Source organism: Desulfocurvus thunnarius, assembly GCF_055390965.1.
This window is the reverse complement of sequence record NZ_AP042411.1, coordinates 1469298-1526968: the sequence shown is the minus strand read 5'-3', so window position 1 is coordinate 1526968 and position 57671 is coordinate 1469298. Positions and strand designations below refer to the sequence as shown.

Genomic DNA, 57671 nt, shown 5'->3' with positions numbered 1-57671 from the left:
GAGGGGCCGCTGTATTTCCTGCCCGAGGGCGGCGCGGGCGACGGCCAGCGCGAGTCCTTCGTGCGCTACAACAAGGCCCTGGACTGGTACATCGTGACCACGGCCTACGCGGCCGAGTTGCAGGCTCCGGCGCGCCACCTGCTTTCGCAACTGGCAGGTGTCGTCGCCGTGGTCCTGCTGCTGGGGCTGGCCGCCGGGCTGCTCGTCACGGCGCGCATCGCCCGGCCCCTGGAGCGGCTGGCGGGCTACGCCCGCGACCTGCACCGCCAGGACTTCCTGGCCGAGGCGCCCGAGGCCTCGCCCCTGGCCGGGCTGGCCCGGGGCCGGGGCGACGAGGTCGGCCGTCTGGCCGGGGCCTTCGAGTTCATGGAGCGCTCCCTGCGCGGGCGCATCCGCGAGCTGATGGACGCCACCGCCGCGCGCGAGCGCATCGAAAGCGAGCTCAACGTGGCCCACGACATCCAGATGGGCCTTCTGCCCAAGATCTTCCCGCCCTATCCCGAGCGCGAGGAGTTCGACCTCTACGCCGTGCTCGAACCGGCCAAGGAGGTCGGCGGCGACCTCTACGACTTCTTCTTCATCGACGAGGACCACCTCTGCCTGACCCTGGGCGACGTGTCCGACAAGGGCGTGCCCGCCGCGCTGTTCATGACCATCGCCATGACCCTCATCCGCTCCGAGGCCAAGAAGACCATGGACCCCGAGCGGATCATGGCCGCGGTGAACGACGCGCTCTCGCGCGACAACCCGCGCTCCATGTTCGTGACCCTCTTCCTGGGCGTGCTCGACATGCGCACCGGCGAGCTGGCCTACGCCAACGGCGGGCATAACCCGCCCATCCTCATGGACGCCTCCGGTGTCCGCTATCTCAAGGACATCAGCGGCCCCATGGTCGGCGCCATGGAGGACATGCCCTACCGGCCCCTGGCCCTGCGCCTGAACCCCGGCGACCGGTTCTTCGTCTACACCGACGGGGTTACCGAGGCCATGAACGCCGCGCGCGAGCTGTATTCCGACGAACGCCTGCTGGAAACCGTGGCCGCCACGGGCGACCCCGCGCCCGCAGCCCTGGTGGAGGCCGTGCGGGCCTCGGTGCGCGAACACGTGCGCGACGAGCCGCCCTCGGACGACATCACCATGCTTTGCCTGCGCTACAAGGGCCCCCGGGGCTGAGGAGACCGTATGGGCATCGTCAGGAACGGGGACCGGGTCATCCTCGACGGCTGCGACGTGGCCGACTGGGACGCCATGCGCGAGGCCTACCTGCGCCGGGTGGACCGCTACGGCACCGACCACCGCGCCTTTTTCTACACCGACGAGGGCCTCTACCTTCGCCGCCTGGAGCGCGCCGGGCAGGTGCTGGCCCCGCTGCTGGCCCCGGAGCACAGCGTGCTCGACGTGGGCTGCGGCGACGGCAAGCTGCTGGAGCACCTGCCGCCCTGCCGCTACACCGGGCTGGACCTGGTGCCCGAATTCGTGGCCCACGCCGCCGGGCGCTTTCCGGACCGCGACTTCCACGTGGCCAACATCATGGAATGGACCGCCCCGTGCGACTGGGTCCTGCTCATCGGCACCAGCGGCACCACGCCCTGCCTGGAGCGGATGATCGAACACTGCTGGGGGCTGTGCCGCGTGGGCATGGTCCTGGACGTGCTCGACGCCCGGCGCGACCCCGGCGGCGACCGCAACTCCTGCCACGCCGCCGACGTGCTCGACTTCTACCTGGAGCGGGGGGCCGCGCGGGTCTGCGTCGAGCCGACCTCCGATCCCTGGACTTTCTTTGTGGCCCGAAAAGCAGTATGATCCGCCACCCCGCAGCACCGCGGGGAACGCCATCGCCACGGGAGCCTTGCCAATGAAGCTGATTTCCCGGCGCCTGCTTGCCGCCGCCCATGTCTTCGTCGTCGCCGCCGTCGTCGCCGTGGTCACCCTGGGCGCCGTCGCCAGCCCGGCCGCCGAGGCGCCCACCGCGCCCTCCACCCACAACGGCAAGAAATGGCGCATCGCCTACTACGAGGGCGGCGAATACATCGACTACCAGAAGAACTTCGTCGCCATGCTCCACGGCCTGCGCGACCTGGGCTGGCTTGCTTTCGACGAAGTGCCGCCCCAGCAGGGCGAGGGCGTCAAGGACCTCTGGAAATGGCTCGGCACCCTGGACAGCCCGTATCTCGAATTCGTGCCCGACGCCTGCTACAGCGCCAACTGGGACGACGCCGCCCGCGAGGCCACCCGCGCCGCCCTGCTGGGGCGCCTGGCGACCGGGAAGGACATCGACCTCGTTTTCGCCCTGGGCACCTGGGCCGGGCAGGACCTCGCCGTGGACGGCAACACCGTGCCCTGCGTGGTCATGGCCACGGCCAACCCCCAGAAGGCCGGAATCATCAAGAGCGCCGAGGACTCCGGGCGCGACAACATCCACGCGCGCATCGCCCCCGAGCGCTTCCTGCAGCAGATTCGCGTCTTCCACGACGTGGTCGGCTTCAAAAAGCTCGGCGTGGCCTACGAGGACACTCCCGCCGGGCGGACCTACGCCGCCATGGACGCCCTGGAGGCCCTGGCTCCCGAGCTGGGCTACGAGATCATCGGCTGCCACACCAAGAGCGACATCGCCGACAAGGCCCAGGCCGAGGCCAGCGCCATCGCCTGCTTCCGCGAGCTGTCCACCAGGGCCGACGCCATCTACGTCACCGTGCAGGGCGGCGTCAGCGAGCGCAGCCTGCCCGAGGTGGTCAAGATCGCCCTGGACGCGCGCATTCCGACCTTCTCCCAAAACGGCTCCGACGAGGTCCGCCAGGGGTTGCTCATGAGCATCTCCCTGGCCGGATACAAGTACGTCGGCCAGTTCTACGCGCGGACCATGGCCCAGATCCTGAACGGCGCCAAGCCCCGCGCCCTGCCCCAGATATTCGAGGATCCGCCCAAGATCGCCATCAACCTCAAGACGGCCGAGATCATCCAGTTCGACCCGCCCGTGGACATGCTCCTGGCGGCGGACGAGGTGTTCGAGCAGATCGAGCCCGCGCGCTAGGGCGCACGGGCCGCGCCGTTCGAGGGAAACAGGCCGGAATGCAGCGGATCATCATCGACTCCCAGAGCAACGGGCTGCTGCGCGGCTCGGCCCTGGAGCAGCGCTACGACCAGCGCGGCGGCCTGTGCCAGGTCGGCGCCGGTCACCTCGTGCTGACCACCGACCCCGTGGACCGGGATTTCCTGGACTACTGGCAGCGCCTGGGCTTTTCCTTGCCCCGGCTCATGGCCGTGGGCCCCTTCCACCCGGGGCGGACCCTCTCCGAGCTCATTCTGGCCGACGCCGCCGCCTGCGAGGCCATCCGGCGGATGGCCGCCGACGGCCCCGCGCGCCTGGAGTTCTTCTGCATCGAGGAAACCGAGCGCGCCCTGGCCCGGGCGCTGGACGTGCCCGCCTACTGCAACTTCGACCTCGCGCGCGCTTACGCGAGCAAGCTGGCCTTCAAGGCCCTGTGCGCCGAGCTCGGCCTGGCCACCGCCCCCTGGTTCCACGATCCCGACCCCAAGGCCCTGGTCCGCCGGGGCGCCGCGCTCATGGCCCAGGGCCGCCGCGTGCTGGTCAAGACGGAAACGGGCATGGGCGGCGTGGGCTGCGGCGGCATGGCCGCCCCCGCCGATTCCCATGCCCTGGAGCGCGCCGTGCGCCTGCTGGCCCTGCGCGGCGGCGCCCTGTTTCTCGAAACGCGCCTGGAGCCGTTGAGCGCCGAACTTTCCGTGCACTGGGAAATCACCGCCGACGGCCAGGTCGCCGAAGTCTCCGTTTTCGATTCCATCAACGTCGACAACTCCTATCGCGGCACCGCCCATCCCCCGGAAAATGCACCCGGCCTGGCCGAGGCCGCCCGGCGCACCGTGCTCGAAACCTTGGGCCCGCACCTCGCGGCCCGGGGCGCCCTGGGCTTCTTCTGCTGCGACATCCTCGCCGACCAGGACGGCACCCTCCACTGGAACGACTTCAACCCCCGCAAAGGCGCCAGCATCTACGTGCGCGACATGGTCCGCCGCCTGCGCGCCGCCCGCCTGGGCGACCGGCCCGTGCACTACTGGCACGAAGGCCTGCGCCTGCGCCGGGGCCTCACGGTGGCCCAGGTCCTCGACCTGCTCCACGGCCTGCTCGAACCCGGCCCCGAGCCTTTCCTCGTGCTCTCCAACCCCGGCATCACCACCTTCGCCCGCGCCGACCTCACCGCCATCTCCGCCACCTCCCGCGCCCAGGCCCGCCACCTCCTGAACGCCGCCCGCGCCCGGCTGGACGCCGCCTAGGGGCGCCGGGGCGCACCCCGCCCGCAGTACGCGGCCCGCGAACGGGCTGTGCCGGTTTCCTGGCGGAACGCAGGGAATCCGGGGGCGCTGGCGGCGGCTCCTGCCGCAGCCCCCGGTTTTGCTGGCAAAAACATCGCCAGCGATTCTTGGCGCTTGGAATGAAAAAGAGAATTTCTGGCGTCCGGGGCCTTAAGTTTCCGCCATAATGCCCGATAAGACTGGCAACAAGAAGGGCGAATCCACCCTGCGGCATTCGCCCCCCTGCGTGAACGAGGACGGCCATGGCGCGCATCATCGACATCACACCGCGATCCCGGGACATCCAGCCCGTGCTGATGCTTTTGACATCGCACCGGCTCGACTGTTTCCTGCTGTGCGTCAAGTGCCTGGAGCTCTACACCGACCTGTCGCGCTTCAAGAAGATTTACGTGGTGGCCAACGCCGTGAGCGACGAGCACGCGGTGATCATCAAGGCCTTTCAGAAGCGCCACCCCGGGGTCATCGACGTGCACGTCACCCCGCGCGGGCTTATTCCCGCCGTGGTGTCCATGCAGAACTTCATCATGGCCCGGCACAGCCAGGATGTGATCGTCCGCCTGTCGGAAGACGTGTTCGTCACGCCCAACTGGCTGGACCACCTGCTGGCGGCCTTCAAGCTGCACCGGGGCGACGAGGCCGTGCCCCTGGCCTCGTGCGTCACGCCCGTGAGCCGCACGGGCCGCCAGGTCATGGACCGCGCCCTGCGCGCGCACTTCCCCGGGGAGCGCGCACGCCTGCCGCACCTGCCCATGGAAACCAACGCCGTCTACCACCGCTTCGTGTGGGAGAAGATCCTGCACCACGGGCTGGTGGAGAAGTACCTGGACCTGGAGCGGCCCCGGCACGTCTACCTGGGGCACATCAGCGTGGACTGCGTGATGTTCGACGGGCGGCTCATGGACGCGGTGGTGCCCATTCCCATGCGCGTGCCCGCCGGGGTCGGGCGGGTGGACGAGTTCCACATCAACGGCCACCTGCGCACCACGGGCCGCCGGGCCGTGGTGGCCACCGACGCGGTGGTGCACCATTTCAGCCACTCCGGGCCCGAGGCCTTCCTGCGCCGCCACGTGAGCCTGGACGACATCTGGTGGTACATGACGTTTTTGCAGGACAGCCCCGCATACCGCGTGCCCAAGGCCTTTGCGGCGCGTCGCGCCGCCGGTGCCGCGCCGCCCCGGCCCGCCCCGGGCGTCACGCCCAAGCCGGAGCTGCTGCGCCTCATGGAGGAGCGCGAGATGCGGGTGCTCAAATAGTCTCGTGATAACCAGAGACAGGCGGACCGCCGGGGGGAGGGGAGACTCTTCCTGAAGGCCGCCACCCGGAGCGATCCGGGACGGGTAAGCGCCGGGGCCGCGGGCATGGGGTTCGCGGCCCTCCGCTTTTGTGCGCGGCGGGCGTGACGGTGCGCCGGGCACCGGCGGGGCGCCCGCGCTGCGGGCCCGGGGTGCGGGGTCAGCCCTGGTCCACGGCGACCTTGAAGATGATTTTGTGGATCGGCCCGACGGAGATCATGGGCATGTGCGCGTCGTGGGGGAAGAGGATGGCGAACTGCCCGGCGCGGGTGTCCAGCCAGGCGTCGGGGGCGTCGGCGAAAAAGCCCACGTCGCGCCCGGGGTCGAAGGCGCCCTCGGGCCGGACGCAATCCCGCCGGGGCTTCCAGCCCATGCGGTCCACGCCCTTCAGGATGCACTGCACGTCGATGTAGCGGTCGTGGACCTCCAGCAGGGCCCCGGCCCGGTCACGGCCCGCCCCGCGGGCCACCACGGCGAAGACGCGCTCCCCGTCCACCTCGTGGCGCCCTTCGGGCAGGTCGGCCGCGTCCGGCCGCTCCAGGAAGGCGAAGGCCCGGGTCAGCCCGGGGTTCAGGGCCGCGTAGTGCCCGGCCATGGCGAATGCGTCCTGGATCATCGAAGTTCCCCGTGCGGTGTGCGTTGCCCGGGCCGCGCCCGGCAGGGAGTTCCTGTACCGCCGCCGAGCGGCAAAAGCAATCGGCCCCGGCCGCGGGGGCGGCTCAGGCCGGGGGCTGGGAGCCCAGGGGCGCGCGCCGGTCGCGGACCACGGAGTTGCCCACCGTGCCCTTGGCGAACTTCTTGATCTCCGCCGCGCGGTGGGACAGCTCCTCCTGGGACACGGGGTGCTCGAAGGTCGCGTCGAGGATGCCCATGGACGCCGAAACCAGGGGAAAGCGCGCGGGCTGGCCGTCGCGGCCCTTGGCCTCGATGTAGCCGCAGCGGCGGTCCTCCTCGTTGTAGAACTCGGGGATGCGTTCCTCGAACTGGCGGGCGATGTCGTCGCACACGGCGCGGATGGTCGTCGGGTCGCCGATGACCAGGAAATCGTCGCCGCCGATGTGGCCGATGAAGTCCGAGGGCCGCCCGTGGGCGGCCACGGCGGTGCGGATGATCTGGGCCGTGGCCACGATGACCCGGTCGCCGCTCTTGAAGCCGTACACGTCGTTGTAGGCCTTGAAGTTGTCCAGGTCGAGATACATGATCCCCGAGGAAATTTTCTGGCGGTTGCGCTTTTCGAGTTCCTGCTCGATGGTCACGTTGCCGGGCAGGCCCGTCAGCGGGTTGGAGCCCTTGGCCAGCTCGATCTGCACGCGCATCAGCGTGTCGAGCATCTTCTGCACCGAAACCGTGCCCAGCAGGCGGCGGCGCTCCACGACCACGATGTCGTCGTAGATCTTGTCGTTGGCGCGCTGCATGGCCGCTCCGGCCACCTCCTCGATGGCCTGCTCGGCGTCCACCACCAGGGGGGCGGTGTCCATGAGCGTGTCCACGGGGCGGTTGTAGTAGAGCGAGACGCCGTACTTGGTGCCCAGGCGGCGGTCGAGGTTGTAGTTCATGAGCAGGCCGACGGGCCGGTCGCCGCGCACGACCACGATGCTGCTCATGGGCGGCTTGCCTTCCAGGGCGGCCTTGACCGCGCTGATGGCCGTGCCCGACGGCACGGAGATGGTCGCCTGGGTGATCTCGCGCGACTTCAGGCGGCAGTTCAACTCGCCGCTTTCGATGCCGCGCACGTCGATCTTGCTGGGCACCTCCACCTGGGGCGTTTCCAGGGCCGCCGCGGGCCGGGCGAACAGGTGGCCCTGCCCGGCGTAGACGCCCATGCTGACCAGGGAGCTGAATTCCGTTTCCGTTTCCACACCCTCGGCCAGCAGCTTGCCGCCGACCTTCTGGGCCAGCAGGACCAGGGTCTCGATCATCGTCCGCTTGATGGGGTTGGACTCGATGCCCCGGATGAGCGAGCCGTCGGCCTTGATGAAATCGGGGCGCACCTGGGAGAGGAAGTGCAGGTTGGTGGTGCCCGCGCCCACGTCGTCCACGGCGATGAGCAGCCCGGCGGCGCGGCACAGTTCCAACTTGCGTTGCAGGGCGTCCTGGTCGGCCACCAGGTTGCGTTCGGAAAATTCGAGCACCACGTCGGACGGCGCCACCCCGGCGCCCTCGGCCAGGGCGCGGATTTCCGCGAAGAAGGCTTCGGCGTCGTGCAGCGACTGGGTGTGCACGTTGAGGAACAGCCGCCCCCGGAACCCGGCGGGCACGGCGTCCAGGGCGCGGCACAGGCACAGCCGTTCCAGGGCCAGGCTTTCGCCGACCTCGGCGGCGAAGCCGAACAGCGTGCGCGCCTCGGCCATGAGCCCCTGGCCGCCGCCCCGGGCCAGGGCCTCCCAGCCCAGGACCCCGCCGGTGGAAAAATCGACCACCGGCTGGAACAGGATGCGGATGTCGCCCCGGGCGAGCATGTCCATGAACTCGCGGTGCATGGCGAAGCGCTCGGAATCGGGCTTGCTTTCGGCCACGCGCCGGGCCTGGAGCAGCGCCCGGAACAGGGTCTTGTCCAGGTCCTCGCCGGGGCGCGGCTCCAGCAGGGCCAGGCCGATGCGCAGGGTCGGCGGGTGCTCCAGATAGCGCGCGCTCTGCGCGCTCAGGGACTCCTGCACGCGGAAGCGGAAGCCCGCGTAGGCGTCGAACAGGTCGCAGCGTCCGGCGGGGTCGGTGCGGAAGAAGATGGCGTAGCCGCCGATGCCGGTCTTCTCCACCCCGATGATGCCGCAGTTGGGGAAGAACTCGGCGAAGCCGCCCATGGCCTTGTCCAGCAGCACGCCGAGCAGGGCCAGGCCCAGGTCCTCGCCGAACCCGGCGGCCAGGGCCTCGAAGTCCACGCAGTCCAGGGTCACCAGGCCCACGCTGCCCTCGCGCACGTCGCGCGCCAGGGCCCGGAAGTTTTCCATGGACATGAACCCGCAGGCCGACGGCGCGCGACGGGCGCGCAACTCCGGGTTCACGTGCAGCATCCCCGACATGATCAACGAACCGCTTTGGTCCACAGAGCGCATGTGCTCCCCCCCGGCCGCTCCGTGCGTGCGGCCTTCTGGAGCGGGCATAGCAAAGGCCCGGTGCGCCTGTCGTTACGGCGGGGGTGACATTATGGTGACAACCCGGGGAAAACGCTGCCGAAAGGCCGGGGCCGGGCAAAAACGGGCGGGCATGAAAAAGCCCCGGACCGGGGTCCGGGGCATGGCGGCTGGAGCCCACGAGCAGGATTGAACTGCTGACCTCGTCCTTACCAAGGACGCGCTCTACCGACTGAGCTACGTGGGCGCTGCGGGCCCCCAGGCGGGGCACCCGGCTTCTTAATCCCGCATCATGGCGCCGGTCAAGGAAAAAGCAGGCCCGCAAATCCGGCCGCGGGCCGGGGCGCGGGCGCCCGGAGCCCGCGCGCTCAGGCCGGGCCGTTCACCCTGCGTCCGGCCCGGGAGGGCCCGCCGTTGCCGCCGCTGCCGCCCCGGGTGGCGGGCAGCCCGTGGGCCCCGGCCCGCAGGCCCAGGAAGAACCGCCGCGCGTTCTGGCCCAGGGTGCGGATGCGGTAGCCACCCTCCTGGACCACCAGCACCGGCAGGCCCAAGGCGCCGGTGGCCCGGCCGTTGGCTTCGAAGTCCCCCGGGGTCAGGGCCCAGGTGCCCGTGGGGTCGCCCTTGGCCGTGTCGAGCCCCAGGCTGACCACCAGCACCCCCGGCGCGAAGCGGCGGATGCGTTCCAGGGCCTTGTCCAGCGCCCGGGCAAAGGCCGCGCCGTCGGCGTCCTCGGGCAGGGGCAGGTTCAGGTTGCAGCCCCGGCCCCGGCCTTCGCCCGTTTCTCCGGCAAAGCCGCTGAAGTACGGGTAGGCGAAGGACGGGTGCCCGTGGATGGACACGGTGAGCACGTCGTCGCGGGCGTAGAAGATGTCCTGAGTGCCGTTGCCGTGGTGGTAGTCGATGTCCAGCACGGCAACGCGGCCGTGGGCGGCCAGATGGTGCGCGGCGATGGCGGCGGAGTTGAAGTAGCAGAACCCGCCGAAGGCCCGGCGTTCGGCGTGGTGCCCCGGGGGGCGCACCAGGGCGTAGGCCAGGCGCTGGCCGTCGAGCACGGCGTCGGCGGCGGTCAGCGCGCAGTCCACCGCGCCCCGGGCCGCGCGGTAGGCGTTGGCGTTCAGCGGGGTGAAGGTGTCGATGCAGTAATACCCGGCGCGTACGGGTAGTTCTTTGGGCGGGCGGGCCTGGTTCCGGATGGGAAAGACGTAGGGATAGATGGACTTGCCCGGGGGCAGCGTGGCCGTGGCGGCCTTGAAGTAGCGGACCATGCCCGCGTCGTGTACGGCCAGGATGGCCCGCTCGGGGTAGCGGCGCGCCGCCGTGGGCAGGAAGAGCCCCGTGGGCTCCAGGGCGTCCAGCAGCGAGCGCACCCGCGCCGGGGATTCCACGTAGCCCCGCTCGTGGACGTGGTGGATGTCGTGCTCGCGGTTGACCGTGAGCACGATGCACGGCGAGGCGCCCGGCACCGGCCCGGCGGCCTCGGCCCGCGCATAGCGCGGCGGGCGCAGGCGCACGGGGTCGTCCATGAAGGACGCCACCACGGCGTTCACATATCCCGGGGGGCAGCGGTCGGCGTATTTGCGCTCCAGGATGGCCCGCACGATTTCGCGCGTGGGCCCCAGGGGCGGCGTGGCGGGCTGCCCCAGCCCGTCGAAGATCAGCACCGGCGGGCTGTCGTCCGTGGGCGTCAGGGGTGTTTCGTAGGCCGTGTTCACGATGGGCCGTGCGCCGAAGCCCTCGTAGAAGCGCAGACGCGCCGCGTTCTGGCGCAGCAGCGATGCGTCGCGGCAGATGGCCGGATCGTCGCTGGGGCATTCGAAAAAGATGCCCCGGTCGCCGAGCAGCGCCGCCTCCTCGCGCACCCGGCCGTACAGCGAGCCGCCGATGCCCCGGCTGGTGCGCCCCGGCAGGGCGCCGATGTAGTCCAGGTAGCAGAACGAAAGGTCCGGCGCGTGCAGCAGCAGGGCGAATCCGCGCACGTCGAACTTCTGCTCGGCCACGAAGAGGATGGTCTTGAAGCGGTAGCCCAGCGGATCGCGCAGTTTGGCCGGAATGTTTTCATATTCCCCCGGGGGGGCGTCGCGGAACTGGGCCCGCAGAATTTCCTGCACCCGGGCCACGGCTTGGCGGTCGCGCGGCAACGTGTCGTCGAAGATGCGTCGGATGCGGAACATGGCTCCTCCCGGCCCCGGCCTGTATCTTTCTACCTCCGTCACGGAGTGAGGGCAATCCCGCAATGGACCGGCCGGGAAAGGCAATACTCTTTTTCTTTCTTCCCATTGTAAAAAGAAGCCACCTGGAATAATATGAACTGCCGCAATTGTGCAGACCGGGTTCTCTGCCGTAAAAAGGAGGCGTCATGTCCGCTTTGGGAAACATTCGTATCGGAAACAAATTGCTGATTATCCTGACAATAAATATTCTGTTGCTGATTGCCATCGGTACCGTGGCCGCCATCAGTGCCAGGAACATCAACGAGCGCCTGCAAGACATCTACAACCGCGATCTGCTGGGCGTGGTGTTCCTGCTGGAGGCAGACCGCGATCTGCATCAGGCGCTCATTGCCGAGCGGTCCATGCTGTTGGCCGAGCCGGGCACCCCGGCCTTCCAGGCCCAGCTCAAGGACTACGCCGACAACAAGCAGCAGGCCGACGACCGGGTGGGCAAGTTCGCCGCCCTGACCGACGACCGCGGGCAGCAGGCCGAGGTCGAGGCTTACCGCTCCGGGCGCCGGGCCTGGGACGAAGCCTCCGAGCCCATCGTCCGCGACCGCCAGGGCGGAACTCCGGGTGCGGACCTGGCCGCCCGCTCCCTTGGGCAGGCCAAGGAGCGCTTCGATGCCATGCGCGAGAGCATCAACACCCTGACGGAAGCCCTGGAAAAACAGGCCGAGACGGCCCAGGGGGATGCCGCGTCCGCCTACGGCACCCTGCTCATGGTCATCGTGGGCCTGACCCTGGCCAGCGCCCTGCTCGGCGCGGGCTGCACCCTGCTGGTCACGCGCAATATCACCGTGCCCATGGCCCGGCTGGTGGACTTCACCGCACGGCTGGCCGCGGGCGATTTTTCCTCGCGTCTGGGCCTGCGCCGCAAGGACGAGGTCGGCGCCCTGGGCGCCGCCTTCGACGACATGAGCACGACCCTGCAACGCAACATGGACGAAATCGCGGCCAAGTCCCGCGAGGCCGAGGACAAGGCCCGGGCCGCCGAGGCCGCCACCCGCGAGGCCGAGCAGGCCCGTCAGGCCGCCGAGAACGCCAAGCGCGAAGGCATGCTCCAGGCCGCGGGCGAGCTGGAGCAGATCGTGGCCCAGGTGGCCTCGGCCTCGGAGCAACTCAACGCCCAGATTCAGGAATCGCGCCGGGGCTCCGAAACCCAGCGCGAACGCACCGCCGAGGCCGCCACGGCCATGGAGGAGATGAACGCCACCGTCCTTGAGGTCGCCAACAACGCGGGCAGCGCCGCCGAGAACGCCGATACCGCCAAGCGCCGCGCCGAACAGGGCGGGGCCGTGGTCACCCGCGTGGTGGACTCCATCGCCCAGCTCAACCGGGAAACCGAGAAACTGCGCGGCGAAATGGGCGACCTGGGCCGTCAGGCCGAAGCCATCGGCCAGGTCATGACCGTCATCCGCGACATCGCCGACCAGACCAACCTGCTGGCGCTGAACGCCGCCATCGAGGCCGCCCGCGCGGGCGACGCCGGGCGCGGCTTCGCCGTGGTTGCCGACGAGGTGCGCAAGCTGGCCGAAAAGACCATGAACGCCACCCAGGAGGTGGGGCAGGCCATCGGCGCCATCCAGGACAGCACCAAGAAGAGCATCAAGTCCATGGAGGAGACCGCCGGGGTCGTGGGCGACAGCACGAGGCTGGCGGGCGAGGCCGGGCAGTCCCTGTCCGAAATCATCGCCATCATCGAAAACACCGCCGACCAGGTCCGGGCCATCGCCACCGCGAGCGAAGAGCAATCCGCCGCCAGCGAGGAGATCAACCGCGGCACCGAGGAGATCAACCGCATCTCCTCCGAAACCGCCGAGGCCATGCAGCAGTCCGCCCTGGCCATGCAGGACATGGCCCGCCTCTCCGACCAGTTGCGCAACCTCATCGATGAGCTGAAGTCCGCCTAGGCCGCGCCCCGGCAGTGCCGGGCGGGCGGAAGACGCTGCGCCGTCGGCCGGGCGGTGAAAGCAACCGGGCCGGGTTCCCGCTTGGGAACCCGGCCCGGTTTTTTAGCGGGGTCCGGTTTCGGGGCATGAGCCTTCCCGGGGCAGCGCCTATCCGCGCGCGATCAGCCCCATGAGGGCGTAGGCCAGCCGGGCGGCGGTGAAGTCGGGGCCGTGCTGGCCGGGGGCGGGGGCCAGCTCGGTCACGTCGCAGCCCACCAGGGTCCGGCCCCGGGCGATGTCGTCCAGCAGCCACATGGCCTGGTGCCAGAACAGGCCGCCGGGCACGGGGGTACCGGTGCTGGGCATGAGCGCGGGGTCCAGGCCGTCCACGTCGAAGGTGACGTAGATGCGCGCGGGAAAGTCCGGCGGCAGGACGGAGGCCCGGGGCGGGGCCAGGGGCAGGTCCGGCCCGTCGATGCGCCCGACGGCCAGGGCCTCGCGCAGGTCGTGCTCGTCGCGGCACAGGGCGCGCACGCCGATCTGGAACAGGGGCAGGCCCAGGTCCAGGGCGCGGCGCATGACGCAGGCGTGGCTCAGGCGCGAGCCCTGGTAGGCGTCGCGCAGGTCGGCGTGGGCGTCGAACTGGACCACCCCGAAGGGTTCGGCGGGCCCCAGGGCCCGGTGCAGGGCGGCCAAGGCGCCCAGGGTCACGGTGTGCTCCCCGCCCAGCAGCACGGGCACGGCGCCCGCCTCCAGGGTTTCGGTCACGGCGGCTTCAATGCGCGTCAGTACGGCTTCCGCGGGGCCGGAGCAGTCCACGGCCGGGCGGGTGTGGATGCCCGCGTCGGCGGGCACGCCCTGGCCGTCCCACAGTTCGAGCTGGTTGGAGGCCGCGAGGATGGCCGCCGGGCCGCGGGCCGTGCCGCCGCCGTAGGACACGCTGGCCTCGAAGGGCGCGGGGATGACGTGGATGCGGCTGCCCCGGGCGGCGGGGCGGCCGATTTCCTCTTCCAGAAAGCCGGGCGTGACGGGGGCGGGCATGGGCGCTCCTTGGCGCTGCGGGTGCGGGTCAGGACAGGCGGTTCCTGAAGTCCTGGTAGCCGAAGCGGCGCACGGTCTCGAAAGCGTCGCGCTCCGGGTCGTAGAGCACGATGGACGGCAGGCGCACGCCGTTGAAGGTGGTGTTCTTGACCATGGTGTAATGGGCCATGTCGGTGAAGACGAGGCGCTGCCCGGGGGCCGGGAGCGCGTCGAAGCTGTAGTCCCCGGCCATGTCGCCCGCGAGGCAGGACGGCCCGCCCAGGCCGACGGTGTGGGCCTTTTCCCCGGGCAGGCCCGCGCCGACGACGTGGGGCCGGTAGGGCCCTTCGAGCACGTCGGGCATGTGGCAGGGCACGGCGGTGTCCATGATGGCCACGGGCCGCGTGCCGCCGGGCACCACGTCGAGCACGGTGGTCACCAGATAGCCCGCATTGAGGGCCACGGCCTCGCCCGGCTCCAGGTACACGCGCAGCCCCCGGCGGGCGCGGAAGTCGCGCACCAGCTCCACCAGCCGTTCGCGGTCGTAGTCCGCGCGGGTGATGTGGTGTCCGCCGCCGAAGTTCACGTAGTCCAGGCCCGGGAGCAGCTCGCCGAAACGGCGCTCGAAGGCGGCCAGGGTCCGCTCCAGGGGCCCGACGTTCTGCTCGCACAGGGTGTGGAAGTGCAGGCCCGCGAGACCGCGCACGTCGTCCGGGCCGATGTCGGCCCGGCGGGCGCCCAGGCGCGAGCCCGGGCCGCAGGGGTCGTAGAGCGGGTTGGCGCCCTCGGAGTGTTCGGGGTTCACGCGCAGGCCGAAGTGCAGGCTCCGGCCCAGGCGCGCGGCTTCGGCCCGGGCCACGGGCTCCAGGGCCCGGCGCTGGGCCGGGGAGTTGAAGACCAGATGGTCCGCCGTGCCCGCCAGGTCGAGCACGTCGGCCCGGGAGAAGGCCGCGGCAAAGGCGTGGACCTCGCCGCCGAACTCCTCGCGGCCCAGGCGCGCCTCGTGGGGCGAGCTGGCGCAGACCCCGCCGAGCACCCCGCGCAGCAGGGGAAAGACCCGGAACAGGGCGAAGGCCTTGAGGGCCAGCAGAACGGTCGCCCCCGAGCGGGCCTGCACGTCGGCCAGCACGGCCAGGTTGTCGGCCAGCAGGCCCAGGTCCACCACATAGGCGGGGGTGTCGGGCACGCGGGCGGGGTCGAAGCGGACCTGGGTGCGGCCGTCCACGCCTAAAGCTCCCTGACCACCCAGGGCAGGCCGTGGGCCCCGAGGGCCTCCATGAACGGGTCGGGGTCGAGCTGCTCCATGTTGAACACGCCCGCGCCCGTCCAGGCGCCGCCGAGCATCATCTTGGCGCCGACCATGGCCGGAACGCCCGTGGTGTAGCTGATGGCCTGGGAGCCGACCTCGCGGTAGGCCTCCTCGTGGTCGCAGATGTTGTAGATGTAGACCGTCTTTTCGCGCCCGTCCTTCACGCCGCGCATGAGGCAGCCGATGCAGGTGCGGCCCTTGGTCAGCGGGCCCAGGGAGCCGGGGTCGGGCAGCACGGCCTTGAGGAACTGGAGGGGCACGATCTTGCTGCCCTGGTATTCCACGGCGTCGATGCGCGTCATGCCGATGTTTTCCAGCACCTTCAGGTGGTTCAGGTAGTTGTCGGAGAAGGTCATCCAGAAGCGCGCCCGGCGCAGGCCGCGCAGGTTGGTCACCAGGGATTCCAGCTCCTCGTGGTACATGAGGAAGCACTTCTTCGGGCCGATGCCCTCGGGAAAGTCGTAGGTCATGGACCAGGACAGCGGGTCGGTCTCCACCCATTCGCCGCGCTCCCAGTAGCGCCCCCGGGCGGTGACCTCGCGGATGTTGATCTCGGGGTTGAAGTTGGTGGCGAAGGGCTGGCCGTGGTCGCCCGCGTTGCAGTCGATGATGTCCAGCACGTGGATCTCGTCGAACAGGTGCTTCTGGGCGTAGGCACAGAAGACGTTGGTCACGCCGGGGTCGAAGCCCGAGCCGAGCAGGGCCATGAGCCCGGCCGCGCGGAAGCGCTCCTGGTAGGCCCACTGCCATTTGTATTCGAATTTGGCCTCGTCCGGGGGCTCGTAGTTGGCGGTGTCCAGGTAGTGGGTGCCCGTTTCCAGGCAGGCGTCCATGATGTGCAGGTCCTGGTAGGGCAGGGCCACGTTGAGCACCAGGTCGGGCCCGAAGCTTTTGATGAGCGCCACCAGTTCGGGCACGTCGTCGGCGTCCACCCGCGCGGTGCGGATGGGCCGGGGCAGCTTCGCGGCGATGGCGTCGCACTTGGCCTTGGTGCGGCTGGCGAGCATGATTTCGCCGAAGACCTCGGGCACCTGGGCGCACTTGTGCGCCACCACCTGGCCGACGCCGCCGGCGCCGATGATGAGAACCTTCTTCATGGGAGTCCTCCCGGGGGTCGAGGTTAACGGTAGAGGTAGGTGTAGCCCCGCATGCAGCGCTCGTAGGCTTTCATGATGTAGTAGCGCTCCTGGGGGGTGATGTTGCCGTCGCGCACGCCCTGCTCGGCCATGAGGCGGAAGCTCTCCACCACGTGCTTGGGGTCGTATTCCACGTAGGAGAGCACGTCGGACACGCTGTCGCCTTCCAGCTCGCGCACGATGTCGAAGGTGCCGTCGGGGTTGATGCGCACGGAGACGACGTTGGTGTCGCCGAACAGGTTGTGCAGGTCGCCCAGGGTCTCCTGGTAGGCGCCGACGAGAAAGGCACCCAGGTAGTAGGGCCGGTCGTCTTCCAGGGCGTGCAGTTCCAGCACGCGTTTGACGCCCCGGGTATCGATGAAGCGGTCGATCTTGCCGTCGCAGTCGCAGGTGATGTCGGCCAGGAAGGCCTGCTCCGTGGGCTGCTCGTTCAGCCGGTGCACGGGCATGATGGGGAAGAGGTGGTCGATGGCCCAGGCGTCGGGCAGGGACTGGAACACGCTCATGTTGCAATAATAGATGCTGGCCAGGGACACGGCGATGTCCTCCATCCAGCGCGGCGGGTTCTTCACGTCTTCCAGCTTGTCCGCGATGTTGCGCATGATGGCCCAGAAGATGGTTTCGCCCATGGCCCGCTCGCGCAGGGAGCAGCGGCCCAGGCGGAACATCTGGCGCACCTCGTCGCGGTAGTAGATGGCGTCGTTGTAGCACTCCTGGACGTTTTTCACCGTGAGGGAGCGGTGGGTCTCCCAGAGGTTGTGCACGGGCTCGGGGTAGTCCTCGGGCACGGCGGCGGGCACGGGGCGGCTCTCCAGGCGGCTTTCGTCGAGCACGTCGAAAAGCAGCACGGAGTAGTAGGCCACCGTGGCCCGGCCGGATTCGGTGACGATGTGCGGATGGGGCATGTCGCGCTCGTCCATCTCGCTCATCACCGTTTCCACGATGTCGGCGCAGTATTCGTCCAGGGTATAGTTGCGGCTGCTCTCGAAGTTGGTGTGCGAGCCGTCGTAGTCCACGGCCAGGCCGCCGCCCAGGTCCAGGTAGCCCATGGCGCAGCCCTCGCCGACCAGTTCGGCGTACATGCGGCAGGCCTCGTGCACGGCGGTGCGGATGTCGCGGATGTTCGGAATCTGCGAGCCGAGGTGGAAGTGCAGCAGGCGCAGGCAGTCGAGCATGTCCTCGGCGCGCAGGATGTCCACCACGTCGACCACCTCGGCGGTGGACAGGCCGAAGATGGACAGATCGCCGGCGGACTCGGCCCAGTGCCCGCCCACCTGGGCGCTGACCTTGGTGCGCACGCCCATCTTGGGCCGCACGCCCAGGGCCTTGGAGCGCTCCAGGATGAGCTGCACCTCCCCGGGCATTTCCATGACCAGGAAGCAGTTGAAGCCCATCTTGGTGGCGTACAGGGCCAGGTCCACGAAGTCGCTGTCCTTGTAGCCGTTGCAGACCAGGCAGGCCTCGCGGTCCGAAAGGTAGGCCAGGGCGGCGATGAGCTCGGCCTTGGAGCCGACCTCCAGCCCGTGGTGGTAGCGCGAGCCGAACTGGGCGATCTCCTCCACCACCTGCTGCTGCTGGTTGACCTTGACCGGGAACACGCCGCGGTATTCGCCCCGGTAGCCCAGGGCGGCGATGGCCGTGCGGAAGGTCTCGTGGAGCAGGGAAATCTGCGAGTCGAGAATGTTCTCCACGCGCAGCAGCACGGGCAGTTCCAGCCCGCGTTCCTTGAGGCCGTCGATGATCTGCGGCACACTGACGCGCACGCCGTTGCCCGGCGCGGGCACCAGCACGAGGTCGCCGTTTTCGGCCACGTCGAAATAGCCGCCGCTCCAATTGCGGATGCCGTAGAGTTCGGCGGACCGTTCGGCGGTCCACTTCTCCAGGGGGCGCTTGGTCATGGGGGAGTCCCCTCCTCGCCGTCCGCGCGGGACGCGGACCTGAACTTGCCGGGCCCCGGAGGACCCTGGAAAGGGCTGCGCGGCGAGAGGGATCGAGGATCTTGGGCAACGCGCAGCCGAGGGGTTTACCTAGATGCCATCGCTTGCGGCGTCAATGAAAAATTTGGGCCGCCCCGCGAGCCCGTCGCGGTGGAGGAGGGTGGAATGCGGCGGGCAGGCCGGGCAGCGGGCGGCCGCGCTCGGCGCGCCGCCCGTCGCCGGTGCCTTATTTCCCGGTGTGCAGCAGGCCCTTGGCGGCCAGGGTCGTCTCGGAGCGCGTGCACAGGGTGAACAGCACGGTGATGGCCAGATAGCCCATGCCGAAGTAGGTCACGGCGTCGGGCATGCCGAAGGTCAGCAGCAGCCAGCCGAAGAGCATGGGCCCGACGATCTGGCCGGTGCGGCCCACGGAGTTGAACAGGCTCATGGCCGTGCCCTCGCCCAGTTCGTGGCTGGCCCGCAGCTTGAGCACGAAGGCCCGCGAGGCGTCGAGGCTGCCCGACACGCCCAGCAGCAGGGCCGTCAGCGCCGTGGCCTCCAGCCCGCCGAAGAAATAGTAGGTCGTGAACCCCAGGCAGCCGGTGGCCCCGGAGAGGAAGATCAGGAACTTCTGGTTGCCGGCGCGGTCCAGGAACTTGGCCAGATAGGGCGCCACGTAGATCAGGCACACGCCGTAGAGCATGTACACGCGGCCGATGTCGGACTGCGACTGGCCGAGGTCGGCCAGATAGATGGGGCTGAAGTAGTACATGAAGCCCACGAAGGCCAGGGAGGCCGGGATGGAGCTGAGCGCCACCAGCCCGAACACGTCGCGGTTGGTCAGAAAGCGCAGGGCGCGCGCGGGGGTCAGGTGGCCCTTGGCCGGGCCGCCGGAGGTCAGGGCGCAGAAGGTCGGGCGGGCCATGGTCCGGCGCAGGAAGGTCAGGGCGTAGGCCCCGGCGCAGACGAGGATGACCGTTCCGGCCAGCAGGACGGGCCGGAAGCCCACGCGCTCGGCCATCATGGCCCCGGCGGCGCCGCCGCAGATGCTGCCCGCGAAAACGCCCGCCCAGAGCTGGGCCATGCCCTGGGCCTTGCTGCCCCGGTCGGTCTGGCGGACGATGAAGCCCTGGGCGGCCATGATGAAGGCGCCGTAGCCCAGGCCGACCAGCCCGCGCGAGGCGATGAAGTGCAGCGCGTCGGGCGCCAGGGCCGACCAGACCGTGCCGCCCAGGGCCGCCCCCAGGCCGAGCCAGAAGGGTTCGTGCCAGCCCCGGCGGTCGATCCACGGCCCGGTGGCCAGGAGGGCCACGCCCACGAAAAGCATCTCCACGGAAATGGGCAGGCCGAGGACCATCTCGTGCGACAGGCCCAGCTCGGGGATGGGCAGGGTCTTCATGTACAGCGGCAAAAAGGAGATGCACATGTCGATGCCCAGCAGGAACAGGAACGCCGCCGGGCGGATGGCCCCGAAGGGCACCTCCGCCCCGGGCACGGGGCAGGCCGGGCCGGGGGTCTGGCCCGCGGGCGGGCCGCCCGCGCCGCCCGTGCCGTTGGTTCTGGCGTACTGGTCCTTGATGAACAGGTTGGCCAGGATGAGCATTTCCACGAAAAACAGGATGGAGATGACCAGCACGGTGGCCGAGTCCTTGAATATCTCGGTCAGCTTCCGGAGCATGGTCTGGCGCGAGACGTTGGCCACCAGGGTGGCGTGCGGTTCGCCCTCGCGCATGAGCGGCACGCGGGCGCGGTAGCGCGGATCGTGGCGGCCCTCCAGGGGCCCGGGGTCCAGCCCCGGGCCGGGGGCGGCCCCGGTGCGGTAGTCGAAGGCGCCCTGGTGGCTGGCCACGAAGGCCGGGCGGCCCTGGGCGTCGTAGACGGCGATGTCGCGCAGCTCCGGCGAGGCGGCGATGATGTCGCCAAGAAGCTGGTCCAGCCCGCTCAGGGTTTCCAGGCGCAGGCCCTTGGCGAAGAAGAACTCCACGTCCTCCTTGAGCAGGGCCATCAGGGTTTCGGCCTTGGTCTGGTTGATGGCCAGGAATTCGTCGCGGAAGGCGCGCAGGTTCATGCCCGCGAAGACGATCTGCGCCGAGCCGACCACCAGGAAAAGCAGCACGGAGATGCGCCGCCCGGGCAGCCCGGAGGTCAGCGGCGCGGCGTGGGTCACCAGGTTCAGGGCCAGGATGAGCAGGGCCATGCCGCAGACCATGACCCCGGCGAAGACCTTGAGGTTGTGGTCGAAGAAGGGGGCGAGCAGGCGCTCCACCTGGTCGTCGCCGAAGCTGATGACCGTGTGGGCGGCCACGCCCTTGGCGTCGGTGATGGGCAGGGCGATGGAAAACTGGCCCAGGTGTTTGACGAAGCTCGGGGGCGCGCCCTTGTCGCCGCCCAAGGGCGCGAGCAGGGCGCGCAGGTCGGTCGGCAGGGTTTCGCCGCCCAGGTCGCGGTTGGTGGAGTGGAGAATCCGGCCGTCGGGCAGGACGATGGAGATGACGATGTCGTCCTCGCGCAGCATCTTGCGCTGGTAGCCCGCCGGAGTGTGGCGCAGGACCACGTTCTTGAATATCTGGGCCCGGGTGTCGTCGAGCACGCGCTCGATGCCGGTGAACTTGTCCAGGCGCTTGCCGAACTTCAGGGCGCGGTCCAGGCCGCGTTGCAGATCCAGCGCGACCACGCGGTATTCGGAAATGATGGCCTCGGTGTAGACCTTTTCCATGGACGCGGTGGTCAGCATGATGCTGAAGCCCAGGGACAGCAGCAGGAGCAGGAAGGCGCACAGGGCGATCTTGAGTTTCATGCGTGGCGTCCGGTCGGGAAGGTTGGCGTTGCGGGAGGCCACGGCACACTAGCGCGCCGTGGGCCGTGATGCAACGGCCAAGGGCGGGGTCTCAGCGCAGCACTTCGCGCAGGGTGGCGTTGGTCGTGCCGACCCGTTCGGCCAGCAGGGCGACCACGAAGCGGTGGACGGCCGAGGCCAGGTCCGGGCGCTTGTGCTGGAGCAGGGGCATGGCCCGGGCGGGCAGGCGGAACAGCACGCAGTCCTCGGCGGTGGTCACGGTGGCCGTGCGCGGGGCGGCGGTGTACAGGCCCATCTCGCCGAACACGGCGCCCGGGCCCAGCTTGCGCAGGCGCATGTGCCGACCCTCCTCCAGGGCCATCTCCACGTTCACCGTGCCGCTTTCGATGAAGTACATGGCGTCGGGCGCGTCGCCCTGGCGGAACACGACCTTCCCCCGGGGCAGCGCCACCCGCGCGAGCACCTTCATCAGCAGCGGGATGAGCCCCGGCTCGGGGAACACCGGGGCCAGCAGCTCGGGCAGGGGCCGCTGCTCCTGGTGCAGTTCACCCGCGTCGTCCAGGATGTGGTCCTCGGTCCACTCCAGGGCGTAGTCCAGGGAGGTCGCGGTGATGGAGCCGCCGTCCTCGTCGGAGAGCACGCAGCCCGCCCGGGAGAGCTGCGCCTCCACTTCCAGGGGCACGTTGGTGAACACCAGCCGGAACCCGCCGGACTTGGCGATCTGCTTCATGCGGATGAAGGAGATGGCCACGGATGAATCCAGCCCGCTGGTGTAGGTGAAATCGAGCAGCACGAAACGCAGGGGCTCGCGCTCCTGGTCGTGCAGTCGCGCGGTGATTCTCTCGATCAGCCGGTTGGTCGTGCCCAGGAAGATGAACCCTTGCAGGGTCAGCATGTGGATCTGGTCGCCCTTGCGGCGCAGCACGGCCTGCTGGGCCGGGGTGCGGTCTGTGCTGCTGTGGTAGCTGGCGCCCGACATTTCCAGGCGCACCACGCTCACCGAGCCGTAGCGCACGGCGGTGACCAGCATGGCCAGGGCCGCGCCGATGGCCAGCCCCGGCAGCAGCCCCAGGGACACCGTCAGCAGGAAGACCAGCAGCAGCAGGGCGTAGTCGCCCCTGTGGGTGAAGCGGGTGCGCGTTTCCACCAGCCAGCGCCAAAGCAGCGAGATGCCCAGCGCCGCCAGCAGCCCTGCCGGAACGAAGCGCGGCAGCAGCGGCAGCCATTGCCCGGAAAACACCAGCGCCACGGCGCAGACCGCCGTGCCGACCAGCCCCGCCAGCACCCCCGAAGCCCCGGCCCCCCGATTGCCCAGGCTGCGGTCCAGGGACAGGGTGCCCGGTATGCCGCCCGCCAGGGCGCACAGGATGTTGCCCACCCCCAGCACGCGGAATTCGCCGTCCAGGTCCACCGGCCGCCCGGTGATGACCTCCATCTCGGAAATGCGGATCATGGCCGAACAGGCCACCAGCCCGCCCAGGGCCAGGACGTAACCCGCGCAGTCGGCAATGACCAGCCAGTCGATGCGTTCCAGGAACGCCATGTCCTGGATGGAGGCCCAGGGCGCCTGGGCGGGCAGGGCCTCGAACAGCCAGCCCATGGCCCGGGCCTGCTCCAGGTCGATGCCCTGCCAGCGCAGGTAGCCGTGGCAGGCGCCGATGGCCGCCGCCAGCAGCACGGCCAGGGCGTAGGAGTTGCGCACCCAGCGCATGACCACGAAGACCGCCAGCCCCAGCCCCAGGGCCGGAGCCCAGCGCAGGCACAGGTCGGCCTCGAAATAGCGGACCACGATGTCGCCCAGGCACACGCTGCGGCCCAGGGCCGCCCCGAAGGCCTGCACCACCAGCATCAACCCCACCGCCGCCAGCACGCCGCCCACCGCCTGGATGGGCACATAGCGCACGCGGTCGCTGCTGCGCGACAGGCCCGCCGCCAGCAGCAGCACGCCCGTGAACAGCCCGCAGACCGCAAAGGCCCCCAGGGCCGTGGCCAGCACCGCTTCGCCCGGCGCCCCGGCCATGCGCTGCTGCACGTATCCGGCCAGCAGGAAGAGCACCACGCCGGTCATGGTTTCCGGCCCGGCGGCGGCAAAGGCGATGCGGCTGGTCAGCGCCACGGCCAGGCCCATCGCCACGGCGCTCACCAGCGCCATGCTCACCGCATGCGGGAAATGCCCGAGCAGCCCCTCGTGGGAAAAAATCAGCAGCCCCACCGCCAGGGAGAACAACACCGCCAGCGCGCCCGCCGCGAGCCCTCCGGCCACGTTGCGCACCGCGCCGCCCTCCACCAGCCGGGGCCGCAGGTCCGCGTCCAGCGCCCGCGACAGCTCGGCCTCGGTGATGGCCGCGTGCGTCCGCTCCGGCCCCCGCTCCTGCGGTTCGGGCCCGATCACGTCTTCCAGGTGCAGGTCGACGGCGTCGGGCACCACCAGCGACACCGCGCCGCATTGCGGGCAGCGTACCCTGCGGTCCGCGAATCTGTCCGGAAGCGTTTTGTCCAGCCCGCAGGAAGGACATTTGAAGACCGCCACTGCTCTCTCCCGAGGTCCCGATTTCATGGGACTGTACACGCCTTGCCCCGAGGCTGGCAACCGTCCCGGTGGATTCATCGGTCGTTCCAGGGATTTGTATAGGTCGGGTTTCTCCCGCCGCCTTACGGCGTCCGGGGGGAGAAAATCGATCCGCCCCTTGACCTTCCCTGAAAATGTTGTACTTTGACTCCTGTCAGGAACAATTCCTGATAATGAAAACGCAATGCAAAAGGAGCGAATCATGACCAAGACCGAAAAGAACCTGCTGGAAGCCTTTGCCGGCGAGTCCCAGGCCAACCGCAAATACCTCGCCTTCGCCGAGAAGGCCGACAAGGAAGGCTTCCCCCAGGCCGCGCGCCTGTTCCGCGCCGCCGCCGCCGCCGAGACCGTCCACGCCCACGCCCACCTGCGCGCCCTGGGCGGTATCCGCTCCACCGCCGAGAACCTCAAGGAGGCCATCGAGGGCGAAACCCACGAGTTCAAGGAAATGTATCCGCCCATGATCGAGGACGCCAAGGCCGAAGGCCACAAGGCCGCCCTGCGTTCCTTCGAGTTCGCCAACGTCGTCGAGGCCGTGCACGCCAAGCTCTACCGCAAAGCCCTGGAGACGCTGGAGAACCCCGAGCCCGCCGAGTACTACGTCTGCTCCGTGTGCGGCCACACTGTCGAAAACGAGGCCCCGGATTCCTGCCCCGTCTGCAAAGCCGCCAAGAAGGCGTTCTTCAAGGTGGAGTAATCGTCCGGCTGGCGGTTGCCGGGGCGCTGCCCCGGACCCCGGCCGGGGGGCGCCGTCTCCCGGCATCCCCCGCAAGGGGGCAACGACCCCTTGACCCCGTACGCCGCCCCGCAACCGCGCGGCAAAGCCCACGCGGTTGCGGGGCGGGGGCCGGGCCGGGCGTTGGGGCGGCTTCAGGAGAGGCCGGAGAGCGTTGACGCCCGCAAGCGGCCCCGCCGGACCCAAAAAACAACCGGGCCGGATTCCCTGAGTGGGAATCCGGCCCGGTTGTTTTTTGGGAGGGGGCGGCTTTGGTCGGGGTGCCCTGTCGTTTGTCCCCCGCCGACCCTTCGTGGCGGCCGCGGCCGTTTTGCCTAGCCGCCGAGGTAGGCCTTCTTGACCTCGGGGTCGCTCATGAGGGTGTCCGACGGGCCGTGGGCGACGATCTCGCCGGTGTCGATGACGTAGCCCCGGTGGGCGAACTTGAGGGCCAGGCGCGCGTTCTGCTCCACGAGCAGGATGGTCAGGCCTTCCTCGTTGAGTTGTTTCAGGGTGCGGAACATCTCGTACATGAGCAGGGGGGCCAGGCCCATGGAGGGTTCGTCCAGGAGCAGGACCTTGCAGCCGCTCATGATGGCGCGGCCCACGGCGAGCATCTGCTGTTCGCCGCCGGACAGGGATTCCGAGCGCTGCTTGCGGCGCTCGGCCAGCCGGGGGAAGAGGTCGAAGATGCGCTCCAGGTCGCGGTGCAGGTTGTCGGTGTCCTTGCGGGCGTAGGTCGCCAGAGTCAGGTTTTCCATGACCGAGAGGTTGCCGAAGATGTGGCGGCCTTCGGGGGTCAGGGCGACGTGCAGGTCGGACACGACCTTGTGCGGCGGCGTGCTCAGGATGGACTGGCCCTTGAAGAGGATGTCGCCGGAGGTGACCTTGGGGGCCTCGGGCGGGGGCAGGCGCATGATGGCGTGCAGGGTGGTGGATTTGCCCGCGCCGTTGGAGCCGATGAGGGTCACGATTTCGCCCTCGTCCACGGAGAAGGAGATGCCGTGCAGGGCCTCGATGTTGCCGTACTTGACGTAGAGGTTTTGGATTTCGAGCAGCATCAGATGTTCTCGTCTCCCAGGTAGGCCTTGATGACCTTGGGGTTGGTCTGGATGTCCTCGGGGCCGCCCTCGGCGATGGTCGCGCCGAAGTCGATGACCTTGATTTCCGAGCACAGGGTCATGACGACCTTCATCTGGTGTTCGATCATCCAGATGGTGATGTCGAACTCGCGGTGAATCCACTGCACGAGTTTGATCAGGCCTTCCACGTCGGCGGAGTTCAGCCCCGCGGCGGGCTCGTCCAGCAGCAGCAGCTTGGGCTGGATGGACATGGCCCGGGCGATTTCCACGCGGCGTTGCAGGCCGTAGGGCAGGTTCCGGGGCCGGTCGTCGGCGCAGGCGCGCAGGTCCATGGCGTCGAGCAGCTCGAAGGCGATCCTGTCGATTTCGCGTTCGCGGCGGGTGTGGTTTTTGGTGCGCGCGAAGCAGTCCCACAGGCTGTAGCCCATGCGGTAGTGCTGGGCGATGCGGATGTTGTCCAGCACGGTCATGTCGTGCCACAGCCGGATGTTCTGGAAGGTCCGCGCGACGCCCAGGGCGGTGACCTTGTGGGGCTTCAGGCCCCGGGTGTTCCGGCCGTCGAAGGTGATGGTGCCTTCGGTGGGCTGGTAGAACCCGGAGGTCAGGTTGAAGATGGTGGTCTTGCCTGCGCCGTTGGGGCCGATGAGGCCGACCAGCGAGCCCTTCTCGATGGAGATGTTGAAGTCGGACACGGCCTGGAGGCCGCCGAACTTCTGGGTCAGTCCTTGTATTTCCAGCAGAGCCATGGGTCCGGTCTCCGGGTCGCGGTTACTTGAAGGTGTAGAACCTGCGCAGGCGCGGGAACACGTCGGAAAGTTCCTTGTTGCCCAGGATGCCTTCGGGCCTGAACTGCATGAGCAGGATCAGCACGAGCGGGATGATGACCCACTTCCAGACCTGGGATATCTCGTAACTGTCGGGCAGCAGGCCGATGGTGTGCATGATGCCGTCCAGGGCGGGGATGCCGAAGCGCAGGGCCTCGATGAGCAGGGTGAACAGCACGGCGGCCAGCACCGCGCCGGACATGGAGCCCATGCCGCCCAGATAGACCATGACCATGCACTCGGTGGACTTGAGGATGTTGAAGCTTTGCGGGTTCACGTAGCCGTAGGCGTGGGCGAACAGCCCGCCCGCGATGCCCGCCACGCCCGAGGAGAGCATGAAGGCGATGAGCTTCATCTTGTTCGTGTTCACGCTCATGATCTCGGCGGCCACCTCGTCCTGGCAGATGGCGATGATGCCCTTGCCGTAGGTCGAGGCCACGAAGCGGCGCAGAATCCAGACCGAGAAGGCCGTGCCCAGCAGAACCCAGATGAGCATCCAGGGGATGTCGATGGTGTCCTGCATGGAGTTCATGACGCGCTTCATGCCCGAGAAGCCGCGCGGCCCGCCGATGATATCGATGTTCTCGATGGCGGAGATGACCATGTAGTTCACGGCCAGGGTGATGATGGCCAGGTAGTCGCCGCGGGTCTTGAACGAGGGCAGGGCGACGATGAGGCCCACCAGGGCGGCGGCCACCCCGCCGATGAGTATGGCCGCGGGGAAGAACCACATGGCCAGGGAGGGGTCGAGCAGGGGCGGGCCGAACACGCGGTCCTTGGTGAAGAAGATGACCGTGATGACCGAGGAGACATAGGCGCCGACGCACATGAACCCCGCGTGGCCGCAGGAGAACTCGCCCATGTAGCCGTTGACCAGGTTCAGGCTGGTGGCCAGGATGATGTTCATGCCCATGAGCATGATGACGCTTTGGATGTAGAGGTCCATGTGTCCGCTTTGGGCCAGGAACACGAGAACCAGGGCGCCGACGGCCAGAAGGGCGTTGAAGGTGTATTTCTGCATGGTTGAGCCGTCTCTTGGTTAGATCTTCGTGGTCTTGGCGACGCCGAACAGGCCCGTGGGTTTCCACCACAGGATGAGCAGCAGCACGGAAAAGGCCATCAGGTCGCGCAGGGTGGAGGGGAACACGGCCACCACGCCGATCTCGATGAATCCGAGCAGGAATCCGCCCAGGAACGCCCCGCGGATGTCGCCGATGCCGCCGACCACGGCGGCGATGAAGGCCTTCCAGCCGATGAGCGCGCCCATGTAGGGCTCGAGGATCGGGTAGGACATGGCGAACATGAAGCCGGCCAGCCCCGCGAAGCCGGAGCCCAGGACGAAGGTGAACACGATGATGGTGTTCACGGGAATGCCCATGAGCGGGATGGCGAACTTGTCGTAGGAGATGCCGCGCATGGCCATGCCGATCTTGGTCTTGGTGACGATGAAGTGCAGGAACAGGAACACGGCGATGGCCGTGAAAATGACCGCGACCTTCAGGTTCGTCACCGAGATGTCGCCCAGGGTCCAGATGGTCTTGTCGATGAGTTCGGGAAATTTCTTGCGGCTTGCGCCGAGCAGGGCCAGGTTGCCGTTTTCCAGCACCAGCCCGCACATGAGCGCGGTGATGACCACGTAGAGCCGGTGGGCGCCCTTGTTGCGCAGGGGGCGGTAGGCGATGCGCTCCAGCGTGACGCCCACGCACGAGGTGAGCAGCATGGTCAGCGGGATGGAGAGCATGAGCACGACCATGCCGGACAGGGCGCCCGGGGAGACGACCCCGTATTCGCCCAGGAAGAACGTGGCGACGAAGAAGGCGATGTACGCGCCGACCATGAAGATGTCGCCATGGGCGAAGTTGATGAGCAGCAGCACGCCGTAGACCAGCGTGTAGCCCACGGCGATGAGGGCGTAGAAGCTGCCGAACTGGAGCGCGTTGATGATGTTCTGGATCAGGATTTCCACGGCGGAAAGCTCCTCCTTGGCCGCCTTGGGCGGGCGCGGCGCGCGGCCCGGGCGCGGCGGGGGGTCGGATGAACGAGGCGGCGGAGACCGTTTGGCCTCCGCCGCCGTTGCGTCCTTTGCGTCAGGCGGTGCCTACGGGCAGACCTGCTCGGTGAACACGAACTCGCCTGCGTCGCTGATCTTGACCACGACGGCGCACTTGATGGGGTCACCCTGCTCGTCGAACTTCATCGAGCCGGTGATGCCATCGAAGGAGGGAATGGCGGCCATGGCCTCGCGGATGGCGGCGCGCTGCTTGCGGACATCGGATTCCACCTTGCCGGCGTTCTGGATGGCGAGCAGCACGATGTTGGTGGCGTCCCAGGTCAGGGCGGCCACGTCGTCGGGGGTCTCGTTGTACTTGGCCTTGTAGCGGTCGATGAAGACCTTGGTGGCGCCCTTGGCGCCGGCGGCCGCGTAGTGGGTGGAGAAGTACTGGCCCTTGCAGTCGTCGCCGCACAGGGTCATCAGCTCGGCCGAACCCCAGGCGTCGGCGCCCATGACGGGGCCGGTCCAGCCCAGGTCGTGGGCCTGCTTGAGGATCAGGGCCACCTGGTTGTAGTTGTCGGGCAGGAAGATGAAGTCGGGCTTGGCGGCGATGATCTTGGTCAACTGGGCGGAGAAGTCCTGGTCCTTGGTGCCGTGGGACTCGAAAGCCAGGACGGTGCCGGCGCCATGCTTCTTTTCGAAGTCGGCCTTGAATATCTCGGCCAGACCCTTGGAGTAGTCGTTGGAGATGTCGAAGAGCACCGCGGCGGACTTGGCGCCGAAGGTCTTGGTGGCGAAGTCGACGGCCACGGGGCCCTGGAAAGGATCCAGGAACGCGGCGCGGAAGACCCAGGGGCGGTCCAGGGTGGCGTCGGGGTTGGTGGACCAGGGGGAGATCATCGGGGTCTGGTTGTCGTCGCAGGTGCCGCCCGCGGGCACGGCCTGCTTGGACGAGTTCGGGCCGACGATGGCCACGACCTGGTCGCGCTCGATGAGCTTGAGCGCCACGTTGACGGCGGACTCGGCCTTGGACTCGTTGTCCTCGTAGATGAACTCGAGCATGTACTTCTGGCCGCCGACCTCCAGGCCGCCCGCGGAGTTGATGTCCTCCTTGAGCATTTCGGCGGCGTTCTTGGACGACTCGCCGACCTTGGGGATGTCGCCGGTCAGGGGCAGGTTGAAGCCGAGTTTGATGGTCTCGGCGGCCAGGGCCACCGAAGACATCAGGAACACCGATGCCAGGGCCAGGGAAAGGGCTTTACGCATGAAATCCTCCTCTCGTGGAAAACGGGTTCGCAACTGACGATGGATTCAGATACATGAACTCCGGGCAAATAGGAAGAATCAAGCGTGGACAAAAATGCCAAAATCCGCCCCGGGCGCGGGATTTCGGAACCAGGAGGCCCTGTTTTCGGGAAAAGGGCCCAGGAATGGCGCGGGTTTTCGATTTACAAAAATGTGAAGCATGTTTTTTTCTCTTTGCGAAATCGAGTCGGCCATAAATGCCCGTTGCCCCGCTTGGGTGCCTTCGGGGGCGCAGGGTCGGATGCTTCCGCCCGCTGTTGTGCTCGCCGGGGTTTTACGGTAGCTCATAAGGCCCGCCCGCAAGGGCGCAGCCGCAGGAACAGGGAGGGACGCCATGTCCGGTGAGACCCGCAGGATCGTGCTGGAACACTCGGCCGCCGGGTGCGAGTTGAGGGAGAAATTCTTCCGCGACGAGGTGGACAAGGTCGTGGAGGTGGCCCGGGTCATGGCCGTGTGTCTGGCCCGTGGCGGCAAGGTGCTTTTCGCGGGTAACGGCGGCTCGGCCGCCGACGCCCAGCACCTGGCGGCGGAGTTCGTCAACCGCTTCCTGCTGGAGCGGCCGCCGCTGCCCGCCGTGGCCTTGACCACCGACACATCCATACTTACTGCAATCGGCAACGACTACGGCTTCGAGCAGGTGTTCGAGAAGCAGGTCCTGGCCCTGGGGGCGCGCGGCGACGTGCTGTGCGCCATCTCCACCTCGGGCAACAGCGCCAACCTCGTCCACGCCCTGCGCGCCGCGCGCGAAAAGGGCGTGGTCACCGTCGGGCTCACGGGCCAGGGCGGCGGGGAAATGGCGCCCTATTGCGACCACCTGCTCATGGTCCCCGGGCGGCACACCCCGCTGGTGCAGGAGGTGCAGATCGCCGCGGGGCACATGCTGTGCAGGCTGGTGGATTATTACCTCTTCGAGGCGGTCATGGAACTGACCCCGTACCTCGAAGGCGACTAGCATCCCACGGAGGGCGCGATGCCGATTTACGAATACAAGTGCGAGAAGTGCGGCAAGGAGTTCGAGGAACTGGTGCTCGGCTCCGGCGAGACCGTGAAATGCCCGGCCTGCGGGTCGGAGCGCACGGGGCGGCTCATGTCCTGCTGCCGCCACAAGTCCGCGGGCGGCGCCGGGCTGGGCCAGGCCTCGGCCCCCTCGTCGGGCGGCGGCTGTGCGGGCTGTTCCGGCGGCAGTTGCTCCACCTGCCACTAGGCCCCCAACCGCGCGGCCTTCGGGCGCGCATCATATCTCTTTAAGGATAAGGACCGGATGCACAAGGTAACCATCGCCACCCGGGGCAGCAGGCTCGCCCTGTGGCAGGCGAACCACATCAAGGACCGCATCGAGGCCCACCACCCGGGCACGGCGGTGGAACTGCTGCTGATCAAGACCACCGGCGACAAGATCCTGGACGTGCCCCTGTCCAAGGTCGGCGGCAAGGGGCTGTTCGTCAAGGAAATCGAGGAAGCCCTGCTGGACGGTCGGGCCGATCTGGCCGTGCACAGCATGAAGGACGTGCCCGTGGCGCTGCCTGAGGAGTTGGTCATCGGCGTGATCCCCGAGCGTGCGGAGAACACCGATACGTTGCTGTCCATGCGCTTCGGCGGGCTGGACGCCCTGCCCCGGGGCGCCGTGGTCGGCACCAGCAGCCTGCGCCGCGCGGCGCAGTTGCGCAGCCTGCGGCCCGATCTGGAAATCCGCGACCTGCGCGGCAATGTGGACACCCGGCTGCGAAAGCTGGAGGAAGGCCGGTTCGACGCCATCGTCATGGCCACCGCCGGGCTGCGCCGCCTGGGGCTGTCCGTTCCGGAAATGGCGCTCCTGGCGCCGCCGCTGTTCCTGCCCGCCGTGGCCCAGGGCGCGCTGGGGCTCGAATTCCGTGAAGACGGGCCCATGGGCGAGTTCCTGGATTTCCTGGATCACGAGGAATCGGCCATCACCGTCAGCGCCGAGCGCGGATTCCTCACCGGGCTGGACGGCGGCTGCCAGGTGCCCATCGCGGCCTGGGCCGAGTTGCGCGAGGACGGCGAGCGGGTCCGGCTTTACGGGCTGCTGGCCGAGGTGGACGGCTCGGCGGTCATCCGCCGCGAGGCGGAGGGCGACGCCGAGGACGCCTTCGAGCTGGGGCTGGCCCTGGCCGACGACGTGCTGGACGAGGGCGGGCGCGAGATCCTGGCCCGCGTGTACGGCGCCTGATCGGGCTTCGCGCCGCGCGGGCGGCCGGGGCGAATCCGGCGGCGCAGGATGCGCGGGACGCGCGAGGCGAGCCTGCGCCCGGCGGAGGATGCCATGAGTGAGGACGAGCGGCGGCGAGCCTGGGCGGCGCTGTGGAGCATGGGGCTGCTGGCGGCCCTGTGGGCCGGGGCGGCGCTTGCCGCCGAGCCTGCGCCCGGGCAGCCCGCGCCCCAGGCCGGGCAGCGGCTGGTGCAGTGCGTGGTGGTCGATTGGGCGGCCCCCGGCGACGGCCCCCGGCTGGACGTGGGCGTGCGCGTGTTCGGCAAGCCGGTGGCGCAGGCCACCCTGGACCTGGAACAGACCACCCTGGATTTTGCCTTCGAGGACGGGCCGATTGTCGCGCGCGGGGTGCTCGTGGCGGGCTTCGACCCCTGGAAGGGCACCGGCACCCTGACCCTGGAGCGCCTGGAATACGCCTGCGACCTGAGCGGCGCGGCCACGGTCCGCAGTCGGGCCATGGCGGATTTCCTGTTCCTGTCGCGCTATGAATGAACGGGCGGCGGCCCGCGGGGGCCGCAGGGGGGCTTGCCGGGTTGTGCCCGGGGTGCCCAAGGCAGCGGAGACTAAGGGGGCTGCCGCCTGCGGCCGCCGGATGCCCACGGCCCGGGGCGTCGGCCCATGCGGTCAACTCCCTGAAAAGCGACGGCCCCGAACCATGCGCATGGTTCGGGGCCGTCGCTTTTCAGTCGCCCGGACGGGTCGTCAGGTCAGGGAGCCGGTGTTGTAGAAGGCGCTTCCCCCGCTGGGGGCGGCGGGCATGCTCTGGCCGCCTTGCTTTTTCATGAGTTCCATGAGCTGGGCCTGGAGGGCGGCGATCTCGGCTTCCTTCACGGCGGCCTTGGAGCGCTTCTCCTCCAAGGTCCCCTCGCTCTGGTTGATCTCGTCCAGCTCCTTGCGTAGGGCTTCGATGCGCTTCTTGATCTCCTGAATCTGACGGGTGACGCTGTTGGCGCTGTCGTCGTCCTGCTCGTCGGCGGAACCGGCCGCGCCGGTGGCGCCGTTCAGGGCCTTGGCGAAGGGGTTCCCCTGGCGGCTCAGGCGCCGGGCCGCCTCGGAGAGCTCGACGACGTAGTCGGCCATGGTGTCGGGGCGCTCCGCGGCCTGGGCTCCGCCCTGCACTTCGGTCCGGGCGTCGCCCTGAGGCGCAGCCTCCTCCGCGGCCTTGCGGGGCTGGGTGAACAGTTCCTGGCGCTGTGCGTCTGCGGCGATGCTTCCCGTGAGTTCCGTACTCATTGTCATGCCCCCTGTCCTGTTATCGGCACTTCCCGCGCAAACTTGATCCCCGCGCACAAATTTCACGGCCCCGGGATTTTTCCGTTGACATTTCACCACGCCCAAGGCAGTTTGTCGTTCCCAAAGCGTGGGGCTGTAGCTCAGTTGGGAGAGCGCTTGAATGGCATTCAAGAGGCCGTCAGTTCAATTCTGTCCAGCTCCACCACGATAGTCCAAGGGTTCCGCATTGCTGCGGAACCCTTTTTCGTTGTTCTCCGGCGGGGGAGGGGCCCGGTCGCCACTCCGCCGGGGCGGCGGTGCCGGGCGGCTGCCCGTTTTGGCGGGCATCCGTTCCGGCCGTGGCTTCACTGCGCCGCGAATATTCCCAGATGGGTCGGGCCGAGCCCCGTCGAAAGGATGCGCCGGAACCCCGTGTCCGCCGCCAGCCGCTCCAGTTCGTCCTCGGACAGGCGCTGTTCCAGGGGCGGGCCGAAGTCCATGGGTTCCTTTTTGATCTCCACCACGGCCAGCCGTCCTGCCGGGGCGAGCAGGCGGTGGGCTTCGCGCAGCACCCGGCCCCGTTTCTCGTGCCCCAGGCTGTGCAGCACCGTGCAGAGGAGGCAGAGGTCGAAGCTCCCCGTCCGCAAGGGCAGCTCCCCGGTGATGTCCGCCGCAAGCGTCTCCAGATGCGTCAGGCCCTCGGCCGCGGCCCGGGTGGAGACGTGGCGCACCAGTTCCGCGGACCGGTCCACGGCCAGAACGCGCCCCTGCGCCCCCACGAGGCGGGCCGCGCGCAGCGCGTAATCGCCCGGGCCGCAGCCCAGGTCCAGGAACGCCTGCCCGTTTTCCAGCCCCAGGGCCCCGAACAATTTTTCCGAATCATGCATGCCGTAGCTGCTGCGTCCGGGCGCCTTGCCCGGGCCTGTGTGCCCGCAATGCGTGTGCAAGTTCATGGCTCCTCCGTTTACAGGTAGTAGAGAAAAGATTCGAGTCTGGCCCTGTCGCTTTCGTTCCGCGTGCCGTCGAACACCAGATGCAGCACGGGCCGTCCGCCATCCCGCGCCGCGCCCCGGTGCAGGATGTCCAGGGAGATGCCCGTGTTTTCGTACATGGAGGACACGGCGAGCACCCCGTCCGCGCCCTGGGCCGGGAGCCGCATCCTGGCCGCGCGCCAGCGCCCGAAAGCCCCGTCATAGAAGCCCAGTGCGGTGTCGGCCTCGCGGCGCAGCTCCTCGGCATCACCCCCAAAGGGGCTGCGCGGCCCGAGGGCCCGGGAGACCTCCGCCATGGCGGCCGCCAGTTCGTCGAGCAGGGCGGCGACTCCGGCGGGGCGCCCCGGGTCGCCGTGCGTCGCATGGTCGCGCCACAACATCCACAAAGCCTCCGCCAAAGGCGCCCTCAGTACGCTGTGCCCCTGTTCCTCCATGTGCGCGAACAGCCCGTCGTTGAGCATGTCGTTGTACAGCACGAGCGGTTCGCCCACGGCGAAGACCGCCTTGCCCCCGGTGCCCGCGCCCCCGGGCCGGGCCGCGGCCCGGGCCAGGTTCACGAGGTCCTCCAGGCGGGGAGCCCCGCTGCGCGCCAGATCCAGCGCGGTGTCCAGCGCCCCGGCGCGCCGGGCGGGCGGGGTGGCCAGCACGATGTCTCCGGCCAGCAGGCAATGGAACAGGCCGCGCACGGTTTCTTCAGGCAGCGCGGGCAGGTCCTCCAGGAAAGGGGCCAGGAGAACCACGTCCCCGAAGCCCTCTTCGTCCAGCTTGGCGCGCATGAAGCGTGCGTACTGGCCGTCCACCTCGGCGCCCTCGTTCTGGGGCACGAGCACCGCCCCGGCTCCGCCTGCGGCGTTTTCCAGGGTCGCCAGAATGTCGCCCAGCAGAGCGGCCATGGAAAAGTACTCGTTGGCGGTGGTGTGCCGCCTGCCCCGGGCCAGGGTGCTCCCGCTGGAGGGAGCCAGGGGCAGAACGTTGCCTCCCCGGGCCCCCAGCGCCGCGCAGGCCAGTTCCGTATAGGGGAACAGGCGCGGCACGTAGAGCACACCCCGCCCGTCCCAGGAACCCAGGCTTGCGAGTATTCCCGGTGCGGGGTCGCGGGGCAGCTCCGCCACGTTGGTGATCCGCTTCCCGGCCCGTGGCGGTGTCTTTTCCAGGCTGTTCACGAAGGCCTCGACCCGGGTCATGACGCCCACCCCCGAGGAATGTTCGTCCACCTCGATGGCCAGGTACGGCTTGGGGCCCATGATTTCCCGGACGTAGTGCGAGAGCACCGTGTCCGGGCCGCATCCGTGGTGGGTCAGGAGCACGGCGTACAGGTCCGGATGGTGGCGCGCCGCCCGGGCGGCGAAAAGCATGTGTTGGCCGAAGGGCCAGTACATGTTCGGATGCCGCGTGAAAATGTCGTTGTCAGGCAGGTCGTGGAAGGGCAGGACCTCGTGGCCCATTTCCCGCAGCCGGTCCGGCACGCCCATGTGCAGCATCTGGTCCGCCACCCCGTAGATCTTGGAGATCATGACGAAGGTCTTCCCGCCCGGCTTGATTCCGGCCAGGGTGCCCGCGGCCCGGGCCTCCATCTCGTGCTCGAAGGTTTTGTAGGACCGCATGGCCTGCCCCAGGGCCGCCATGGTTTCCTCGTCGCCGCGGCCCAGGGCGCGACCCATGCCCAGGAAGCCGTTCCGCATGAACTCCGGCCCCATGCCGAAGGCGATGGTCGGCGCCAGCAGGCCGATCCCCCGGGCCTTGAGGTTCATGGCCTGGCTGACGATCCTGAAGGCCACCTGCATGTAGGCGCAGCCGTAGTCCCTGCGGGCCTTGGAGCCGGGATGGAACACGGTGTGGAGGTCCGGAAAAAAGATATGATCCACGCCCCTGGCCGCCAGCTCGGCCACGTGGCCGTTGATCAGCTTCACCGGATAGCAGGTCTCGTCCAGGGAGTATTCCTGGGCCAGGCGCACGGTCTCCTCACTGCTGGGTGCGGACAGCAGCACGTTGCAGCCCAGGGCGGAAAAGAACGGCGCGAACATGGGGAACATGCCGTAGGTGAACAGGGCGCGCGGGATGCCCACGGTGGGCTTCGCCGGATCAGGGACAGGGTCGTGCCCCCTGAACATGCATGCCGCCACATCCCTGCTGAAGCCGGACTCGACCCGCACCGCGGGACCGGCGGCCGCGCCGCCTTCCCGGGCCGGAGCGTCCTGCCCGGCGAGGGCCTCGAAGCCCTTGAAGGCCGTGGCCCGGCCCGTGGCGGCAATGTCTTCGCGGGCCAGGATGGCCGCGCCCCAGGCCCCGGTGACGCTGAAAAAGGGCGGCACCGACACCGCCTTCCCGGTCAGGGCGCGCAGGGCGTTGACCACGCCCTGATTGTGCCCCAGCCCGCCCTGGAACAGGATGTTCCTGCCGATGCGCCTGCGGCCCACCACGCGGTTCAGGTAGTTCCTGATGATGGAATAGCATAGCCCCGCCGCCAGATCGTCCAGACGCGCGCCCGCGCCGAGGCGGGTGGAGACCCCGGCCTCCATGAATACCGTGCAGCGTTCGCCCAGGTTTACGGGATTTTCGGCGGCCAGGGCCAGGGGGCCGAAGTCCTCCAGGGGCACTCCGAGCTTCTTGGCCTGCTCTTCGATGAAGGAGCCCGTGCCTGCGGCGCAGACCTTGTTCATCTGGAAATCCGTGACCACGCCGTTTTCCAGGGCGATGAATTTGGAGTCCTGTCCGCCGATCTCGAAGACCGTGTCCACTGTGGGATCCACGGCCAGGGCCGCCCGGGCCTGGGCCGTGATTTCGTCGCGCACCAGGTCCGCGCCCACCAGCCGCCCGATCATGTGGCGGCCCGAGCCCGTGGTGGCGGCTCCGGCCACGCGCACCGTGCCGCCGACCTCCTCGCGCAGCTCGGCCAGGCCCTTGCGCACGGCGGCCACGGGGTCTCCGGATGTGCGCAGATAGCGGAAGGCCAGAATCCGGTCCCGGTCGTCGCTGAGCACCAGGTTGGTGCTGGTGGAGCCTACGTCGATGCCCAGCCAGCAGTCCGTGGAGCCGTTTTCCCCGTCGGGCGCCGAAAGGTTGTGCCTGCCGGAGGCGTCGTCGGTGCCGAAATCCGCCAGCGGCGCCAGGGTCAGGCCCGCTTCGTCGCTTCCGGTCGGGGCAGGACCGGCCATGTCCATGCGCAGGAGGGTGTCCATGTCCGCCCGCAGGGCCTGTTTCGCTGCCAGCGCCGCCGCGCCCACGGCCCCCGCGCAGGCGGAATGTTCGTGGACCTGGATGTCCGGGGTTTCCAGAATGTCGCGCAGGGCCGTGACGATGGCCTCGTTGCGGGACACGCCGCCCACGAACAGCAGGGGCCGGACCAGGGGCAGCTTGCGCATGACCGCCCCCCGGTAGTTGCGGCACGTGGCGTAGGCCAGGCCGCGCAGGATGTCGGGAACGGGCACGCCCTCCTGCTGGTGGTGGGTGATGTCCGTCTTGGCGAACACGCTACAGCGTCCGGCGATGCGGGGGGTGCTCCCGGCGCGGTCGGCGAGCGTGGAGTAGTCCTCCATGGCCAGCCCCAGCCGGGACACCTGTTCCTCCAGAAAGGCCCCCGTTCCCGAGGCGCAATTGGAATTGAAGGAGACCCGGACCCGGCTCTTGTCTTGGGGCGAGAACTCCGTGAGATACTTGGCCGTCTGGGCCCCGATCTCGATCACCCCGCGCGCCTGCGGAGCCAGGAGCAGGGCCCCTTCGACCAGGGCGGCGACCTCGTTGACGCGGCTCACGGCCCTTGTGCGGGCCAGCAGTTCCGCGCCGTTGCCCACCGCCGCGGCCGTGGCGATGTTCCGGGCCAGCCCGGCCCGGGCGCAGTCCTCCAGCAAGGCGCGCAGCGTCTGGCCGGGCTGGCCCCGGTGCGCGCGGTAGCGGCCGAGGCGCACCCGGCCGTGTTGGTCCACCAGGGCGATCTTCACCGCGCAATAGCCTATGTCGATGCCGAGACTGAGCATGTCGCAATCCTCCGGGCCTGATGCCCGCGGCGATGGTTAAGAGTCTAAACCATTAGTTCAAAAAAATCCCCTACCCCAGGATATCCCGCATGCGTTCGTGCATCACGGCCTCCACCTCGGCCAGAACCTGGTCCACGGTCTCCACCTGCTCCTCGCTGTAGTTCCCCAAGCGGTCCTGAAGGGAATGGATATGGCGCTCGTGAAAGTCCTTGTGGGCCGCAAAGGCGTCCCAGCCGGACGGCGTCAGAAAAACCAGTATTTCCTTGTTGTTGTCCGTGGCGGGGCGTTTCACGGCAAAGCCTTTTCCGGCCAGCTTGCCCACCATCTGGGATGCCGCGCTCTTGGTCACCCCCAGGGCGTCGCCCACGTCCTTGACGTTGGCGCCCTCGTTTTCGCCGATGGCCTGCAGGCAGTGCACTTCGCTGGTGGACAGCGCGACACCCCCGCCCAGGGGCACGGGGTGTTCCTCGATCCGCATGTGGGCCATGATGATGCGGCGCAGCCTGCGCACGACCCGATCCAGGGATGCCTGTTTGCTCATGCGGACTTGGTAAACCTGCTTAACCAATCATGTCAAGGACTTTCAGCGTATCTCCCGGTGTCAATCTTGCCAGTTGAATCAAGGAGATACGAGATTCGTATTGACAGGGGGCGCGGCGGGGGCTAGAGCCGGTTGAAAGAAATTGGATTTCATTCTCAACGGAAGGTCCGTGATGCTCCCAGCCGTCCTCCCCTCGCCTCCGAGGTCCAGGCCACGCGCCGATGCCGCGTGCCCCGGGTCCAGGCTGCGCCGGTTCCAAGACAGCGCGATCCTTTCGCGGTGGAGGGAGCGGGAGGTGCGGGAGGGGGTCTTCGTCAGCCTGCTGGACGCCACCCCGGACAGCGACGCGGCCTTCGCCTACGACAAGCGCAGCGCCTTGGTGGAATTCGGTTTCTTTCTGGAGGGCGCGCTGCGAAACGCCGTGCGCGCAAGTCCGCTGGGGTCCATGACCATGGACAACTCGGCCGGGCTCGGGGGCATGGCCTTTCTGCGCGAGATGTCGGGAACCGCCCATTTCGCGGCAGGCCAGCGCGTGCGCCTGCTGCACATCCATGTGGCCCCGGCGGCCCTGGCCGGGCTGCTGCGTGGCGATATGGCGCGCGCCCACCCGGAGTTGCGGCGGTTCTCCGCATGCCGGGAAGAGGATTTCTGCCGCCAGATGCGCCTCTCCCCCCAGGTGCTGACCGCCGCCAACGAACTCTTTCTGGCGCTGCAAAGCGGCTTGCCCGGAGTCCTGTACCTGGAGGGCAAGACTCTCGAACTTCTGGGCTTGCAGGCTCTGGGGCCGGACCGGGGCGGAGCCGCCGTGGCCCTCGGCCCGGGCGACAGGAAGACGTTGTACGCCATCCGCGACCAGTTGCAGAGCGAGTGCGCCGCCCCGCCGCATCTCGGCGACCTGGCCCGGCAATACGGCATGGGCGTCGCCAAGCTTCAAAGCGGTTTCAAGGACATGTTCGGGGCGTCCGTCCACGGCTATCTCAAGGAGCAGCGTCTGCAAAAGGCGCGTCTGCTTTTCGAGACGGGAGACATGAACGTCAGCGAGGTGGCATGGTCCATAGGATACATAAATATCAGCCACTTCAGCGCGGCGTACAAAAAACGGTTCGGAATCCTTCCCAAAAAGCACCTCAAGTCCATTCGCATGAACGGCACGCCGCTCGCGCTCTAAGCTGCGGATGCAGCGGCCGCGTGAGAGGGGCGCAACGCTCCGGCACCTTGCGTTTTCCGCACGCGGCGCATTTTTTGCGCCCCCGGGGCGGCGCGTCACTATACGAAAGAGCAAAACATCATGTTTTCAGGGCAGAATCGGAGCCCCTTTCTGCCCTAGCCTCTCCTTGAACGGCACTGCGCCTCCCATCGCGAACCGCCGACGGGGTCCGCGTTCCGGAGCGAACCTTCAGCGCATCGAGGAGAGGAGACATGAAACGAAGCCCATTGAAAAAGATAGCACTTCTGGCCCTGGGCGCGATCTGCTGCGCCTTGCCCGTCCAGGCCGGGGACGAGGCGCAGCAGCCCCCCTGCCAGCTCGAACCCGTGGTGGTCAGCGCCCAGAAGCGCACCGAGGACGCCCAGGACGTTCCCATGAGCATGACCGTGCTGGAGGATACGGACATCGAGGACATGGGCATCCAGGACACGACCGGCCTGGCCGAGCATGTGCCGGGCCTGGAGTTCAACGATTTCGGCAGCCGCAGGCACGGCCTCATGTTCCTGCGCGGCATCAAGAGCATCCCCACGGGCGAGCCCTCCACGGGCTATTTCGTGGACGGGGTGAGTTATTCCAAGTCCTACATGTTCAATTTCCCGCTTTTCGACGTGCAGCACGTCGAGGTGCTCCGGGGGCCCCAGGGCACGCTGTACGGGCGCAACACCCTGGGCGGGGTCATCAACGTCGCTACCCGCCAGCCCGGAAACACCCCCGCGGCCGGTCTGGAGGCGGAGTACGGCTCCTACGACCTGGGCACCCTGCGCGGCAGCGTCTCCGGCCCCATCGTCGAGGACACGCTCTATCTGGGGCTTTACGGCCTGAGCTCGGTGCGCGACGGGTTCATGGAAAACGACGTGGACGCCGACGGCGAGGACGGACGCCACCAGGACGGCAAGGCCGGGCGCATGCGCCTGCGCTACACGCCCACCGGGGACCTGGACGTGAACCTGACCCTGGACGGCCAGCGCCACGACGACGGGGCTTACTCGGCCAGGCGTACCGCGCGCAATGCCCTGGTCAAGGCCGGGACTTTTGCCGCCGACGAGGCGGGTCATTATTCCCACGACTTCGAGGGCTCGCAGGACAACGACTGCTTCGGCGCAGCCCTGGACACCGAATATTCGGCCCCCTGGGGCACCCTGCGCTCCATCACCGGATTCCGCGACTACGACAGCGACGAGCGCATCGACGCGGACTTCAGCCCCCTGGACACCATGCGCAAGCGCTACCGGCAGACGGATCAGGACCTGTCCCAGGAGTTCCGCCTGGCGTCGCCCGAGGGGAACGGCCCCGTGTCCTGGCTGGCCGGAACCTATCTTTTCCACCTGCACAGCCGCACCGACATCTCCAACCTTTTCGGCGCGAATTCGGCGGCCCCGGGCCGGGTGGTGCGCTTCGACACCCACCGGACCAACAAGGGCGGCGCCCTGTTCGGGCAACTGGCCTATGCGCTTTTAGAAAACCTGGATCTGACCGTGGGCCTGCGCGGGGAATACGAGCAGGCGGGCACGGTCTCGGAGCAGTTCAACACTCCCGCAGGCGGCGCCACGACCAGGGTGGACCAGGTCGACCAGGCCCAGGACTTCAACGCCCTGCTGCCCAAGTTCGCCCTCTCCTGGGACATGGACGAGGACCACACCCTTTACACCACGGCGGCCCGGGCCCACCGCAGCGGCGGCTGCAACGACGCATCGGCCCCGGCGGGCAGCGAGGCCTTCGACGAGGAATACAGTTGGCAATACGAGGTCGGGCTGAAGTCCTTCCTGCTCGACAAGCGCCTGATGCTCAACACGGCGGCCTTCTACACCACCATCGAGGACGAACAGCTCCCGCTGTTCGACGCCGCGACCATGCAGTCCTACACGGCCAACGCGGGCCGCTCCCACCGCCAGGGGCTGGAGGCGGAGGCCCGGTTCAAGGTGACCGGCGAGCTGGAACTGAGCGCCAGCTACGCCTGGATCCAGGCCGAATTCGACTCCTACAGCGACGCCGTGACCGGCGTGGACTACGCGGGCAACAGGGTCTTTTGCGTGCCCGAGCACTCCTACAGCCTCGGAGCCGAATACCGCCGCCCCCTGTGGTCCGGCTGGCGGTTGTTCGGCCGCATGGATCTGAACGGCACGGGTGCGCGCTTCTTCGACGACGCCAACGAGGTCGAGGCCGGGGCGTACGAACTGGTCAACCTGCGCGTGGGCCTGGAGGGCGAGGATTTGGACGTGTATTTCTGGATCAGGAACGCCCTGGACAAGGAATACGTGCTCTTCGAGAACACCAGCGCCGGCATCGCCGAGGACGGCCCCCCCCGGACCCTGGGCGTGTCCATTCGGTATCGCTTCTAGCCAGGCGAAGAACCGACCGAAACAGTAAACAGCCCGGCCGGGCAATCTCCCGGAGTCGTCCATGACACCTCCCGCCCCCGCATCCTCCGCCCCCGGCAACACGGCCCTGAAGCTGACCCTGTTGGCCAGCATGTACCTCTGCCAGGCCATTCCCCTGGGGTACGTCTTCGGCAGCCTGCCCGTGATCATGCGCCAGCAGCACATGAGCCTGAAAAGCATCGGCTTGCTCTTCGTGCTGCACCTGCCCTGGGCGCTCAAATTCCTGCACGCCTCCTGGGTGGACCGCACCTGGCTCCCGGCCCTGGGCAGGAGGCGGACCTGGATATTCCCCCTGCAATGGCTGGGCGCCTGCCTGCTCCTGCTGGCGGGGGGCTTCCCCCCGGAGACGCGCTTCCCCGCCATGTTCGCCACCCTGTTGGGTCTGAACGTGGTCATGGCCACCAACGATATCGCGGTGGACGGCTACGCCACGGACATGCTGGCCCCCCATGAGCGGGCCTGGGGCAACACCGTGCAGGCTTCGGCCCGGTACGTGGGCATGATGCTCGGCGGCGGGCTGATGCTGTTCCTGCATTCCACCATGGGGTGGGCCTTTCTCTGCCGGACGCTGGCGGCTGCGGTTCTCGTCCTGAGCCTGCCCGTGGTCCTGCACCGCGAGATCGCGCCGCGCCGGTCCGGGCAGGGGACGGACATCACCCGGGGCGGCGCCCTGGCCTTCCTGCGCCAGGGCGAGGTGCTGCGCCTGCTTGTGGTCCTCGTGGCGCCCACGGCCTTCGCCTTTTCCTGTTTCCAGATGCGCCCGCCCCTGCTGGTGGACCTGGGCCTGGACTCCAGGACCATGGGTGAACTGCTCATGCGCTATGCCTATCCTGCGGGGCTCGCGGGCACGGTGGCCAGCGGCTGGCTGCTGCATCGCCTGGGGCCGCGCGTGTTTTTGCGGGCCTTCGGCGCGGTCGTCGTGGCCGCGGCGCTGTACGCCGCCGCCTGCGCCCGCGCCGGGCGCATCGAGCCGCTGCACGCGGCCCTGCTCCTCGGGCTGGACAACATGCTCATGGGCGGGGTGACGGTCTGGGGCTATACCCTGATGATGCATGCCTGTGCCGGGACCCATTCCGGCACGGGCTTCGCCGTGCTCAGCAGCCTGTTCATCCTCGTGCCCCTGGCCCTGGCCCCGGCCTGCGGCGCCCTGGGGGACGCGCTGGGCCTCGGCACGCTGTACATAGGTTTTGCAGTGCTTTGCCTGGCCGGTCTTGCGGCTGCCGAGTCGGTCCTGCGCAGGGGCCCCGCGGCCGCCCTCCCTGTACCGCCCCCGCCCCGGAAAGCGGAGGCCTGGCGGCCCTGACCGGCTCCGGGTTCTCCCCGCAAGGGGGCGCTTGTCCTTTTGGTTTGACATTACGGTTTAGGTGCTTTACCAAAATGGCGGGCCGATTTTTTTGGGGCGCATAGTTTAGTTGCTTAACCATATGGATGGAAAACGATGTCGAAGAAACAGTATGTTCTGTGGGGCATCCTCGGCGCGGTACCGCTTGTTCTGGCTCTGGCCTTCGGCCTGCCCGGACCCGACGGCAAGGCCGGCGACAGGGTGGTGGTGGCGCGGCCGATTCCCACGGCTCCGGCCAGGCCGTTGGTCGAGGACCAGGCCAGGTCCTTCCCGGGCAAGGTCCGCGCGGCCAGGCGGGTGGACCTCGCCTTTCCCGTGACCGGCGTCCTGGCACGGCTCGACGCCCAGGAGGGCGACCGCGTGCGCAAGGGCGACCTGCTGGCCCGCCTGGACCGGCGGGACTTCGGGCACCAGGTGGACGCGGCCAGGGCCAAATGCGACCTCGCCGGGCGCAGGCTGGAGCGGATGCGCGACCTGCTGGCCGGGGCGGCGGTCACGGAGGACGACTTCGAGGAGGCCTCCACCGCTTACGAGGTCGCCCTGGCCGATCTGCGCATCAAGGAAAAGGCCTTGGCCGACACCGTTCTCGAAGCTCCTTTCGACGGCGTCGTCGTGAGCAGGGGGGTGGAGAACTACGAGCACGTCAACGCTCAGCAGACCGTCATGTCCCTGCAGGACACGTCCCTGGTGGAGGTGGTCATTCAGATTCCCGAACGCCTCTTCGCCCATGGCGGGCCCAAGGGGCTGAAGAATCCCCGGGTCCGTTTCGATGCCGACGAAACGCATTGGTTCGACGCCGCCGTCCGCGAGTACAACGCCGAGTCCGACAAGGTGACCCGTTCCTACGATGTGGTGGTGGTCCTGCGGCCGCCAGGCGGCATCCAGATCTACCCGGGCATGACCGCCACGGTGGAAGCCCGCGTGGGCACGGAATCCTCCGCCGGTCCGGGCGGTCCGGCGGTGCTCGTCCCTGTGGAGGCCGTATGGCGCGGCCCCGGGGACAGGGCCTTCGTCTGGTGCATCGACCCCGACGGCGGCTCTCCGCGCAGGGTACAGGTGCGGATCGAATCGCTGCACGGGGGCGAGGCCGTCGTGCGCGGAGCGGTCGAGCCGGGCGTCCTTCTGGCCGTGGCGGGCCTGCACGCCCTGAGCGAGGGCATCAAGGCCCGCCCCATGAAGCGCGGCAAGGACGGGCTGGACGGATGAATCCGGCAGACTACGCGATCCGCAACAAGGTTGTGACCTGCTTCCTGCTGCTCATGGTGGCGGTCGGGGGTGCCCTGGCCTACGGCAAGCTGGGGCGGCTGGAGGACCCCGAGTTCACCATCAAGCAGGCCGTGATCCAGACCGCCTATCCCGGGGCCGACGCCGAGCAGGTGGAACTGGAGGTCACGAAACCTCTGGAAACGGCCATCCAGCAACTCAAACAACTCAAGGAGGTCCGCTCCATTTCCCGCGCCGGGCTGTCCATCGTGTTCGCCGAGATTCAGGAACGCTACGACAAACACGGGCTGCCCCAGGTCTGGGACGAGCTGCGCAGAAAGGTGGAGCAGGCCGAGCGGGGGCTTCCTCCCGGTTGCGGGCGCCCCGCGGTCAACGACGACTTCGGCGACGTGTACGGCCTGGTCTTTGCGCTGACCGGAGAGGGGTACCCGCTGCACGACCTGGGCGAAATCGCCGAGGATCTGCGCCGCGAGCTCCTGCTCTGCCGGGACGTGGGCCGCATCGACTTCTGGGGGCTGCCCACCGAGGCCGTCTACGTGGAGATGGACCGCGCCAAGCTCGTGCAGTTGGGCATCGCTCCCACGGCGGTCATTCAGGCCATCAGCCACCAGAACGCGATCACGGAATCGGGCAAGGTCGAGGTCGGGCCGGAGGACATACGTCTACGGGTGACAGGCGATTACGGCGACGTGGACAAACTGGCCGAAGCCCTCATCCGGGTGGGTGCGGACGGGCGCATGATCCGCCTGGGCGACGTTGCCGTCGTCGCCCGGGAGCTCGTCGAGCCTCAGGGCGAGATCATGCTCTGGAACGGTCGCCCGGCCGTGGGCATGGGCATATCCACCATATCGGGGGGCGATGTCATCGCCATGGGCGAGGCCGTCGACCAGCGGCTCAGGTCGCTGGAGGCGCGGATCCCCCTAGGCGTGGAAGCCCATTTCATTGCCAACCAGTCCCGGACCGTGCGCGAGGCCGTGCAGGGTTTCGTCTTCAATCTCGTCGCGGCCGTGGCCATCGTGGTGGCGCTGCTCATGGTCTTCATGGGGCTCCGGGAAGGGCTGATCATCGGCGCGGTGCTGCTGTTGACCATCCTGGCCACGTTCATTTGCATGTACGCCATGGGCATCTCCCTGCAGCGCATTTCCCTCGGCGCCCTGGTCATCGCCCTCGGCATGCTGGTGGACAACGCCATCGTGGTGGCCGAGGGCATCGCCATGAAAACCCGCCGGGGCATGGCGCCGGACCATGCCGCCCGGGCCACCGTCCAGGAATCCCAGTGGCCGCTCCTCGGGGCCACGGGCATCGCCATCCTGGCTTTCGCGGCCATCACCCTGTCGAAGGACATGACCGGCGAATGGCTGAAGAGTCTGTTCCAGGTCATCTGCCTTTCCCTGGGCCTGAGCTGGGTCCTGGCCATCGTCGTGACGCCGTTTTTCTGCGTGGCCTTCGCCCCCCGGGAACACCGGCACCGGGCCAGCCGCCGCGGCGCGGCCTTCTTCGCCTGGTACAGGCGCTTCGCCGCGGCATGCATCGACCGCCGCTGGGTCACCCTGTCCGCGGTGGCGGCCATGCTCATGGCCGCCATGTGGGGAGGGCGGTTCGTCAAGCAGGACTTCATGCCGGACATGAATCGCCCGCAGATCACCGTGGATGTCTGGATGCCCGAAGGCACCAGCATCGACGAAACCGCCGGGGAGGTGAACGCTATCGGCGCCTACGTCCGTTCCCTGGAAGGCGTGCGCGACGTGGCCGCTTTCGTGGGGCGGGGGCCGTTGCGCTTCCTGCTGACATTCGAGCCGGAAATGCCCGCCGCCTGCTACGGCCAGCTTCTGGTGGACCTGGACGACTTCACCCGCATCCCCGGCCTGCGCACGAAACTGACCGGCTACCTGGAGGAGCGCCACAGCCGGGCCGTGACCAGCGTGGACGCCTTCAAGCTCGGCCCGGGAGGCGGGGCCGTGGTTGCCCGGCTCAGCGGGCCGGACGCCGACGTGCTCTACGCCCTGGGCGAACGGGTCAAGGCGGTGATGGCGGCCGACGACAACACGCGCAGCATACGCACGGACTGGGGCCGGAAGGTCAAGATCCAGTGCGTCGAGTTCGCCGAGGCGCGGGCCCGCGAAATCGGCGTCACGCGCCCGGAGCTGGCCCAGGCCCTTGCCGCGAATTTTCCGGGCATCAGCGCGGGTACGTATCGCCAGGGCGACGACCTGTTGCCGATCATGTTGCGGCCTCCCCATGCGCAGCGGCACGGCATCGAAAACGTCGCGGACGTGCATGTCTGGAGCGAGGCGCGCCAGCATTGGGTGCCCATGGGCCAGGTCACCTCCGGGCTGGACGTGGGATGGGAGATTCCCGTGGTCCAGAGACTCAACCGCCTGCGGGTGCTGCGCGTGTTCTGCAAGCAGCGCACGGGCACCACCGACGCGCTCTTCCGCCGCCTGCGCCCGTCCGTCGAGGCCCTGGAACTTCCGCAGGGCTATACCCTCGAATGGGGCGGGGAGCACGAGGAGCAGGTGGAGGCGAACACGAAGCTCATGGCCAACGTGCCCATAGCCTTCGCCCTGATGCTTCTCATCAGCATCATGCTCTTCAATACGCTGCGGCATACGCTGATCATTTTCCTCGGCCTGCCGCTGACCATAATCGGTGTGACAGGGGCCATGCTTCTGGCCGGAACGCCTTTCGGCTTCATGGCCATGCTCGGATTCCTGAGCCTCTCAGGAATGCTTATAAAAAATGAAATCGTGCTTCTGGACCAGATCAACATCGAATTGGCCGAGGGCAAGCCGCCGCATCTGGCGGTGCTGGATTCGGCGGTCGACAGGGTCCGCCCCGTGAGCATGGCCGCCTTCACCACGGTCCTGGGCATGACGCCCCTGCTGTGGGACGCCTTCTTCGCCCCCATGGCCGTGACGATCATGGGCGGCCTGACCTTTGCCACGGCGCTGACCCTGGTGGTGGTTCCCGTGCTCTATTGCGTCTTCTTCAACGTCAAACGGCCAGGACGGCTGACCGGCCGCATCTCGGCGGACGGGCGGCCATGAAACAGCGCGAATCGCGGGCGGGGGAGACGAAGCGGAAGGAAAAGGGAACCAGGGAGCGCGTCCTGGGTGCGGCCCTGGACGTGTTCGCCGAGAAGGGGTTCCGGCAGGGAACCGTGCGGGAGATATGCTCCCGCGCCGGGGTCAATTCCGCGGCGGTGAACTACCACTTCCAAAGCAAGGAGGGCCTGTACCGGTTCATGATCGAGGACTGGCACCGGGGAAACAGGGCCCGTTTTCCCCTGGACGGCGGCTCGCCGGGCGGGGGCGCATCGGCGCGCCGGGGGCTCATGGCATTCTACGTGGCGGCCCTGAAACGGTTCTTTTGGGGCGGCGGACGGCTGGAGACGGCGTACAAACGAGCCAGGGTGATGGCGTGGGGGATGGTCTCGCCCCCGCCGTGCGGCCCGGGGCTCGACCCGCCGGAAATCAAGGAGCTGGAAAGCCGCGCCAGGTGCATTGCCGCCGACCTGCTGGGCCCGGCGCCCCTCTGGGCGGCGCTGGCCTGTGCGGACAGTTGCCTCGGCCAGTTGTTCGCGTCTTTCCTGAGCTCCGTCCGGGATCAAAAAACGTTTCAGGCGTTTCGCGACCCGGCCCTGCTCGAACAGACCGCCGCGCACATGGCGGCCTTCGCCCTGGCCGGGATCAGGGGCGCCGGGCCGACGGCCGGAAGCGTGAACGAGCCAGTGTCGTCCCGGGAGGTGGGCAAGCATCCTCCTGCGCCGGGCTCCGATGGGTGCGGCAACGCCGCGCCGTTGCCCGGCGCGCGTGGCCAAGGGGAAGCGGGGGTGACGGCTTCGCGGTGAAAAACCGCCACGGCCCCAGCCGTTCGCCGGGTGCAGGCGGGGGGCGCATCCGCGCTTCCGCCGCGACACTTCGAGCGGCTCCGGGGGGCCCGGGGCGCTTGCCCGGTGACCGGCCGGGTCGGCCGGGATTCCCGTGCCGACAACGCGCCGGGCCGCATTTCCCGGTTACCGGCCGGCCGGGCCGGGCGTCGTAGTCATATGGTGCCCTCGGCTGCCGCCCCGCGTGGGGACTCTCTCGGGTCGTTCGGGGCCATCCTCGCCCTGGCCTGGCCCCAGGTGCTGACCATGGCCGCCCAGTTCCTGGTCGCGGCCACGGACGTGGTCGTCGCCGGGCATATCGGGCCGGAGGTCCAGGCCTGCCTGGGGCTCGTTTCCGTGTCCGTCTTCTTTTTCCTCGTGGCCGGCACGGCCATGGCCAGCGGGGCCGTGGCGGTCCTGTCCCAGTCCCTGGGGGCCGGGCGGCGGCGCCGGGTCGGGCGCTACGTCGGGCTCCTGCTCCTGCTGGCCGTGGGCTGCGGGGGGCTGTCCGCCTTGGCCTTCGGGCTGTTTCGGGGCGCCTTGCTGGCCGTGCTCCAGGTGCCGGAAGCCGCCGTGCCCGTGGCCGGGCGCTTTCTGGGCGTCTATCTGTACGCCCTGCCGTTCTACTATCTGCTCCTGGTCAGCAACGCGATCTTCCAGAGCTTCCGCCGGGTCCGGGTTCCGCTGTGGTCCATGGCTCTCGTCGCGGCGGCCAACGCCGTGCTCGACTGCGGGTTGGGCCTGGGGCTGTGGGGCCTGCCGCGCTGGGGTGCCCAGGGCCTGGCCTGGGCCAGTGTCGTCTCGGTGGGCGCGGGCGCGGCGCTGAACCTGTGGCACCTGTGGCGCAGGGGTCTGCTGCGGCGGGCCGCACTGCCTCCATGGGCCTGGATGCGCCGGGCCTGGCAGCCGCTGGCGCGCTATGCCTGGCCTGCGGGCATGGCCCAGATTCTCTGGCAGGGCAGCCATCTGGTCCTGTTCACCATCCTGGCCGCCCTGCCCGGGGATGGCGTGACCGCGCTGGCCGCCTTTGCCGCCGGGATGCGCATCGAGGCCCTGCTGTTCCTGCCCGCCTACGCCCTGAGCCTGACCGCCTCCATCCTGGTCGGCCGCGCCCTGGGGGCCGGGCGGCCCGCCCTGGCCCTGGCCGTGGCCCGGCGCATCCTGGGGTTGGGCTGCGCGGTGCTCGGCCTGGGGGCGCTGCTGGTCTGGGCCCTGCGCGGGCCCATTCTGGCCCTGGCCACGCCCGACCCCGCCGTGCGCGCCGCCGCCGGGGTCTACCTGGGCTACGCCCTGTGGGCCGTTCCGTTCGCCGTGGCGGCGAACATTCTCGGCGGGGTGATGACCGGCGCGGGCGCCACGCGCTATGCCATGGCCGCCCAGGGGCTGGCCGGGTGGCTGGTCAAGCTGCCCCTGGCCTGGCTGCTGGGCCACACGGTTCACGCGGGCGCTCCGGGCGTGTGGGCCGCGCTGCTCGGGGCCCACGGCTGCCATTTTCTGCTGCTGCTCTTCGCCCTGCTGCGGCTGGACTGGCGCGGCCACGCCCTGCGGCCCGCCGCCCGGCGGGCGGGAGGCGGGGTTCCCTGTCCGGGCGCATGCCCTGCCCCGCATCCTGATTCCCGCCCGGACGCATCTCCTGCCTCCCTCCCGGGTTCCCGCCCGGGCTCATGAAAAAGCGCCGCCACGTCGGGTTTGACTTTTTTTCCGGATGCCTCTATTCGAGATTGAAAATCATTTTCATATTTACGCACTCTGATTCTGCCGACGGCCGCCGTGAGCGAAAAAAGCGAACAACACCCCGAGGCGCTTTGCCTGGATTGCAGCGCCTCCATCGAGGAACTGTACCTGGGGCAGTACAAGCCCCTGGTGCGCTACGTGCGCACGCAGTTCCGCTCCGCCCCGGACCAGGCCGAGGAGATCGCCCAGCATGCCTTCGAGAACATCGCCGCCCGGGGCAACCTCGGGACCATCGGTAATCTCAAGGCCTTCTTGTGGCGCACGGTGCGCAACCTGGCCATCTCCGATCTGCGCGGCAGCCGCGTGGCCGCGCGGCACCAGGCCGAGGTCGCCCGGGTGCAGGGCGGGGAGGAGGGTTACGCCCTGACCCCCGAACGCGTCTTGGAAGCAAGGGAGCAGATGGATATCGTCCAGAGCGTGTTGCGCGCCATGCCGGAGCAGCGGCGCCGGGCCTTCATCCTGACGCGGGTGGAGGGATTGAGCCACGGCGATGCGGCCCGGCGGCTGGGCATCTCGCGGCCCGCCGTGAGCAAGCACGTGGCCCGGGCCATGGACGACCTCTATGCCGCGTTGCATACCTGACCGCGATATGGGATGAAACAGCCGTGCCCCGGACAACCGACCCCCTCATGAAGACCGCCTTCCTGTGGCGCGCCACCATGGCCGACGCCGAGGTCGCTCCTGCGGACAGGGAGCGCTTCGAGGCTTGGCTGCGGGCCGACGCGGCCCATGCCCGGGCCTACGAGCGGGCCCGGCGCTTCTGGGACGAGATGGGCGACCTGGACCCCGCCGCCCTGGATCCGGCCTTCTTCAAACCTTCCCCAGGCGAGCGGCTGCGCCGGGCCCCGGCCCCGCGCGGCGGCCTCGGCGCGCGGCGTCTGGCGCCTCTGGCCGGGGGGCTGGCGGCGGCGTGCCTGGTGCTGCTGCTGGCCGTGCAGCTCATTCCCGGTGTCGGCCCCGCCGGGCCCGAAACCTACACCGCCGCCGTGGGCCGGACGCGCGGCGTGGACCTCGCCGACGGCAGCCGCATCACCCTCGGCGCGGACACCTCGGTGGAGGTCCGCTTCACCCCGGAGCTGCGTCTGGTGCGCATGGGCCCCGGCGAGGCCTATTTCGAGGTCGCCAGGGACGCGGACCGGCCTTTCGAGGTCGTCGGCGGCGGAACGCGCATCGTCGTCCACGGCACGGCCTTCAACGTCCGGCGCAGCGCGCGGGAGACCCAGGTCGCCGTGCGCGAGGGCGTGGTCAGCGTGCACGTGGACGAGGCGCCGCAGGCGGCGGCTCCGGTCGGGGCACCCGCCGCCCAGGCGGCCCCGGCCGCGACCCTGGCCGCCGGGGAGCGGCTCACCGTCCGCGCGGACGGCGACGCGACCCGCGACGCGAGCCTTCAGCCCGAAGCCGTGGGCGCCTGGCGCGAAAACCTGCTGGTCTACATCGACGCCCCCCTGGCCGAGATCGCCGCCGACATCAACCGCTACCGGCACCGCAAGGTCAGGATCGCCGAGCAGGACGTGGCCGAACTGCGGGTCACGGCGACCTTCGACAGCGGCGACATCGACGGCCTGCTTCAGACGCTGACCGAAGTCTTCCCCGTGCGGCTGGACGCCACGGCGCAGGAGATCGTCCTGCGCCGCGTGCGGTAGCCGTTTTTCACTTTTTTCCCTTCTTTTTTCCTCGTCCGGGTTGCCGCCCGGTTGCGCCGCGCGTCTTGTTCGTAAGGTCCGCCATGTGGCGGCACCGCGAATCCATGTCGAGGAGGACACACACGTGGAGAGTTTGAGCAGGATGACGACCCGATACACAACGCGGACGGCGGCCCTTGCCATGGCCTTCGTCCTGACGGCGGCCCTGGCCCTGGCCCAGGAGGGCGGCAAACCCGTGCGCATCGACCTGCCCGCGCAGCCCCTTGAGGAATCCCTGACCATGGCGGGGCAGACCTTCGGCCTGACCGTGGTCGCCCCCGGGGAACTGCTGCGCGACAGGATGGCCCCCGCCGTTTCCGGCGAACTGACGGCCGACGAGGCCGTGCGCATGCTTCTGGAAGGCTCCGGCCTTGAGGCCGGTTATTCGTCCAACGGCTCGCTGGTGGTGCGCGAAAAGGGCGCCGACGGGGCCGACGACACCCGGGGCGGCCTGCAACTCGAACCCATGGTCATCACGGGCGAGCGCACCGCGCGCACGCTGTACGAGACGGCGGCCTCGGCCACGGCCTTCACCGGCGAGGACATCGACAACTCCCCGGGCTTCCGCGAGGTGGACGACATCCTGCAATTCATCCCCAACGTGGACCTGGGCGGCAACAGCAACGAGGGCCCGACCATCCGCGGCGTCAAGGCCGGCGGTCCGCTTTCGGGCGTCTATGCCTTCTTCGGCGGGTCGCGTCCGCGCGCGACCATCACCGTGGACGGGCGGCCTGTGAGTTACGACGAGTTCATCTTCGGTGCCACGTCCATCTGGGACGTAGAGCGGGTGGAAGTCTTCCGCGGCCCGCAGACCACCTCCCAGGGCGTGAACTCCATTGCGGGCGCCATCCACGTGGTCACCGCCGACCCGACCTTCGAGCCCCACGGCAAGGTCCAGGCCGAAGTCGGCGACTACCGGGCGGGCCGTTTTTCGGCCTCGGTGTCCGGCCCGGTGGTGGGCGACGAGCTGGCCATCCTGCTCTCCACCGACCTGCGCCGTCGCGACAGCTTCATCGACATCCAGCCCACCCAGGACTACGGCCCGGACCCCAACACCATCCTGAGCGAAGTCCTGCGCGGCAAGTTGCTGTGGGAGCCGACGAGCGCCCCTGAATTGAAAATGAAACTCACCCTCAGCAGCACCAAGAACGAAGGGCCCCAGGCGGAATACGTCAGGGAGCCTTACGAGGACCTCAAGGCCATTTCCGTGAACATGCCCTCGCGGCGGCTCGTGACCAACACGGGCACCCACGACGTGAGCTACGCCTTCTCCGACAACCTGGAGCTGTCCAACCGCCTGTCGTACTCGAACATGGACAGCGTGCGCTATGTGGACGTGGACCGCAACGGCCGGGCGGAGATCGACCGCGACGACCTGGTCAACGAAACCACCCTGCACTGGAAAAGCCCGGAGAACGGCCTGTCCGGCCTGCTGGCGACTTTCTACCAGCACACCGCCAGCGATGAGTTCCTGAATTACGTCCTGAGCGGCGTGGGCACCTTCGACGACGAACAGGACAGCCTGGGCCTGTACACGGAGATGACCTACGACATCACCGACCGCCTCGACCTGACCGTGGGCCTGCGCTACCAGAGCGACAGCCAGGAGCGCCGGGGCACCACGACGGGCGGCACGCTCTACAACGTGGACCTCGACTTCGACAAGACCTACGAGGCCTGGCTGCCCAAGTTCGTCCTGGGCTACGACGTGACCGACGACTTCCGCGTCGGCGGCCTGGTGTCGCGCGGCTTCAACCCCGGCGGCGTCACGCTGATCTGGACCTCGGGCGTCACCAACCGCTTCGACGAGGAAACCGTCTGGAACTACGAGCTGTTCACCCGCTCCAAGCTCCTGGACAACCGCCTGCTGCTGAACACCAACCTGTTCTACGCCAAGTATTCCGACTACCAGATGAACTATCTGGCCGGCATGATGGGCACCACCGAGGTCTACGGCATCGCCAACGCCGACGACGCCGAGAGCTACGGCCTGGAGGTCAGCGCCGAATACCTGGTCACCGAGGCTCTGCACGTGACCGCCGGGCTCGGCCTGCTGCACACCGAGATCAAGAAGTTCGAGGACGCGGGCGGCATCGACGCCGAAGGCGCGGCGTTCATGCGTTCCCCGGATCTGACCCTCTCCCTGGGCGCCGACTACGAGATCATGCAGGGCCTGAAGATCGGCGGCCGCGCGCGCTACGTCGGCGAATACAAGAGCGAGGACACCAACGACGGCATCTCCGCAGGCGACTACACGGTGTTCGACCTCCAGAGCAGCTACGAGTTCGACGGCTTCACCGTGTACGCCTTCGTCAACAACGTGTTCGACGAGGGCTACAGGATCAGCGAGCTGGCCTCCGGCCGGGCCATCATCGGCAATCCGCGCGAATTCGGCGTGGGCATCAAGTACGCGTTCTAGGGCCGGGCGGACGCATGCGACAAACAAGCAACAACGCGCGTGCGTCGCGGGCCGGATGGTCCGCGGCGCGCGTCGCCACCATCGTCCACAGGGCCGCCGGTCTGTGGTTCCTGATGCTGCTGACCGTGGTCATGGTCACCGGCACCCTGGCCGTGTACGGCCCGGAACTGGACCGGCTGGTATTCCCCGCCCTGCGCGCGGCGCCTCCGGGCCCGCAGGCCGTGCGGGTCAACCCCGGCGCGCTGTACGACTCCCTGCTGCGCGCCTATCCCGGCATGGGCATCACCCACATCGAGACCGCCGTGCACGAGCCCGGCGCGGCGGCCACGACCCATGTCGTCCTGCCGGGCGGCGCCAAGCGCACCGTGGCCCTGGACCCGTATACCGGGCAGGTTCTGGGCGAGGTGCCCGAGGTGACCGTGCGCTTCGTGCTTTCGCGGGCCCACGCCGTCCTGTTCCAGGGGTTGTTCGGGTTCTACGTGGTCAACTTCTCCGGCGTGCTGCTGCTGCTGGCGACCATCTCGGGCCTGATCGCCTACCGGAAGTTCTGGCGCGGGTTCTTCAGGCTGCCCCGGCTGCGGGGCGGGGCGCGCGTCGTGCTCGGCGGGCTGCACCGTTTCATCGGCCTGTGGACCCTGGCCTTCCTGCTCATCATCGGGCTGACGGGAACCTGGTACTTCTACAACTTCCCCCTGGCCCAGTTCGACCTGGTGCCCGACGTGGTGGACAGCCAGCCCGTGCCGCCCAGGCTCTCCGAGGCCGACCTCGACGCCCTGGGCCCGCAGACGCCCCGGCGCGCCAGCGGCGTGGCGGTGGTCGACGCGGTACGCGCGGCCTATCCGGACATGACCATCCTCGGGATCATGCCGCCGCTGAACCTGAACATGCCCTTCGTGATCTACGGCGACCGGGGCGAATACCTCCAGGGCCGCACCCCCAACGCCGTGTACGTGCACCCGTTCACGGCGGAGATCATGGGCGCGGACCTGGCGGCGGATGCGCCGGTGACGCGCTTTCTCTTCGAGGCCATGAGCCAGTTGCACCACGGCGAGCTGGTGCCGCACTCCTGGGGCTCTTTCCCCAAGGCGGTCATGAAGTTCCTGTGGTTCCTGTGTGGCACGGGGGCCAGTTTCCTGGTCGTGTCCGGCCTGCTCATCCACCTGCGCCGCCTGCGCGCCGCCGCGCCCTCCGGGGTCGGGCGGCGAATCTGGAACTGGGTCAAGCCCTGGGGCGGACCCATGGGCGTCTTCAAGTACGTCAACGTCCTGATCGTGGTGGCCCTGCTGGCGGGCATGGCGCGCTTTGGGGCCGCCGGGGGCCGCCCGGGGACGGCGGCTGGCCCGGCGCCCGTGGAGCTTGCCGCGCGGCTCGTAGGCGATTTCGAGGTCGCGCCGCTGGTCATGGCCGCGCCCCGCAGGACCGGCGCCTCCGGCGCCCCGGCGGGCACGGCCCTGCAACCCGGGGCGCGGGTCATGGTCTTCCCGCGCATCGCCGACGGGCGCTTCGACGAGGCCCGGGCCATCCTGGTGGGCGTCGGCGGTGCGCCGGGCTCCCGGGCCCGGGGCGTGCAGGCCAAGGGAATGGCCGACACGGCCTTCGCCCCCCTGGCCCTGCCCAAGGACCTGGCCGGGGCCGAACTGTGGGTCGAAATCCGAACCTGGGACGGCACCGTCCAACGGGCGCACTGGCCCCTGAATGCGCCGGATGCCGCCCCCGGTCCCGCCGCCACCGTCAACCCCATGGAGGACGCATCATGAGGACGAGCATCATCGCCCTGGCGCTGCTGACGCTGCTGTGGGCCGCCCCGGCCCGGGCGCACAGCCTCTTCTTTTCCCTGGTCGAGGACGGGGAAAATACCATCGAACTGGCGGGAGCCTTCTCCGACGGCACCCTGGCCATGGGCATTCCGGTGAAGATTTACGGCAAGGAAGGTGGCGCACTGCTCTGGCAGGGCCGCACGGACGAGTTCGGCCTGTGCCTGTTCGAGCGCCCCGGCGAGCCCTACGAGGTGGAGCTGGACGCCGGACCGGGGCACCGGGTCCGGGAGGACGGCATCTAGCCCTCGCCCTGTCCGGGCGCGCGCTTCGCACCGTGGCCGCGCCAAGCTTCGGAGCCCCCGGGGCTCTGGAAGATCGCAAGAGCTTCCAGGGCCCCGGGGGCTTCCTGTTTGCCTGGCGGCCCGTTCCGCCGGGGTTTGCCCCTGCCCGGGGTCCGGAAGGGGGCCCCGCTGGTGGTGGCGCCGGAATGCACGACTTCAGGTGCGCCGTGAACCGTCTGCGTCTTTTTGGTTTGCGCGAAAGCGGCGCGCCGCGAGAGGGTGAAGCCCACCGTTGCGGCGCGCAACGCGCACTTCAGAAAGGCGTGGGCGTGATATTTGAAGACTGTTTGAATAGGAAATATGCATTGTGGAAAAGAAAATTTTATTCGGTTTTGTCTATATAACAAATTCACTTGGTCCATGTCGGCGCCGCCTTGGAGCAGAAAACACTATAGCGCTCAATGGCTTTTATAACTATTTTCCTGTTTCAGTCGCCTTGCCGCTTCGCAGCACATGAACCATCGTTCGCAACGAAAAGGAATCTATTCCAAGTGATTTTTTATCGTTCATGAAATAAAGATGGTAAATAGGCAGCGAATTTTAATTTGTCTGCTTTTTAATGCGGTTTCATATTGTGGCTATAAGTATTTCATTTGCTCTTGTTTATCATACTAGAATGATAAACATAATGGCTATATATAGGGATTGCTGACCGATTTTTTGGTCCAGCGACTTTGTCTTTTGTATGCAGTATGCCTCAAAATATCCGGTTTGGTCGGTCTATCTGATTTGCCGTATACGGAACTGTGTGTCGCTTAATGGGGGCGATGGTTTTTTCCCTTTTTGCGGGAGCTTTTAGGAAACCGCTTGGTTTCTATGCGCTGCGAGGTGCGAATCTGTGTACTGCCTATGAATAATTATAAAAGGATTAAAAAGTAGGTTTAAGTTTTGCACAGCGTGCATCTCGTCGTGCTGTCATGATGCGATATAGACTTCAAGCTGTTGATAACAGAGTTAACATGGGTCTCTGCGCATGCTATCCGGATAATGCGGCAATAATAGGTCGGCATGCTATTGTTGGCGTACAGTGGTCAGATTCCGTTGATGATTGCTTTTGCGCCTTCCCCTGCATGGGGAGCATGGATTGTCGCGGCTGATTCGATTGCAGCATCGTACGCAATGCGCGTGTGCAGGATTCTGAAGCCTGTTGATATGGTGATGCATGTGAACGCCGTGTCTTTTCCATGGTCGCAGCGCACACAGGAATGGCCTTCTCCTGCTGCGCCGTTTGCGGGCCGCTGACGGCAACGCGATTGCGGAAAGGCATATCTCTGGTGGCTTCAAAAAGTCGCCACATGAGCGAAACAGGC

Annotated in this window: 41 protein-coding genes and 2 tRNA genes (1 of these 43 only partly in view); 24 read left to right on the top strand and 19 right to left on the bottom strand. The window is 68.3% G+C overall.

Going from position 1 to position 57671, the window contains the following annotated elements; all coding sequences use genetic code 11:
- From ACZ5KV_RS06540 to ACZ5KV_RS06520, 5 genes are all read left to right on the top strand, one after another.
- Positions 1 to 1173 carry the 3' portion of a SpoIIE family protein phosphatase gene (locus tag ACZ5KV_RS06540; protein WP_464241540.1) on the top strand. Its footprint begins 849 nt before the window's first position, so the window shows 1173 of its 2022 coding nt (coding positions 850-2022); the start codon falls outside the window, past its left edge; the stop codon is at positions 1171 to 1173.
- A 9-nt stretch (positions 1174 to 1182) separates the two neighbouring features.
- Positions 1183 to 1803, top strand: a complete 621-nt coding sequence (locus tag ACZ5KV_RS06535) for a methyltransferase (RefSeq protein ID WP_464241539.1) — start codon at positions 1183 to 1185, stop codon at positions 1801 to 1803.
- Positions 1804 to 1855: 52 nt separating this feature from the next.
- Positions 1856 to 3031: an ABC transporter substrate-binding protein gene (locus tag ACZ5KV_RS06530; RefSeq protein WP_464241538.1), complete on the top strand. Its 1176-nt coding sequence runs from the start codon at positions 1856 to 1858 to the stop codon at positions 3029 to 3031.
- Positions 3032 to 3069: 38 nt separating this feature from the next.
- Complete coding sequence (locus ACZ5KV_RS06525) at positions 3070 to 4293, top strand: preATP grasp domain-containing protein (RefSeq protein ID WP_464241537.1); 1224 nt, start codon at positions 3070 to 3072, stop codon at positions 4291 to 4293.
- Between the two features lie 281 nt (positions 4294 to 4574).
- Positions 4575 to 5585, top strand: a complete 1011-nt coding sequence (locus ACZ5KV_RS06520; protein WP_464241536.1) for a glycosyltransferase family 2 protein — start codon at positions 4575 to 4577, stop codon at positions 5583 to 5585.
- A 199-nt stretch (positions 5586 to 5784) separates the two neighbouring features.
- Here the strand turns inward: ACZ5KV_RS06520 and ACZ5KV_RS06515 are convergent, their stop codons facing one another.
- The 4 genes from ACZ5KV_RS06515 to ACZ5KV_RS06500 all read right to left on the bottom strand — a co-directional run bounded on the left by ACZ5KV_RS06515 (position 5785) and on the right by ACZ5KV_RS06500 (position 10866).
- Positions 5785 to 6240 carry a NanQ anomerase/TabA/YiaL family protein gene (locus ACZ5KV_RS06515; protein WP_464241535.1) on the bottom strand — a complete coding sequence of 152 codons (456 nt, stop codon included), beginning with the start codon at positions 6238 to 6240 and terminating at the stop codon, positions 5785 to 5787.
- 103 nt (positions 6241 to 6343) lie between these two features.
- Positions 6344 to 8677: an EAL domain-containing protein gene (locus ACZ5KV_RS06510; protein WP_464241534.1), complete on the bottom strand. Its 2334-nt coding sequence runs from the start codon at positions 8675 to 8677 to the stop codon at positions 6344 to 6346.
- Positions 8678 to 8866: 189 nt separating this feature from the next.
- Positions 8867 to 8942, bottom strand: a tRNA-Thr gene (locus ACZ5KV_RS06505).
- 121 nt (positions 8943 to 9063) lie between these two features.
- Complete coding sequence (locus tag ACZ5KV_RS06500) at positions 9064 to 10866, bottom strand: acetylpolyamine amidohydrolase (protein WP_464241533.1); 1803 nt, start codon at positions 10864 to 10866, stop codon at positions 9064 to 9066.
- Positions 10867 to 11117: 251 nt separating this feature from the next.
- Between ACZ5KV_RS06500 and ACZ5KV_RS06495 the strand changes: the two genes are divergently transcribed.
- On the top strand, positions 11118 to 12818 hold the full coding sequence (locus ACZ5KV_RS06495; protein ID WP_464241532.1) for a methyl-accepting chemotaxis protein: 1701 nt from the start codon (positions 11118 to 11120) through the stop codon (positions 12816 to 12818).
- A 147-nt stretch (positions 12819 to 12965) separates the two neighbouring features.
- Here ACZ5KV_RS06495 and speB read toward each other — a convergent pair whose 3' ends face one another.
- The 6 genes from speB to ACZ5KV_RS06465 all read right to left on the bottom strand — a co-directional run bounded on the left by speB (position 12966) and on the right by ACZ5KV_RS06465 (position 23505).
- Positions 12966 to 13838, bottom strand: a complete 873-nt coding sequence (gene speB, locus ACZ5KV_RS06490) for an agmatinase (protein ID WP_464241531.1) — start codon at positions 13836 to 13838, stop codon at positions 12966 to 12968.
- 28 nt (positions 13839 to 13866) lie between these two features.
- Positions 13867 to 15042, bottom strand: a complete 1176-nt coding sequence (nspC, locus tag ACZ5KV_RS06485; RefSeq protein WP_464241530.1) for a carboxynorspermidine decarboxylase — start codon at positions 15040 to 15042, stop codon at positions 13867 to 13869.
- A gap of 2 nt (positions 15043 to 15044) precedes the next feature.
- Entirely contained in the window at positions 15045 to 16223 is a 1179-nt protein-coding gene (locus tag ACZ5KV_RS06480) for a saccharopine dehydrogenase family protein (RefSeq protein ID WP_464241529.1), read from the bottom strand.
- A 23-nt stretch (positions 16224 to 16246) separates the two neighbouring features.
- Positions 16247 to 18160 carry a biosynthetic arginine decarboxylase gene (gene speA / locus ACZ5KV_RS06475; protein WP_464241528.1) on the bottom strand — a complete coding sequence of 638 codons (1914 nt, stop codon included), beginning with the start codon at positions 18158 to 18160 and terminating at the stop codon, positions 16247 to 16249.
- Between the two features lie 265 nt (positions 18161 to 18425).
- The gene (locus ACZ5KV_RS06470; RefSeq protein WP_464241527.1) at positions 18426 to 20975 is read right to left on the bottom strand and encodes an MFS transporter; all 2550 of its coding nucleotides are present in this window, start codon (positions 20973 to 20975) and stop codon (positions 18426 to 18428) included.
- Between the two features lie 91 nt (positions 20976 to 21066).
- Positions 21067 to 23505 (bottom strand): cyclic nucleotide-binding domain-containing protein, encoded by a 2439-nt coding sequence (locus ACZ5KV_RS06465; protein WP_464241526.1) that lies wholly within the window; start codon positions 23503 to 23505, stop codon positions 21067 to 21069.
- Positions 23506 to 23746: 241 nt separating this feature from the next.
- On the opposite strand from ACZ5KV_RS06465, the gene ACZ5KV_RS06460 reads away from it, so the two are divergent.
- Positions 23747 to 24241, top strand: coding sequence for a rubrerythrin family protein (locus tag ACZ5KV_RS06460; protein ID WP_464241525.1), 495 nt, complete (start codon positions 23747 to 23749; stop codon positions 24239 to 24241).
- Between the two features lie 353 nt (positions 24242 to 24594).
- On the opposite strand, the gene ACZ5KV_RS06455 is transcribed toward ACZ5KV_RS06460, so the two are convergent.
- The 5 genes from ACZ5KV_RS06455 to ACZ5KV_RS06435 all read right to left on the bottom strand — a co-directional run bounded on the left by ACZ5KV_RS06455 (position 24595) and on the right by ACZ5KV_RS06435 (position 29424).
- Positions 24595 to 25320 (bottom strand): ABC transporter ATP-binding protein, encoded by a 726-nt coding sequence (locus ACZ5KV_RS06455; RefSeq protein ID WP_464241524.1) that lies wholly within the window; start codon positions 25318 to 25320, stop codon positions 24595 to 24597.
- Complete coding sequence (locus ACZ5KV_RS06450; protein WP_464241523.1) at positions 25320 to 26087, bottom strand: ABC transporter ATP-binding protein; 768 nt, start codon at positions 26085 to 26087, stop codon at positions 25320 to 25322. The genes ACZ5KV_RS06455 and ACZ5KV_RS06450 overlap by 1 nt, the downstream gene beginning before the upstream one ends.
- A 22-nt stretch (positions 26088 to 26109) precedes the next feature.
- Complete coding sequence (locus tag ACZ5KV_RS06445) at positions 26110 to 27186, bottom strand: branched-chain amino acid ABC transporter permease (protein WP_464241522.1); 1077 nt, start codon at positions 27184 to 27186, stop codon at positions 26110 to 26112.
- Positions 27187 to 27204: 18 nt separating this feature from the next.
- Positions 27205 to 28131, bottom strand: a complete 927-nt coding sequence (locus tag ACZ5KV_RS06440) for a branched-chain amino acid ABC transporter permease (protein WP_464241521.1) — start codon at positions 28129 to 28131, stop codon at positions 27205 to 27207.
- Between the two features lie 132 nt (positions 28132 to 28263).
- Positions 28264 to 29424 (bottom strand): ABC transporter substrate-binding protein, encoded by a 1161-nt coding sequence (locus tag ACZ5KV_RS06435; RefSeq protein ID WP_464241520.1) that lies wholly within the window; start codon positions 29422 to 29424, stop codon positions 28264 to 28266.
- Positions 29425 to 29797: 373 nt separating this feature from the next.
- Here ACZ5KV_RS06435 and ACZ5KV_RS06430 point away from each other — a divergent pair, with 373 nt between their 5' ends.
- From ACZ5KV_RS06430 to ACZ5KV_RS06415, 4 genes are all read left to right on the top strand, one after another.
- The gene (locus ACZ5KV_RS06430) at positions 29798 to 30415 is read left to right on the top strand and encodes a D-sedoheptulose 7-phosphate isomerase (protein WP_464241519.1); all 618 of its coding nucleotides are present in this window, start codon (positions 29798 to 29800) and stop codon (positions 30413 to 30415) included.
- Between the two features lie 18 nt (positions 30416 to 30433).
- Entirely contained in the window at positions 30434 to 30667 is a 234-nt protein-coding gene (locus tag ACZ5KV_RS06425; RefSeq protein WP_464241518.1) for an FmdB family zinc ribbon protein, read from the top strand.
- A 57-nt stretch (positions 30668 to 30724) separates the two neighbouring features.
- Complete coding sequence (gene hemC, locus ACZ5KV_RS06420; protein ID WP_464241517.1) at positions 30725 to 31651, top strand: hydroxymethylbilane synthase; 927 nt, start codon at positions 30725 to 30727, stop codon at positions 31649 to 31651.
- A 93-nt stretch (positions 31652 to 31744) separates the two neighbouring features.
- On the top strand, positions 31745 to 32182 hold the full coding sequence (locus ACZ5KV_RS06415) for a hypothetical protein (RefSeq protein WP_464241516.1): 438 nt from the start codon (positions 31745 to 31747) through the stop codon (positions 32180 to 32182).
- 210 nt (positions 32183 to 32392) lie between these two features.
- Here ACZ5KV_RS06415 and ACZ5KV_RS06410 read toward each other — a convergent pair whose 3' ends face one another.
- A complete protein-coding gene (locus tag ACZ5KV_RS06410) occupies positions 32393 to 32929 on the bottom strand; it encodes a FlxA-like family protein (RefSeq protein WP_464241515.1) in 537 nt (178 codons plus the stop codon).
- A 123-nt stretch (positions 32930 to 33052) separates the two neighbouring features.
- Between ACZ5KV_RS06410 and ACZ5KV_RS06405 the strand changes: the two genes are divergently transcribed.
- Positions 33053 to 33128 (top strand) — tRNA-Ala (locus ACZ5KV_RS06405).
- A 139-nt stretch (positions 33129 to 33267) separates the two neighbouring features.
- On the opposite strand, the gene ACZ5KV_RS06400 is transcribed toward ACZ5KV_RS06405, so the two are convergent.
- From ACZ5KV_RS06400 to ACZ5KV_RS06390, 3 genes are all read right to left on the bottom strand, one after another.
- Positions 33268 to 33789, bottom strand: a complete 522-nt coding sequence (locus ACZ5KV_RS06400) for a class I SAM-dependent methyltransferase (protein ID WP_464241514.1) — start codon at positions 33787 to 33789, stop codon at positions 33268 to 33270.
- A 77-nt stretch (positions 33790 to 33866) separates the two neighbouring features.
- Positions 33867 to 37868, bottom strand: coding sequence for an acyl-CoA dehydratase activase (locus ACZ5KV_RS06395; RefSeq protein ID WP_464241513.1), 4002 nt, complete (start codon positions 37866 to 37868; stop codon positions 33867 to 33869).
- Positions 37869 to 37938: 70 nt separating this feature from the next.
- Positions 37939 to 38409: a MarR family transcriptional regulator gene (locus ACZ5KV_RS06390; protein ID WP_464241512.1), complete on the bottom strand. Its 471-nt coding sequence runs from the start codon at positions 38407 to 38409 to the stop codon at positions 37939 to 37941.
- 295 nt (positions 38410 to 38704) lie between these two features.
- Between ACZ5KV_RS06390 and ACZ5KV_RS06385 the strand changes: the two genes are divergently transcribed.
- From ACZ5KV_RS06385 to ACZ5KV_RS06330, 12 genes are all read left to right on the top strand, one after another.
- Complete coding sequence (locus tag ACZ5KV_RS06385; RefSeq protein ID WP_464241511.1) at positions 38705 to 39577, top strand: helix-turn-helix transcriptional regulator; 873 nt, start codon at positions 38705 to 38707, stop codon at positions 39575 to 39577.
- A 251-nt stretch (positions 39578 to 39828) separates the two neighbouring features.
- On the top strand, positions 39829 to 41955 hold the full coding sequence (locus ACZ5KV_RS06380; RefSeq protein WP_464241510.1) for a TonB-dependent receptor: 2127 nt from the start codon (positions 39829 to 39831) through the stop codon (positions 41953 to 41955).
- A gap of 61 nt (positions 41956 to 42016) precedes the next feature.
- Positions 42017 to 43297, top strand: coding sequence for an MFS transporter (locus tag ACZ5KV_RS06375; protein ID WP_464241509.1), 1281 nt, complete (start codon positions 42017 to 42019; stop codon positions 43295 to 43297).
- 135 nt (positions 43298 to 43432) lie between these two features.
- On the top strand, positions 43433 to 44542 hold the full coding sequence (locus tag ACZ5KV_RS06370) for an efflux RND transporter periplasmic adaptor subunit (RefSeq protein WP_464241508.1): 1110 nt from the start codon (positions 43433 to 43435) through the stop codon (positions 44540 to 44542).
- On the top strand, positions 44539 to 47607 hold the full coding sequence (locus tag ACZ5KV_RS06365) for an efflux RND transporter permease subunit (RefSeq protein ID WP_464241507.1): 3069 nt from the start codon (positions 44539 to 44541) through the stop codon (positions 47605 to 47607). The genes ACZ5KV_RS06370 and ACZ5KV_RS06365 overlap by 4 nt, the downstream gene beginning before the upstream one ends.
- On the top strand, positions 47604 to 48410 hold the full coding sequence (locus ACZ5KV_RS06360) for a TetR/AcrR family transcriptional regulator (protein ID WP_464241506.1): 807 nt from the start codon (positions 47604 to 47606) through the stop codon (positions 48408 to 48410). Before ACZ5KV_RS06365 ends, ACZ5KV_RS06360 begins: the two co-directional genes overlap by 4 nt.
- A 198-nt stretch (positions 48411 to 48608) precedes the next feature.
- Positions 48609 to 50096: an MATE family efflux transporter gene (locus ACZ5KV_RS06355; RefSeq protein ID WP_464241505.1), complete on the top strand. Its 1488-nt coding sequence runs from the start codon at positions 48609 to 48611 to the stop codon at positions 50094 to 50096.
- A 102-nt stretch (positions 50097 to 50198) separates the two neighbouring features.
- Positions 50199 to 50744, top strand: coding sequence for an RNA polymerase sigma factor (locus ACZ5KV_RS06350; protein WP_464241504.1), 546 nt, complete (start codon positions 50199 to 50201; stop codon positions 50742 to 50744).
- A 23-nt stretch (positions 50745 to 50767) separates the two neighbouring features.
- Entirely contained in the window at positions 50768 to 51805 is a 1038-nt protein-coding gene (locus ACZ5KV_RS06345; protein ID WP_464241503.1) for a FecR family protein, read from the top strand.
- 142 nt (positions 51806 to 51947) lie between these two features.
- Positions 51948 to 54263 (top strand): TonB-dependent receptor, encoded by a 2316-nt coding sequence (locus ACZ5KV_RS06340; protein ID WP_464241502.1) that lies wholly within the window; start codon positions 51948 to 51950, stop codon positions 54261 to 54263.
- Between the two features lie 14 nt (positions 54264 to 54277).
- The gene (locus ACZ5KV_RS06335) at positions 54278 to 56020 is read left to right on the top strand and encodes a PepSY-associated TM helix domain-containing protein (RefSeq protein ID WP_464241501.1); all 1743 of its coding nucleotides are present in this window, start codon (positions 54278 to 54280) and stop codon (positions 56018 to 56020) included.
- A complete protein-coding gene (locus ACZ5KV_RS06330) occupies positions 56017 to 56322 on the top strand; it encodes a hypothetical protein (RefSeq protein WP_464241500.1) in 306 nt (101 codons plus the stop codon). Before ACZ5KV_RS06335 ends, ACZ5KV_RS06330 begins: the two co-directional genes overlap by 4 nt.
- Positions 56323 to 57671: the final 1349 nt, after the last annotated feature.

What these genes read in the sequence shown, in the direction of transcription:
- ACZ5KV_RS06525 (WP_464241537.1), top strand. Translation starts at nt 3,070, where the DNA reads ATGCAGCGGATCATCATCGACTCCCAGAGCAACGGGCTGCTGCGCGGC.
- ACZ5KV_RS06510 (WP_464241534.1), bottom strand. Translation starts at nt 8,677, where the DNA reads ATGCGCTCTGTGGACCAAAGCGGTTCGTTGATCATGTCGGGGATGCTG.
- ACZ5KV_RS06410 (WP_464241515.1), bottom strand. Translation starts at nt 32,929, where the DNA reads ATGACAATGAGTACGGAACTCACGGGAAGCATCGCCGCAGACGCACAG.
- hemC (WP_464241517.1), top strand. Translation starts at nt 30,725, where the DNA reads ATGCACAAGGTAACCATCGCCACCCGGGGCAGCAGGCTCGCCCTGTGG.
- ACZ5KV_RS06400 (WP_464241514.1), bottom strand. Translation starts at nt 33,789, where the DNA reads ATGCATGATTCGGAAAAATTGTTCGGGGCCCTGGGGCTGGAAAACGGG.
- ACZ5KV_RS06450 (WP_464241523.1), bottom strand. Translation starts at nt 26,087, where the DNA reads ATGGCTCTGCTGGAAATACAAGGACTGACCCAGAAGTTCGGCGGCCTC.
- ACZ5KV_RS06380 (WP_464241510.1), top strand. Translation starts at nt 39,829, where the DNA reads ATGAAACGAAGCCCATTGAAAAAGATAGCACTTCTGGCCCTGGGCGCG.
- ACZ5KV_RS06355 (WP_464241505.1), top strand. Translation starts at nt 48,609, where the DNA reads ATGGTGCCCTCGGCTGCCGCCCCGCGTGGGGACTCTCTCGGGTCGTTC.
- ACZ5KV_RS06390 (WP_464241512.1), bottom strand. Translation starts at nt 38,409, where the DNA reads ATGAGCAAACAGGCATCCCTGGATCGGGTCGTGCGCAGGCTGCGCCGC.
- ACZ5KV_RS06470 (WP_464241527.1), bottom strand. Translation starts at nt 20,975, where the DNA reads ATGAAACTCAAGATCGCCCTGTGCGCCTTCCTGCTCCTGCTGCTGTCC.
- ACZ5KV_RS06535 (WP_464241539.1), top strand. Translation starts at nt 1,183, where the DNA reads ATGGGCATCGTCAGGAACGGGGACCGGGTCATCCTCGACGGCTGCGAC.
- speA (WP_464241528.1), bottom strand. Translation starts at nt 18,160, where the DNA reads ATGACCAAGCGCCCCCTGGAGAAGTGGACCGCCGAACGGTCCGCCGAA.
- ACZ5KV_RS06460 (WP_464241525.1), top strand. Translation starts at nt 23,747, where the DNA reads ATGACCAAGACCGAAAAGAACCTGCTGGAAGCCTTTGCCGGCGAGTCC.
- speB (WP_464241531.1), bottom strand. Translation starts at nt 13,838, where the DNA reads ATGCCCGCCCCCGTCACGCCCGGCTTTCTGGAAGAGGAAATCGGCCGC.
- ACZ5KV_RS06395 (WP_464241513.1), bottom strand. Translation starts at nt 37,868, where the DNA reads ATGCTCAGTCTCGGCATCGACATAGGCTATTGCGCGGTGAAGATCGCC.
- ACZ5KV_RS06425 (WP_464241518.1), top strand. Translation starts at nt 30,434, where the DNA reads ATGCCGATTTACGAATACAAGTGCGAGAAGTGCGGCAAGGAGTTCGAG.
- ACZ5KV_RS06365 (WP_464241507.1), top strand. Translation starts at nt 44,539, where the DNA reads ATGAATCCGGCAGACTACGCGATCCGCAACAAGGTTGTGACCTGCTTC.
- ACZ5KV_RS06375 (WP_464241509.1), top strand. Translation starts at nt 42,017, where the DNA reads ATGACACCTCCCGCCCCCGCATCCTCCGCCCCCGGCAACACGGCCCTG.
- ACZ5KV_RS06445 (WP_464241522.1), bottom strand. Translation starts at nt 27,186, where the DNA reads ATGCAGAAATACACCTTCAACGCCCTTCTGGCCGTCGGCGCCCTGGTT.
- ACZ5KV_RS06360 (WP_464241506.1), top strand. Translation starts at nt 47,604, where the DNA reads ATGAAACAGCGCGAATCGCGGGCGGGGGAGACGAAGCGGAAGGAAAAG.
- ACZ5KV_RS06415 (WP_464241516.1), top strand. Translation starts at nt 31,745, where the DNA reads ATGAGTGAGGACGAGCGGCGGCGAGCCTGGGCGGCGCTGTGGAGCATG.
- ACZ5KV_RS06435 (WP_464241520.1), bottom strand. Translation starts at nt 29,424, where the DNA reads ATGCGTAAAGCCCTTTCCCTGGCCCTGGCATCGGTGTTCCTGATGTCT.
- ACZ5KV_RS06330 (WP_464241500.1), top strand. Translation starts at nt 56,017, where the DNA reads ATGAGGACGAGCATCATCGCCCTGGCGCTGCTGACGCTGCTGTGGGCC.
- ACZ5KV_RS06480 (WP_464241529.1), bottom strand. Translation starts at nt 16,223, where the DNA reads ATGAAGAAGGTTCTCATCATCGGCGCCGGCGGCGTCGGCCAGGTGGTG.
- ACZ5KV_RS06340 (WP_464241502.1), top strand. Translation starts at nt 51,948, where the DNA reads ATGACGACCCGATACACAACGCGGACGGCGGCCCTTGCCATGGCCTTC.
- ACZ5KV_RS06455 (WP_464241524.1), bottom strand. Translation starts at nt 25,320, where the DNA reads ATGCTGCTCGAAATCCAAAACCTCTACGTCAAGTACGGCAACATCGAG.
- ACZ5KV_RS06430 (WP_464241519.1), top strand. Translation starts at nt 29,798, where the DNA reads ATGTCCGGTGAGACCCGCAGGATCGTGCTGGAACACTCGGCCGCCGGG.
- ACZ5KV_RS06500 (WP_464241533.1), bottom strand. Translation starts at nt 10,866, where the DNA reads ATGTTCCGCATCCGACGCATCTTCGACGACACGTTGCCGCGCGACCGC.
- ACZ5KV_RS06515 (WP_464241535.1), bottom strand. Translation starts at nt 6,240, where the DNA reads ATGATCCAGGACGCATTCGCCATGGCCGGGCACTACGCGGCCCTGAAC.
- ACZ5KV_RS06335 (WP_464241501.1), top strand. Translation starts at nt 54,278, where the DNA reads ATGCGACAAACAAGCAACAACGCGCGTGCGTCGCGGGCCGGATGGTCC.
- ACZ5KV_RS06370 (WP_464241508.1), top strand. Translation starts at nt 43,433, where the DNA reads ATGTCGAAGAAACAGTATGTTCTGTGGGGCATCCTCGGCGCGGTACCG.
- ACZ5KV_RS06520 (WP_464241536.1), top strand. Translation starts at nt 4,575, where the DNA reads ATGGCGCGCATCATCGACATCACACCGCGATCCCGGGACATCCAGCCC.
- ACZ5KV_RS06530 (WP_464241538.1), top strand. Translation starts at nt 1,856, where the DNA reads ATGAAGCTGATTTCCCGGCGCCTGCTTGCCGCCGCCCATGTCTTCGTC.